Here is a 55611-nt window from a genome sequence, read left to right as displayed (position 1 = left end):
CTCGAAGAGTTCCGGGAACAGGAGAACCGGGTGGTTCGCCGTGTCGGGTTCCATAGCGTTTCCTCTCCGTGTCCTCAGCTTTCCGCCAGGCGCGGGCGCACCTGGTCGGCGAACAGGGTCAGGGTGCGTTCCATGGACTTCAGCGACTGCTGGCCGAAGTCGATCTGCCACAGCAACACCTCCGGCCCGAGCGCCTCCTGGATGGCCCGAATCCTCTCCACGGCCCGGTCCGGGCTGCCGAAGACAGCCGTCGACTCCAGTTCGGCGTCGCCCACCGCGTTGCCGAACTTCTTCGTCACGGCGGCCTGGTAGCCCTCGTACGCGGGTGAGGTGCGGTTCTGCCAGGACGCCGCCGCCTCGCTGAACCGGGACCAGTGACGGCGAAGCAGGGTCCTGCCCTCTTCCCGGGCGTCCTCGTCGGACTCGGCGAGCAGCAGCGGGACGCTCACCGCGACCTTCGGGCGGCGTCCGTCTCCCGCGACGGCCGCGAACCGCTGCCGGTAGACGTCCATGAGTTCACGGGTCACCGCCAGGTCGTCGGTGCGCGGCGGCGAGGAGATGAGCAGGTTGAGGCCCATGTCGCCGATCCACTCGAAGCTGGAGCGGGTGACCAGCGCCGCGGCCCACACCGGCGGGTGCGGTCGCTGGGCGGGCGGCGGGTAGGAGGTGGCGTCCCGGTACGAGAAGTACGGGGTGTCCTCGCTGACCGACGGCTCGGTCCACAGCCGCAGGACCGCCCGGACCGTGTGCCGGAAGCGTTCCTGGCTGCTGTCCAGGTCCACGCCGAACGCCTCGAACTCGTACGGCAGGAAGGCGCGGGCGAAGCCGACGTCGAGCCGGCCGCCGCTGATGGCGTCCGCCTGGGCGGTCTGCGCGGCCAGTTGGACCGGGTGGTGGAAGGACGCCTGGATGCCTCCGGTCATCAGCCGGACCCGCCGGGTGACCGTGGAGACGGCGGTGAGGAAGGCGAGCGGGCTGGGGCAGTAGCCGCCGTACGGGCGGAGGTAGTGCTCCGTCATCTTCACGTACTCGTAGCCGAGGCGGTCGGCCTGCCGGCAGATCTCCAGCAGGTTCGCGTAGTACTCCTGGCCCGAGCGCTCCTGCGGGCCGGTGTCGGGCAGCAGTGAGAGGCCGAACTCCATTGCCTGTCCTCCTGGTTCGGATCGGTGTCAGTGGCGGGCGGGGTTGACCGGGCAGGGCTCCGGGTCGAGGGACCAGAAGCGGCGCAGCCCGTAGAGCAGCGGTCCGGGCTGCCGGGCGGGCGGCGGGCTCACCTCGAACACTTCGCCGAACACCACGGTGTGGTCGCCCACGGTGACGGTGCGCGCGACGCGGCAGTCGGCGATGGCATGCGCGTCGTCCACCAGGTGCGGCCCCGCGAAGCCGGGTCGGTGTGTCCACCGCACCCGGTCGAAGCGGTCGGCGGCGCCGGAAGCGAACACCTGTGCCGCCGAACGGGCCCCGTCGTGCAGGAGGTTGACCGCGAAGGACGAGGTGTCCAGCAGGGCCCCGAGCGTGGGGCTGGCCTGCCGCACGCAGACCAGCAAGGTGGCGGGCTCGACGGCGACGCTGGACAGCGACGAGCAGGTCAGGCCACGCGGCGGCTCGCCGGGACGCATCGCCGTCACCACCGCCACGCCGGAGGGGAACGTCGCCATCAGGGAACGGAACCGGTCCGGCCCGACGGCCGGCGGGCGCGTGTCGGCCGTCGTCGCGGCGAAGGCGGGCGAGGCGGGCGAGGCGGGCGAGGGGGTGGGCGAGAGGGGCGAGGCGGGCGAGAGGGGCGAGCGGCGTCCCACGGGCTCAGCCTCCGGTCCCGGCCGACCGGGCCGCCAGGTGCGAGAAGTACTCGTACTGGCTGGGCAGCCGGCCGACGAGGGTGCGCACCTGGTCGCGTACGAGCCGCAACTCCTTCTGGGCGGCGGTGTCGTCAAGTACGTCCAGGACGGGCAGCGGCCGGGTGGGCAGACCGCCGAGACCGAGGAGCATCGCCACGTACGAATAGGGCTCGAAGCCGTGGAAGTGCGGGTACACGGACTCCTGGTCGGGCAGCCGGTGCCGCCACAGCTCCACGCGTTCGGCGAGCCCGTCGGGCATCGGACGGTGTTTGGTGTCCCGCCAGTAGTCGTTGTCCTGCCGCGCCGCCGCGTAGTAGTGCAGGAACAGGAACTCGCGTACGCCGTCCATGACATGGGCGACCTGCCGGTTGTAGGCGGCGCGCAGCCCCTCGTCGTCCGCGCCGGACGGGAAGTGCCGCACGAGTTGTTCCGCGGCGTTCTGGATGAAGAAGATCCCGGTGGACTCCAAGGGCTCCACGAAGCCGCTCGACAGCCCGATGGCGACGCAGTTCTCGTGCCACGAGCGCTCACTGCGGCCGATACGCATCCGGATGTGGTTGGCCTCCAGGGCGTCCGCGTCGGGGCCGACGAAGGAGCGTAGGGTCCGCTCCGCCTCCTCGGGGCTGCAGTAGTCGCTCGCGTACACGTAGCCGGTGCCGAGCCGGCCGAAGAGCGGGATGGTCCAGATCCAGCCCGCGTCCTGCGCGGTGGCCGTGGTGCACGGCCTGATACCGCGGGCCTTCATGTCGACGGGGACCCGCAGGGCCACCGCGCTGTCGTTGGGCAGGCTGTCCTGGTACGAACGGAAGGGCACGCCGAGCGCCTTGTTGATCAGCAGGCCCCGGAAGCCGGTGCAGTCCACGAACAGGTCCCCGGCCAGCGGGCCGTGCTCCTTCGTCAGGACGTGCCGGATACGACCGCGCTCGTCCAGGGCGACATCGGTCACGTCGTCGCGCACGTGCCGCACCCCCCGGTCCACCCCGTAGCGGGCCAGGAACCCCGCGAGGAGCGTGGCGTCGAAGTGGTAGGCGTAGGGGAACTGGGTGGTGTGGCCCTCGGGCGTGGCACGGAACATGCTGTCCTCGCGGTCCTCCACGAAGTCCTGTTCCATCAGCGCGTCGTCGAGGTAGCGGGGTGAGCTCTGCGCGTCGCACAGCGCCGCCAGCACCGAGGTGTCCTGGTCGAAGCGCCCGCCGCCGCTCCGGTGCAGCCACCAGTCGGCGAGCGAGTACCCTTCCACGATCCGGGGCCGTTCGAACGGGTGGTAGAAGTGGTGCCCTCGGGCCCGCCAGTTCTCGAAGCGGATCGCGAGTTTGTACGTGGCATGGCACTCGGGCATCCACTCGTGCTCCGCGAGCCCCAGGCTTTCGAAGAAGCGCCGGACCGTACTGAAGGTCGCCTCGCCGACACCGATGGTCGACACGTTCGCCGACTCCACCAGCGTCACCGCGACGCGGTCCTCGAACTGCGCCTTCAGGTAGGTGGCAGTCATCCAGCCGGCGGTGCCTCCGCCGACGATCACCACGCTTTGCGTCATGTTCCCTCGTCTCGGGTCGGTGTTGGGGGCCGGTCACCAGGTGACCGGGATCTCCGGCGAGGCCAGGACGACGGACGCGTCCACGACCTCGATGTCGCCGGCCGGGACGGCGAGCCCGAGCCCGGGAAACCGCCGTAGCAACGCCGGGTAGGCGACTTGCAGTTCGAGGCGGGCGAGGCTGGCACCGATGCACTGGTGGATGCCGAAGCCGAGCGCCAGATGGTGGTTGGGGGTACGGGCGAGGTCGATGGTCTGCGGGTCGGGGAACTGGTCGGGATCGCGGTTGGCCAACTCGGCCGCCCCGATGACCCCCTCGCCCGCGCGGATGCGGACACCGCCCAGTTCCATGTCCACCTTCGCCACCCGGCGCCGGCCCGTGTGGGTCACCGTCAGCACCCGCAGCAACTCCTCGACCGCGGTGGCCACCTGGGACTCGTCGCCGTCGCGCAGGAGCGCGGCCCGCGCCGGGTCGGCCAGCAGGACCATCGTGCCGAGGCCGATCATGTGGGCCGTCGTGGCGTGGCCGGCGACCAGCAGCAGCGCGGCCGTCCACGCCGCCTGCTGCCGGGACAGCTCGCCCGTCCGTACCCGGTCCCGGGCCAGCCTGCCCAGCAGGTCGTCCGTCGGCTCGTGTTCGCGGGCGCGGATCAGCTCCACGAAGTACGCCTCGACCTCGTTGCTGCTGCGGGTGACCGTGTCGGCGTCCGAGTGGATGTCCAGCCGGATGCGCAGGTGCTTGTCGATGAACTCGTGGTCCTGGTAGGGCACACCGAGGATGCGGCAGATCATCATGGACGGCAGCGGGATCGCGAGGGCCTCCATCAGATCGACGGGGCCGGTGCGGGCGGCCATCTCGTCGAGCAGGTGCGCGACCGTCTCCTCGACGACCGGACGCAGGGCGGCGATCCGCCGTACCCCGAACTCGGCGATCAGCATGCGCCGGTGCCGGGCGTGCTCCGGGTCGTCCATGCCCACGAAGGTGGGCGCGATACGGTCGCGCAGCACCTGGCCGAGCGAGCTGGCCGGGAAGCCGGGCAGGTCCCGGTGGACGCTGAACCGGGTGTCGGAGAGCACGGTGCGGACGTCCTGGTAGCGGGTGACCAACCAGGGACTCCTGCCGCTCCACAAGGACACCGGGAACACGGGTTCCTCGCGGCTGCGGCGCAGGAGTTCCTCCGGAGGGGCGAAGGGACAGCCCGCGGGGCGGGGCATCGGATAGCGCGGTGGCGTCCCGGCAGGATCGGTGGACATGGGGTCTCCTGTTCGGCGTGCGGCGGGTGGGAGCCCGGCGGGGGCCGGGGCTGGGGGCCGCGGCGGGGCAGCGGGCACTCGGCGCCGGAGCGCGTCATGCCGAGGTGGGCGGGGTGGGGCGGCGGGGATAGCGCTCGCGCAGGGCCGGGCCGGCCGCCGGGCCGGCCGCGAACATGAACTCGGCGGTGTCCAGCGGCCGGCCGGTGCTCCGGTCGACCACGACGGGGTCCGCCTCGACGCCGGTGCGGGCGTCCACCAGGATCAGGCCGCGCCGCTCGGGCGGCAGCCGGTGGTTGCCCCAGGCCGTCATGACGAGGACCAGGGGGCGCAGCGAGCGTCCGAGTTCGGTGGGGCGGTAGGCGGTTCGGCCGGCGGCGCCTGCGTCCGGATCGGGATCGGGCTCGAAATCGGGCTCGGGATCGGGCTCGAAATCGGGCTCGGGATCGGGCTCGGGATCGATGCCGGTGTCGGCGTCATGGCCCGAGGCGCCGTCTCCGCCGCCGTTCGTCCCGTCGGCCGGCGCCGTCGTCAGCAGCCCGGCGGTGACCAGTGCGGACAGCCGGTCGGCCAGCAGGTCGGCGGGTGTCCCCAGGTTGCGCCGGATCTCCTCGAACCGGGTGAAGCCGTCGTACGTCTCGTGGAGGATCTCCAACGTCCACCACGGTCCGATCTGTTCGGCGGTCCTGGCCAGCGGGCAGTCGGGGATACGTGTGGGCACGGCCGCGGCCTCCGCCCTCATCCGCACAGCCGGACGGGACGCAGATCCGTCCAGTGCGTCTCGATGTAGTCCAGGCACCGGGCGCGGGCGTCCGGGCCGGACACGCAGCGCCAGCCCGCGGGAACCGCGGCGAACTCCGGCCACAGCGCGTGCTGTCCGTCCTCGTTGGCCACGACGCGGAAGCGCGCCTGCTCGTCGTCGAACGGGTTGCCGCTCATGCCGTCGTCCGGTCCGCGAGCCCGTTGGGTGCGGTGCCTTCGGTGTGGAGCTGTCCGCGCAGCCGCCGCAGTTCGGTGAAGGGCAGGGTGACACGTGCCATCAGGTAGTCGGCACCGCTGGTGCCGCCGGTTCCCGGCCCCACGCCGATCATCTTCGACATGAGCGTCAGATGGCCGAGCTTCCAGTGCCAGTAGCGGTTGCCGATGTCCAGCAGCGCTTCGATGATCCGGTGGTACGCCCCGGCCTCCGGGCCGCGACGGCACACTTCCCCGACCGAGGTGCCGCTGAGCGCCACGGCCGCGGTGAGGGCCTCGTAGAGCCGTCCCGACCGCCGGTCGTCGCCGAGGAACTCGTCGAGGTGGCGGAACTGCTCCGACTCCGCCCCGCTCGCGCTGCCCACGTAGGGGCGGAACTCCGCGAAGTGACGGATCGGCAGCTTCTCCAGCGCCGCGACCTGTTCCACCAGGATGCGCAGCAGCTCCGCGGCGCGTTCGAGGAACTCCACGCTCGACTCGGCGTCGGCGAGGCCGAGTTCGGGCTGCAGGTAGTCCGACGCGGCCTCGACGTCGGCGATGATCTGCTTCAGCCACAGCTCGCAGGACTGGTGGGCGACGACGAAGAACTGCTCGGAGAGGATCACCGCCCGCCTGCCGCTGTCGGTGGTGCGGGGCACCTGCAAGGACAACAGGGTGTCGAGGTTCAGGTAGTCGGCGTACGTCAGTTCAGCCATGTGCCCGCTCCACTTCGCAGGTTCGGGCGAAGTGGATGATCTTCTCCACTCCGAGGGGCAGCAGGTCGGGGTCGCCGCAGAAGGCGATGCGCACCAGGGACCGGGCCCACCGGGGGACGTCGAGCGACAGCACCTGGCCCGCCACGGACAGCCTCGGCCGCAGCGCGAACCCGGCCGCCGGCACCACCGCGACGGAGTGGGTCTCCAGCAGCCGGTCGGCGAAGGTCCGCGCGTCCAGCCCGGTCGAGGAGACGTCCAGCACGGCGTACCAGCCGCCGGCCGGCAGTTCCGCGAGCAGGCCGGCCGCACACAGCGGCGGCAGCAGCACGTTGCGGTTGTGCGCGACCAGCTTGGCGTTGGCGGCGACGGAGTCCCGGGCGCCGAGAGCGGCGAGGCCCGCGTACTGGATCGGCGTCGAGGGCGAGATGATGCCCGCCTCCTGGACGACGCTCATGGCGTGCGCCGTCCGGTCGTTCGCGCAGGCCACGTAGCCCAGGCGGTATCCGGTCATGGCCGCGCTCTTGGAGAAGCTGTAGACGCTGTGCACGATCCGCTGGTGCTGGGGCAGGTCGCGTTCCAGCGACGCCATCGAGAAGTGCTCGCCCTCGTACACGTAGTGCTCGTACGCCTCGTCGCTGACGACCTGCCAGCCGCGCTCGCGGGCCCCCTCCAGCAGGACCCGCTGGGCTCGCGCGTCGAGCACGACGCCGGTCGGGTTGGCCGGCGAGTTGATCAGCAGCAGCCGGGTGCGGGGGCCGGCCGCCGCCAGGATCGCCTCCGGGTCGGGGCGGAAACCCGGGCCGAGCGGGTAGAACACCGGCCGGAGCCCGGCGAGGAGGCTCTGCTGCAGGTGCACCGGCCAGTGCAGTTCCGGCAGCAGGATCTCCGCACCGGGCTCGGCCAGCGCCCGCAGCAGCGCGGTCAGGCCCTGCGCGGAGCCCGGCGTGACGAAGATCCGGGAGACCGGCGCGTCCAGTCCGTTCTCGGCGGCCAGCTTGCCCGCCAGGGCCTCGCGCAGGGCGAGAATGCCCTCCACGCCGGTGTACTTGGTGTCACCGCGCCGCAGCGCGTCGTGCAGCGCGTCGGCCGCTTCCTGCGGCGGGTCGAAGTAGGGGTCGCCGACGTGGAGTTTCAGTACGGGTGTCGTCGTCTGCCGCTCCTTCGCCTCCGCCGCACGGAAGATCTCGTGCAGGGCGGACGACGGTACGGTGGCGGCCGGTGGGGTCTGGTCGGTCACATCGGCTGCGCTGCTGGGATTCATGCCACCTCCGGGTGCTGTCGCTGTTCTTCGCCGGTCATGCGGTCCGGCCGCCGTCCACGGGGATCAGCGCGCCGGTCATCCAGCCGGCCATCTCGGGGTCCACCAGGGCGCACACCCACCGGCCGATCTCCTCGCCGCGGCCGAAACGCCGCAGCGGGGTCGCCTCGGTGAGTTTCCGCGCCAGTTCGTTCCTTTCGGAATCCGACAGTCCGGTCTCGTGCCACATCGGTGTGTCGACCGGGCCGGGCAGAATGGCGTTGACCCTTATCTCCGGGGCGAGTTCTCTGGCCAGGGAACGGGTCAGGCTGTTGAGTGCCGCTTTGCTCGCGCCGTAGCAGGAGCGCTCCGGCATCGACAGGACGCCGCCCACGGAGGATATGTTCACCACCGTGCCGGAATTCCTGCGCAATTGGGGAATCGCGCACCTGATCAGCTCGGCGGGTGCCCACACATTGACCCGGAGCATGGCCATGAAATCCTCGTCCGCCGCGTCCTGAAGGGCTCCGAAGCGGGCCAGCCCCGCGTTGTTCACCACCGCGTCCAGCCGTCCGAAGCGCGCTACGGCCGCGGCCACGATCCGCTCCGCGGCCCCCTTCTCGGCCACGTCGGCGGTCACCGGATGGACCGCCTCGCCGCTCCGCGCGGCCAGTTCGGCCAGCGGTGCCGCGCGCCGTCCGACGGCGGTCACCCCGGCCCCCGCGGACGTCAGGCACTCGGCGACCGACCGGCCGATGCCGCTGCCGGCTCCGGTCACCAGCACGGACATTCCCTCCAGCGGCCGGTGCGCGAGGCGCGCCTTGGGTTCAGACACGATGCCGCTCCCGCCGGTCGGCGCCCACGACATCCTCGACCAGGCCCCGCGGGTCGATCCGCGGGTGGAAGTGGCCGCCGGGACGGGCGCGCAGGGTGAACTCCCCGGTCGTGCAGGCCGACCACGACCGGACCTGCGCCTCGCCGGCCAGGGGGTCGTCGGGGCTGTAGTAGCAGCGGACGGGACACGGCAGCGGCGCGGTGCCGGCCCGCGGCGCGTACGTCTCGTTCGCCGTCACGTCCGCCCGCAGCGCGGGCAGCACGAGGTCGCGGAACTCCTCGTCGTCCGCGAGCTCCGGATCGATGGTGCCGAACGCCTTCACCGCGGACCACAGTTCGGCGTCCGTCAGCCGGTGCGTGGTCCCGCCGCCCGCGTCCTCGGGCCCGGGCGAACCGGAGACGCACAGCCGCGTGGGCGGCGATCCGGCGTCCCGCAGGGCCACCGCCGTCTCGTAGGCGACGAGTGCGCCGAGGCTGTGCCCGTACAGGATCAGGGGCGAGGCGGGCAGTCCGAGCAGCTCGGTCGCCACTAGCGAAGCGGTCTCACGGATGCCGACGACGGGCTCGGCGAACCGGTCGGCCCGCCCCGGGTACCGCACGGCCATGAGCTCGGTCCCCGGCGGCGTCAGAGCGGCCCATTCGCGAAAGCCGCCGGCGAATCCGCCCGAATGAGGAAAGCAGACCAACCGGAATTTCGAATTCCGGATGCTGCTGAATTTATGCAGGAACTCCTTAGGCACCGTCGACCCCCCGTGGTCAATAAGTTGCCTTCTCGCTGTAGAGCACCCTGGCAGGCAGGGCAAGGTCCTTCGCGGCATCTTTCATCGATCTTTCGGAACTGGATAGAGATGAAAGAACCGTGCAAGAAATCTTGTTCCGGAGAACCCCGGCGATGGTGTGGTGGGACGCGACGTTCTGTGATCCCGAACATGTACAGCGCGCCGAAAGGGGCAGCCATGGACACGCTCGTGCACGCCGGAGCAGCGCTCGCTGTCGTCCTCCTGCTCGCCTTCCTCGGCAGACACACGGCCAGACTCCTGCGGCAGCCCGAGGTGATCGGAGAGATCACGCTCGGGCTGGCCGCCGCACCGGTGCTCATCGCGATCGGCGGGCACGGCCTGCTGGACTCCGCCCTGCCGACCGGCGTGGTGGCGGACCTCCGTCAGGTCGGGCACATCGGCCTGGTGCTGTTCCTGGCGGGCGTCGGGCACGAGTTGCGGCGCGGTGCCCGGGCGGGCCGTGGCCGGGCCGTGGCCGTGATCGCGGCCGGTGCGACCCTGATCCCGCTGCTGGCCGGATCGGTGGTGGCCTTCTGGGTCCTCGCCCACGGCGGGCCGGCGCTGCGCGGCACCGCCCCCGCCCCCGCGCTCGCCCTGCTGCTCGCCGTCTCCCTGACGGTCACCGCGCTTCCGGTTCTCGCCCGCATCCTGGCCGAGCGCGGCCTGACCGACACCTCGGCGGGGCGGCTGGCCCTGGGCGCCGCTCTCGTCGTCGACGTGGTGACCTGGGTCCTTCTGGCGCTGGCGCTCGGCATGGCGGCCGGCGGCTCCGGCCGCTTCCCGCGACTGCTCGCCGTGGCGGCCGGCGGCGTGGCGGGGCTGTTCCTGCTCCGGTTCCTGGTCGGCCTGCGACCGGTCGCGGTGCTGCGGGACCGGTGGCCGTGGGCGTGCGCGGTCCTGGTCGCATGCGCCGCGCTGGGCTGCTCGTACGCGCTCCAACGGGCGGGCCTGACCGAGTTCTTCGGCGCGATGCTGCTCGGGCTCGCGCTGCCGGCCGAGGGCTGGGAGCGGATCGTGGCCCTCGTGTCGGCGGCCGGGCGCGCGCTGGCGCCGGTGTTCTTCGTCGTCACCGGCCTGACGGTCTTCGCCCGGCAGGTCGAGGAGGTGCCGTGGTTCGCGGTCCTGCTGGTGACGGGCCTGGGCATCGGCGGCAAGGTGCTCGGCGGATACGCGGGGGCCCGGCTGGCCAAGGAGCCGCCGCTGGAGTCCCTGCGCATCGGAGTGCTGCTCAACACCCGCGGGCTCACCGAACTCGTCGTGCTCCAGGCCGGTTTCAACGCCGGGCTGCTGACGCCCGCGATGTTCCTCGGCTACGTCGTCATGGCCCTGGTGACGACCGCCGCCACCGGTCCCGCCTGCGCCGCGATCGACCGGGCGTCGAGCCGCGCCCCCCTGGTGACGCCGCTGCCGGAGGCCGGCTGACGGAGCGTCATCGTTCGGCGGCGGCCGCCCTCGTGCGGGGCGGCGCGGGCGTCCTTCCCGCGGTCCTCATTCGTGGGGGACGTCCAGCGCTCGGAGCACCAGCCGGTGGAGCGTCTCCCGTTCGTCGGCGTCCAGCCGCGCCAGAGCCGCGTCGGTCGCCTCGTCGACGAGGTGGGCGCCGCGTTCGAGCGTCCGCACCCCGCCCGGTGTGATGGACAGCGCGTAGCGCCGCCGGTCGGTGGGGTCGGGCCTGCGCTGGACGGTGCCCTCGCCCTCCATCACGTCGAGCAGCCTGACCAGGTCGCTGCGATCCATCTGCAGCAGGTCGGCCAGCTCGCGCTGCGACATGTCGCTGTACTCCGTCAGGCACAGCAGCACGAAGTGGGCCTGCGCGGACAGCCCGTCCTGGGCGAAGGCGCTCTTCATCCCGCCCCGCATCTTCCGGCCCAGGTGGGACAGGGCGAATCCCGGCAGCTGCATCAGTACCGGCGGCCGTGGCCGGGTCGACCGAGAGTTCGACGTCATCACCGCACCCTAGACCATCCATGGGAAAACCCATGGAACAGTCAGTGCTTTGGTGGGAATATCAATAGTAGGATTCCCCACATATCTTGTGCCACTGTCCCGACGCCCGGCGAGCGGAGCCGACCTTGACCAGTACGACCCAGTCCTCTCCACGCCCACCGGACACGCTGCCGAAGGTCCCCGCGGAGGTGTGGCGCGTCGCGGCGGTGGTGATCACCGGCTCGTTCATGTCCACCCTCGGCTCGTCCCTGGTCAACGTCGGCCTCAAGACGATCGCCGGGGTGCTGCACGCCCCGCTGAGCAACGCCCAGTGGGTGGCCACCGGTTACCTCATCGCGTTCGCGGCCGCGTTACCGGTCACCGCGTGGCTCAGCCGTCGGATGGGCGCCGGCCGGCTCTGGCTGTGCGCGCTGGCGGGGTTCACCGTGGCCTCCGCCGCCTGTTCCCTGGCGCCGAACCTCGGCGCACTGATCGCCCTGCGCGCCGTCCAGGGGTTGTGCGGTGCCCTGCTCGTGCCGACCGGCCAGACCGTGATCGGCGAGATCGCGGGTCCCGAGCGGATGGGGCGGGTGCTGAACGCCACGAAGATCGTCGTGGTGCTCGGTCCCGTCATCGGTCCCACGATCGGCGGGCTGCTCATCCGGTCGCTGTCCTGGCACTGGCTGTTCCTGGTCAATGTCCCGGTCGGCGTGGTCGCCCTCGCCCTCGGCTCCCGGCTCGTCCCCAGGGGCGTCCCCACCAAGGGGCGCCCCTTCGACTTCGGCGGCTTCCTTTTGATCGCGGCGGGACTGCCGCTGGTGCTCTACGGCATCACGATCGCCGAGCGCCAGGGGCTGACCGACACCCGGGTGCTCGCCACCCTGCTGTCCGGGATCGTCGCGATGGCGCTGTTCGCCTGGCGCAGCCTCACCGTCGACACACCCGTGCTCGACCTGCGGCTGTTCCGCAACCGCGTCTACACGGCCGCGACCACCTCGGTGTTCTTCACCGGCGCCGCCCTGCTCGGCACGATGATCCTGCTGCCGCTGTACTACCAGCTCATCCGCCACGAGGGCGTGGTCACCTCGGGGCTGCTCATGCTCGGCATCGGCTGCGGGTCCGCGCTGTCCATGCCGTTCGGCGGCCCGATCACCGACCGAGTCGGCGGCGGCATCGTCTCCGCGGCCGGCCTGACGCTGAGCCTGGCCGGCGTGCTGCCGATGGCGTTCCTCGACGCGCGCACGGGATACCTGATCCTGCTGCCGCTGCAGGCCGCCGTGGGCTTCGGCCTCGGGCTGTCCGCCATGCCGTCCCTGTCGGTCGCGTACGCCACCGTGCCACGTGAACGACTCCCCGACGCCACCTCGGAGGCCAACATCATCCAGCGGGTGGGAGGGGCGGTCGGCACCGCCGTGCTCGTGATGGTCCTGGAGACGAACGGCACGGCCACCGACAGCTCGTTCCATCGGGCGTGCTTCTGGCTGGCGGGGGCGGTCTTCATCGCCCTGTGCCAGTCGCTGTGGCTGACGAAGGTGGAGAGCTCACGACGCAAGCAGGAATTGACACGCCGAAGTACACCGAAGGGATAACAGCATCGGCGCGCCACTTCCGCCCACCGACAAGTTTCTCGGGTTGGAGGAAAAATGTCACCGCGCTCGACGTTTCCTGATGTGCTGCTCATCAGATGGCCCGCCCAGTCGGAACTGCGTGAAGAGTGCCAACGGGGTGGTATCCCGCATCTCCTGGTCGTCGAAGGCGGTGCACCACCGCCCTTATGTGTCCATCCGTACGAGGACTGGGTGCGTCCCCCGATATCCCAGGACGACCTGGACATCCGCATTGCCACCCTGCGGACGCGGGTGCGCACCCGCCGTCCCTCGCTGAACTCGGCCGACGTGCTGGGGTTCGGCAGCCGCTCGGTCGGCCTGACCGCCACGCAGAGCTGGCTGATGGGCCTGTTCATCGAACGTTTTCGAGAAGTGGTGCAGCGCGACGAACTGTTGCTGCGGCTGCGTGAGCGGTCAGCCGACCTGCCGACACGAAACGCGTTCGACCTGCACATCATGCGCCTGCGGCAGCGGCTGTCCATCGTCGGCCTCACCCTGGACACGGCATGGGGGCACGGATACGTCTTGCAGCCGGTGACGGACCCTTCCCAGACCAATGGGCCCTGTTCCCGATGCGGACGCCGGGCCGCCTCCCTGACCGCCGCGGGTTCCACCGAAGGTTCCCCGGAACCGTCCGCCGGAGCGGCGCTCGAAGAAACACCGCGCAGAGGCATACTCGCCCGCCGCGCCTCCCCAGGGGGCCGAGCGGCTCGATGAGGCCCGCGCGAGTGTCCGGCAAGCGGGTGCCGACCGGACCGGGCCTTGACCCCGGATCTTGGATCGCCGGCTCTTTCGGCCCGGGAGGGTCCCGGGCTCGAACGTTGCGTGGAAGGACCCGGCGAGCGCGTTGTCCGCCGGGCTGCTGACCATGCTCGTGGACCGCGTCCAAGATCAGGGGCAAGGCCCGAGGTGGGTCCGAAAGGACGCAGACGTGAGTCGGGTGAGCTTGTGACGAGAGACGATGACGACATGCCGCAGTAAACCGGGCGTTTACTGCGGCAGGCGCAGACGGGCCGCTTCAAATCCGCTGGAGCGTCAGGACATGTGACGCCAAACTGCGCGCTCTGCGTGGTTCCTGCTTGACCGCGCATCGCTGCTGTTCAGGCACTACCGCGTCCACTCGTACGCGTGATCAGACACGAATTCGGCAAAGGCGCGCGGCGGACGGCCCGTCAGTTCAAGCACCGCAGTGCTGACCTGGTCTTCGCGTCCCTCCTTGATTCCGTGCTCGACGGCGGCAAGGGCGGCAGCGAACTCCGTCGGCATCCCGGAGGCGCGGTAGGCGGCAGCCTGTTCCTTCTCCGCGATACGCTCCACCCGAACCTGTCTGCCGGTCTGCGCGGTGATGATCTGCGCGGCCTGTGGATAGCTCATCCCGTGCGGCCCGGTGATCAGGTAGTCGCTTCGAGCGTCCACCTCCAGGTCGGCCAACAGCGCGGCAGCGCTGGCCGCGACGTCCCGCGCGTCGACCCACCCCAGCTCGCCGTCACCGGCTGCGGTGCGGATCTCACCGAGTCGATGGATGTGCTCGGCCAGTGGGTGCGGGCGCAGGAAGTTCTGCATGAAACCAGACGCGCGGAGTACGACACCTCCGGGTTGAGCCTGAACCTGAGCGGCCATCTCCACAGCGCTGGGCGCGTTCGGCAGCACAATGGCGGAGCCGAGCATGACGAGGCGCCGGATACCGGCCCGTTGCGCTTGGCGCAGGAAGGGCTCGACCAGAGGCAGCGGGTCCACACTCTCCACCGGTGCAAGCAGGAAGACCCGGTCCGTCCCGTCGAGCGCAGGTCCAAATGTGGTCGGGTCATTCCAGTCGAAGCGGATCGCATCAGGATCGGCTGCGGCCGGGTTCCGGCTGGCGACCCGAGCCCGCACGCCAGCATTGCGGAGCACTTGCACCAGCGTCTTGCCGGTCTTGCCGGTCCCTCCGGTCACGAGCACTCCGGCCATCAGGCGTCCTTCCTTTCAAGCGAGTCGATCAGCCCGGCGAGCCCCCCGGCCGCGGCGGCCCCCGACAGCGGGCTCCAGTAATCCCGATACAGAGCGATCAGCCCGTCGCGGACCGTGAGAACCACGATGTAGTCCAGGCGGTAGGGCTGGGAGGTGGCCACGGTGCGGCCGGTGGCCGTCCACTCCACCACGACGGTGTCCGTTTGATCCGTGGGCCGCACGGTGAGCGCGGCCACCTCCTTCATGTCCATCAGCTCCGGATAGTGAGCGAGGTAGGCGCGTACCTCCTCACGTCCGCGGAGAACGCGAGCGGAACTCCCGGCTGCGAAAGGGAACTCCGCGATTCCGTCAGGCGCCCACAGATCAGCCACGGCACTCATGTCCTTGGCCAGCATCAGGTCGATCATGCGGCGAAAAACTTCCTCAGGCGTGCTGGACACTATTTCTCCTCGTAGTCAACAAACCAACCAGAGCACCATGCACGGAAGTTCTGTGGGCGCGGAACGGACAGCCAAGCCCCGGACCACCAGTGCGAGGCTTGGAACTCGTCACACGATGATGCGGACGGGTTGTTGAGGCGTCGCCAGATCCGGCGCTGGCCCAGTTGTCGCCGGTTGGGGATGCTGTCGTCGCCCTTGTCCCCGAGCAGGGCGTCCGGGTGTTCGCGGGGGGTGCCCGACTCGGCCGACGACGGGGTGGTGTTTGCTGCCGGTCTCGCGGCGGTCGACCGGCGAGGGGCCCGTCGCTCGCCCGCGACTCGGCTGCTCCTACCAGGCGATCGCCGGCGCGACCTGCTCGGCCACCACGATCCGCAGCCGTCGCGACGAATACGTACGGTTCGGCATCTTCGCCCGGCTCAAACGGATCGCGCTGGGTTCCTACGACCGGATCGTCGGCCTCGTCCTCGATCAGACCGCACCTGGACGCCGGCCATCGACGCCTTCTTCGACCTCGCCGACCCGATCATCACAGTTCATCCGCCACGTTCGCCAGAAAGTTCCGATTCACGTCGATCAGGTGATCAAGTGCTGCTCTGGCGGCGGCCAGGCTGTCGATTGTGGTCGAAAGGCGATTTCGCTCCTGATTCATTGCGGTCAAAGCTTCCCGGGCTCTGTCCCTGTTGGGCTCCGTCATGCAGGGGACCATTCGAGCGATGGTTCTGCTGGACATTCCGGCGGCCAGGAAGCCCTGAATCAGCGCCACCCGCTGGACGTGATCATCGTCGTAGTACCGCTGGCCGCTGGGGGACCTTGCGCTGACCAGCAAGCCCTGCTGCTCGTAGTAGCGCAGTGATCGACGGCTTGCTCCTGTCCGGGCGGACAGTTCACCGATCCGCATCTCAACCCCTCGTGTGCACTGGGTCACGGCGACTTGCCCTTGACATCGATGTGAGCGTTTAGGTTAACCCCGTGGCTCGCGATCCGCCGCCAGGGCACCTGGTTGCCGACCTCTCGCGTCCGCGAGCACGAAAAGGAGAAGTCTGTGATCAAGTTCGCTTTCATGATCAACCGTGTCGATGGAATGACCTTCGAGGAATTTGTTGAGCATCATCGAAATCGCCACGCCCCGTTGTTCACCTCCATTCCGGAAGCGCGAGAGTACGTGAAGAAGTACACCGTCTCCCACCCGGTGCCGGCCGAAGGGTATCCGAGCCCCGCCTACGACGGCCTCACTGAAATCTGGTTTGAAAGCTGGGCGGATCACGACGCCTTCTTCGCGTCCAAGAATTACAAGGAGTTGGTGAATCCGGACGAGAGCAAGTTCATCGATATGAATTCAGTGGCAGTAATGGTCACCGAGGAAAGGGTTGTGGTCTAACCCGTTGGCGCTTTATGTCGCGGGCGATGCGGCGGGGCATCAACCTGGGGCGGCTGTCCCTGGGTGTCGCGACCACGCATCCGCCGATCGTTCCCGCCCCCGACGGTAGCCCTGGTGGCGTCGTGGGCCGTCTCCGTATACCTGGGGCTCTGACAGCCCGGTCATGGCAGCGCAGGCACAGGTCTCTCCGATGATCACAGAGCGTCGCCACTCCATGATCGCCGGGACCTGTGCCTGTCTTGCGGCTGGGTGCCACCAGCACTCCTATCCGCGCCCTCCTGGCTGTCCCTCCCGTGACAGGATGGAAGTGTGAGCAGCCAGGAACTCGCAGACTTTCTCCGCCGCCGCCGCGAGGACCTGCGACCAGAAGACGCGCCGGCCGAAGCGACGCTTTCATCAAGCCGGCGTGCCCGTCGCACCCCCGGACTGCGCCGCGAAGAGGTAGCCGCGCTGGCGCAGGTGTCGGTGAGTTACTACGAACGGCTGGAGCAGGCACGGGCACCCCGGCCCTCACCGCAGGTGCTGTCTGCGCTGGCGACGGCTCTCCGGCTCACTGAAGCAGAGCGTGACCATCTGGCCCGCCTGGCCGGGCAAGTGCTGCCGGCAGCGAACGACGGCGCTCCAGAGCGCGTACCCGAGGACGCCCAGCAGCTACTCGGCAGACTTGACCGCATCCCTGCCTACATCGTCAACGACCGGCAGGACATCGTCGCCTGGAACGCAGCAGCCGCAGCTCTGATCACAGACTTCTCCCGTCTCTCACCTGACGAGCGCAACGTCACCCGCATGTCGACGAGATTCCGTGACACCCTCTGCACCGGCGCGCCCGGTTCGGAGTCCGATTTCTCTCAGCAGGCAGCCGCTCAATTGCGCGCAGCCAGCGTTCGGTACCCCAGGGACAGCGTGCTCGCAGGGCTGATCAACGAGTTCGCAACCCACGATCCGGATTTTGCGAGCATCTGGCGTGACCACGCTGTACGCCCCACGCCCAGCGTGCGAAAGAACCTGCGTCACCCCACGCTGGGCGAGCTGGAAATCGACCGGCACACCCTCAGCCTGCCCGGCTCAGGTTTCTCCTTGGTGATGTACACGGCAGAAGTCGGCAGCCCCAGCGCCGCTGCGCTAGAGAGACTTTGACCGCTGCCACTACGGAAGCCACCGCCTCCGCCGGCCGCGCCGGTCGGCCCGTGTGGCCCTCCTCGATCTCGCGCTGGAGGTCCCCAAGCCGAAGGCAGCGGGCCACGAAGATGGTCTTCTGGGCGCGGTCGACCTCCAGCATCGCCGCGTAGGTGGGGTGGGAGGCGTTGCGGGTGAAGCGCCGCAGGATCGCCTCGGTGGAGGCCGTCCGGGTCCGGGTCGTGGTGCCGCACTTGATCATCCGGTCGTACTGCTGGGCGATGAGTGCCCAGCGGATCGGGGACGGCCTTCAGGGTGCCGTGACCCGCTTCCATACAACGTAAGCAAGGCCCGTAATTGGGTGGCGCGGGTGGTGGGGGAGCCGCTACGGTGCGGGTGTTCGCAGAGCGGTGCCCCGGGTGGGGTGGCCGTGTCGGTCGTGTGTGTGACCTGGGAGGTGTGACCCGATGGCTGTTTCCGTGACGGGTGTTGCCCGTATTCAGCTGATCGTGCAGTTCACCTCTGTGGTCTCCGGCTGACCTTTTCTGCTGTTCGTCGCGCCTGTGGGGCGCGCGGGCCGGGGCCCTGTTCGAAGGGTTTCCCTTGTCTTTCTCTTTTCGTGATGCTTCCTCGCATGCTCTCGTGCCTTATGGCTGGGACGACGTGTGGGAGGCGGAGTTCGTGCCGTACGCCGAGCGTGGGCTGGTGCCCGGGCGGGTGGTGCGGGTGGACCGTGGACGGTGTGATGTGTTCACGGCTGAGGGTGTAGTGCGTGCAGACACCGAGTACGTCGTGCCGAAGGACCCGATGCGCGTGGTGTGCACCGGGGACTGGGCCGCGCTCGACCCGGCCGGCCATGACCCCCGTTTCGTGCGGGAACTGCTGCCCCGGCGCTCCCGGTTCGTCCGGTCCACGTCGTCGAAGCGGTCGGAGGGCCAGGTGTTGGCGGCGAACCTGGACCACGTGGCGGTGTGCGTCTCGCTCGCCCTCGAGCTGGACCTGGGACGGCTGGAACGGTTCGTCTCGCTGGCCTGGGAGAGCGGCGCACAGCCGGTCGTGGTGCTCACCAAGGCCGACCTGGTGCCCGACACCACCCATCTGCTCGCCGACGCGGAAGCCGCCGCGCCCGGGGTGCGGGTGGTGGTGGCGAGCGCCGAGAGCGGTGAAGGGCTCGACGAGCTGGGCGAGTTGCTCGCCGGGGGCAGCACGGTGCTGCTCGGGCAGTCCGGCGCCGGCAAGTCGACGCTGACCAACGCCCTGGCCGGGGTGTCCGTCCAGGAGGTGCAGGCCACCCGGGACGCCGACGGCAAGGGCCGGCACACCACGACCACCCGTGACATGGTGCCGCTGCCGGACGGGGGAGTGCTCATCGACACCCCCGGGCTGCGCGGCGTCGGGCTGTGGGATGCCGAGACCGGACTCGGCCAGGTCTTCGCGGAGATCGAGCAACTGGCCGCGGACTGCCGCTTCCCGGACTGCTCGCACCAGGCCGAGCCGGGGTGCGCGGTGCTCGCCGCGCTGGACGACGGCACCCTGCCGCAGCGCCGCCTCGACAGCTACCGCAAGCTGCTGCGCGAGAACGCCTGGATCGCCTCCCGCACCGACCAGCGACTGCGCGCCGAACTGCGCCGTGAGTGGAAGCAGCGGTCGGCGGCCGGCCGGGAGATGTACGAGCGCAAGCGCGGCGGGGGCGGCGGCCACCGCCACGGCCAGGTCCGCTGACCGGCGGCCGGCTCAGCGCGGTCGGCCCTCCGCGCTCCTCATCCGGTGCCGCCACGACGTCCGTGGCGGCGCCGGACCCCGATCGGGCTTCCCTCGCTCCAGAAGGAACCGATGATCCCGGCGATGACGAGCGCCACGATCACGATTCCCAAGATGACGCTGTAGGCCATGCCATGACCTCCTCACATCCGCGCGGCCTTCACCGCACCGTCACTTTCGCTGCCTGATCGTGACCTTCCCGTTGCATGACGGTCTCAATCCACTTCTCAACACGGCTTCTCAGGAGACCTGTTGAGCGTTGGCGAAAATATGACGGTAGGTAAGTCGCGCGATGCGTAAACCGGATGAACGGTTGAAGTGCTGATCGGCTTCCGCCCCGATCTCGGCGCCGCCCATCCGCCGCTCATGCCCGCCCATCCGCCGCTCATCCCGCTCATCCCGCCCATCCCGCCGACCCTCACGCCGACGCGCGCACCACCAGCTGCGTCCGCGTCACGATCGACGACAGCGCGGGCCCGCCCGACTCGGCCGCGCCCGCCTCGATCCGGCGCAGCAGCAACCGCGCCATCATCCGGCCCATCTCCTCGATGTCCTGCCGGATCGTGGTCAGCGGCGGGTCGGTCCAGTCGGAGACCGACACGATGTCGTCGAAGCCGATCACCGCCACGTCCTCCGGCACCCGCCGTCCCCGCGTGCGCAGCAGCCGCAGCGCCCCCGAGGCCATCACGTCGGACGCCGCGAACACCCCGTCCAGGTCGGGGAAGTCGTCCAGCAGCCGGGCCATCGCCTGGGAACCGCCGTCGGGGGTGAAGTCGCCCTCGGCGATCAGCCGCGGGTCGATGTCCGGCAACGCGTCGCGGAAGCCGTCCAGCCGGTCCACCGAAGCGGTCTGGTCCAGCGGGCCGGCGATGTGGCCGATCCGGCGGCGGCCCAGGTTCAGCAGGTGCTGGACCGCGTCGCGGGCGCCGCCGCGGTTGTCGCAGTCGACGTAGAGCGTCTCGCTGTCGGACCAGTCGGGGCGGCCGCCTATCACCGTCGGCACCCCGGCCCGGCGGGCGAGCGCGGGCAGCGTGTCGTCGTCGTGCAGCGAGAAGATCAGCGCGCCGTCCACGTGGCCGCCGCCCAGATAGCGGCCCACCCGCTCGTAGTCCCCGGCGCCCTCGGTGAGCAGCAGCACCAACTGGTTGTCGTGCGCGGTCAGTTCCTTGCTGATGCCGCGTACCTGCTGGGCGAAGAACGGGTCGGCGAAGAACCGCGTCTCCGGCTCGGCCACGACCACCGCGATGGCGTCGTTCCGCCGGGTCACCAGGGCGCGAGCGGCCTGGTTGGGCACGTAGCCCAGCTCGTCGACGGCCCGCCGGACCCGCTCGGCCAGCGGCGCGCGCACCCCCTCGCTGCCGTTGACCACGCGGGAAGCGGTCGCCCTGGACACCCCGGCCCGTGCGGCCACGGCCTCCAGCGTGGGGCGGGGCACGAAGCTCGGGTCGGACAACGGAGGGCTCCTTCGCACGCGGATAACGAAAATTTCCGGACCATTTCGATACGGACAGCGTATCGGGTCCGGCTGACCGCGTGAGAGCGCTCTCTCGGTGTGTCCCCAGGGTTGCCGGTGCCGACACCCGCACCGGTCCGCCCGGGCGCGCCGCCGCGCGGGCCGCCCCCGTGTGGGCGTGCGCGGGCGGCCCGGCGGGCGGACAGGTGGACGGGCGGATGGTGCGTACGTACGGACGGACGGTGCGTACGGTCCCGCGTCCGGTGAGCGGCGCCGGATCAGCGGCCGCTCGCTGAAGCCGCTCGCCGAAGCGGCTCGGCGTGATCCGGCGACTCCCAGGGCGAACGGGTCAGGCGGGTTCCTCGGCGGCGGCCTCTTCGGTGGAGTGGGAGTCGGTGAGGGTGAGGGCGCCGCCTGCCGCGACCAGGCCGACGACGACCGCCAGCACCGCGTAGGTGACCCGCTCGCCGTGGAAGAACGACGCCACCAGCGCCTTGCTCCAGGTCCCCGCGGGCAACTGCGTGGTGACCAGCGCGGCGATCAGGGTGCCGACCAGGGCGGTGCCGACGCTGGTTCCGACCTCCTGGGCGGTGTCGTTGAGCGCGGCGCCGATCGACGTGCGGTTGCTGGGCATCGCGTCGACGAGTGCGATGGCGCAGATCGTCATGACGGTGCGCAGTCCGATGGTCATCAGGACCATGCAGGCCGCGATGGTGCCGTACCCGTGGTCGACGCCCCAGGAGAGGCCGGCCAGCGAGCCGGCCAGGCAGGCCGCGCCGACCAGGCAGGCGATCCGGTGGCCGAACCTTCCCGCCAGCCACTCGGACAGGGGAGTGGCGGCGATCATGGTCACGATCATCGGGAGGTTCGCCAGGCCGGCCCGGACGGGGCTCCACCCGTAGGCGTACTGGAAGTGGAGGATCAGCCCGAACATCACCGCGGCCATCGCGATGGCCGTGCCGATCTGCGCGATGGCGGCGCCGCGCACGGTGCCGTCGGAGAAGAGGCGCAGGTCCAGCATGGGCGAGGGGCTGCGGCGCTCGTGCCGTACGAACGCGACGCCCGCGGCGATGGCGCCGAGGACGGCGGTGAGCGTGACGGCGGAGTGCCAGCCGTGCTCGACGCCGCTGGTCAGCGAGTAGCAGGCGAGGCCGATGGTGGTGACGCTCAGCGCGGCGCCCGGCAGGTCGAGCCGGTCCTGGGTCAGGTCCTCCGGCCGGTCGGCCGGGACGCCGAGACGGACGCCGACGGCCGCGAACAGCGCGATCGGGGCGTTGACCACCAGGAGCCACTGCCACCGCACGTGGGCCAGGGCGGTGCCGCCCAGCAGGGGGCCGAGGACGAAGCCGGACATGCCGACGATGATCATCAGGGTCATCGCGCGCATCCGCAGCGCCTTGTCGTCGAACAGCCGGAAGACCAGCGAGTTGGTGATGGGGGCCATCGCGGCCGCGGCGATGCCGAGGCCGGCCCGCAGGGTGATGAGTTCCCCCGCGGTGGTGACCGCGACGACGCCGAGGCTCAGCAGGCCGAACACGGCCAGGCCGACCAGCAGCACGCGTCGGCGCCCGAGCCGGTCGGCCATCGATCCCGCCGTCAGCAGCAGGCCGCCGAAGGTCAGCGAGTACGCGCCGGTGACCCACTGCAGCGCGGTCGTGCTGCCGTCGAGGTCCCGGCCGATCGTGGGCAGCGCGATCGACAGCAGGGTGTTGTCGACCATCTCCACGAAGAAGGCCAGGCAGAGCGCGGCCAGGGGAATCCACGCCGCGCGCAGCGACGGATAGGTACGCGATGCGGCGGGCGCGGTGGAAGGGGCGGTCGTGGTCATGGCGGGCCTCCTTTCGGAACGTCGCCGAGTATCGAACGACGTTCGACCATAGAACGTGGTTCGATGAATGTGCAAGTTGTGAAAGGATGTGCACCATGACAGGCCCGCGACCACGACCCGCCGATCGTCCTTCCCGAGGGCGGCGACGTGCTTCGCACTCCATCGAGGCGGTTCTCACCGCGGCGGTGGCCCTGCTCGACGAGGCGGGCGAGCCGGCGCTGACCCTCCGCGCGCTCGCGGCACGGCTCGGCACCGGCGTCGGCAGCATCTACTGGTACGTCTCCGGCAAGGACGACCTGCTCGAACGTGCCGTCGACCACGTGCTCAGCGGGGTGCTGACCGCCGTCGAGGGGCGGGCCGACAGCAGTGACCCGATCGACGACCTGCGCGTGATGGCCGTCATGCTGTTCGACGCGATCGTGGACCGGCCGTGGCTGGGCGTGCACTTCATGCGCGACATCGACGTCCAGGGCAACTCGTTGCGGCTCTACGAGAAGCTGGGGCAGCAGACGCTCCGGCTCGACCTCACGCCACGGCAGCGGTTCCACGCCGTGTCGGCGATCGTGGGCGTCGTGGTCTCCAACGCCGCCGACATGGGGCAGGAGCCGCCCGAGGAGGTGGTCGAGGGATTCGTGGACCGCGACGAGTTCCTCGGCCGCTACGCGACGACGTGGCGCGGGCTCGACGCCGGGGAGTACCCGTTCCTGCACGACATCGTCGACGAGTTCGACGGGCACGACGACAAGGAGCAGTTCCTCGCCGGCCTGGACCTGACGCTGGCGGGCATCCGCTTCCAGGCCGGAGCCTGACGCCGGGGCAGCCGTTCCCGACCCGTACCCCCCCCACCCCCCGCACCCCCGCACGGGCCCACACGGCCCGAACGGCCCCGAGTGGCAACGGCCTTTCTGCGCTTCGCCTAGGACCTTGGTCCGGGTTCTTTCAGCCGAGCGGCGGATGCCGGGGCGGGGGAGCGGCGGGAGGATGACCGTATGACGACCAGGACCGCACGGACCGAACTGAACGAAGCCGAGCTGGCGTATCTGCGCGGGCAGTTCCTCGCCAGGCTGGCCACCGTCGACGCGAAGGGGCGCCCGCAGGCGAACCCGGTGGGCTTCTTCCTGCGCGAGGACGGCGCGGTGGACATCGGCGGCTTCGCGATGGGTACCACCAAGAAGTGGCGCAATGTCGCCGTCAATCCGAACGTGTCCCTCGTGGTGGACGAGATGTCCCGCCCGGGCGACCCCCGTACCGCCCGCGGCGTCGAGATCCGCGGCACCGCCGAGCAGGTGGAGGGGCCGCACGAGTACGGCGAGCGGATGAGCCCGGAGCTGATCCGTATCCACCCGTACAAGATCATCAGCTGGGGCATCGAGGGCTCCGCGGTCTGACGCGCGGGCGGGACGCGGGTCGACGGCGCCGGGCGCGGGACGATGCCGCCGGGCTCGGTTCGACGCTGGCGGCGCCGGCTACCCCGCGATGACCGCGCCCACCCACGCGCCCGCCACGATCAGGCACGCCATCAGCTCGACCAGGACGGACCCGCCGACCGTACGCATCACCCGGCGGGTCGCCGTCCAGGCGGCGCGGTGGCCGCCGAGCCGGACCCGCTCGTGGACGTACACGGTGCCGGCGAAGCCCAGCGGCGCGCCCACCACCGGGAGCACGAAGAACCCGGGGATCGCCACCCCGCTCGCCGTCATCACCGTGTGCCAGGTGACGCCGGAGTCGCGAATCCGCCGGGACGGCATCAGCCACAGCACCACCTGGGCGACCGCCAGCAACCCCGTCGCCCCGGCGAGTACGCCCCAGGTCAGGGTGGTGTGCTGCGAGGTGGCCCACCACAGCACGGCGCCCCAGCACAGCAGCGTCCCCGGTACCCCAGGTGCCGATACGCAGACGATGCCGAGCAACATCACCGCGCCGATCAGGCACAACTGTGCGGTCCCCATGAGAGCCACCCTGCCGGAATCCGGGCGCGTTCGCTGTCCGGCGACGCGCCCGACGCACCGGTGTTACCGGATCGCGTCCCCCGGCCGGGTGCGAGACCGGCCTGCCGCATGCCGCCAGGGAACCGTACGCCCGATGCGGGCCGCGGTGGGCCGGATTCGGACGGATCGCGCCCGGTGCACGCCTCGCGTACGCCCCCCTGCGCGCCCCGCGTACGCTCCCGCGCGCCCCCGCGCACGGATCACGCCGGGCGGGCGGCCCCGGCTCAGGGCTCGTCGCGGGCGATCCAGCCGCGTTCGTAGGCGTGCCAGCCGAGCTGGAGGCGGGTGCTCACGCCGGCGATCTCCATCAGCCGCTTCACCCGGCGCTGCACCGTACGCAGGCCGAGGTCGAGCTGTTTGGCGGTGGAGGTGTCGGTCAGGCCGGCCAGCAGCAGGGACAGGATGCGCAGGTCGGTGTTGTCGGGCTGCGCGTTCCGCTGCTCGGCGAGTATGCCGCCCGGCTCCAGGCGCAGCGGCATGGCCTGCCGCCACACGCCCTCGAAGAGCTCCGTCAGCGCCTCCAGCAGGCCGCTGGCGTGCACCACCAGCGCGGCGGGCTCGGCGCGGCGGCCCAGCGGCACCATCGCCAGCGTCCGGTCGACCACCACGAGCTTGGTCGGCACCCGTTGCACCACCCGCACCTGCTCGTCGCGGTCGAGCGCGGCGGCCAGTTCGGTGAGCCCGCTGTGCCCGGTGACCGCTTCCCGTTCCAGCACCACGCGGTACGTCACCCCGCGCCGCGCCGCGTCGGCCTCCGCGTCGTTGTCCACGCCGTCGACCGCGACCGGACGGCCGCTGACCAGGGCGCACACCTCGCGCTCGGCGCCGAACTGGAGTTGGAGGAAGCGCTGGGCCACCGCGCCCGCGCCGGTGACCACCTCGACGAGGTCGTGCACGGCGGGTTCTGCCGCCTCGGCCCTGAACTCGGCGGCGAGCACGGCCGCGGCCAACTCGGCCTGCTCCAGGGCGTGCCGCCGGCTGGTCAGCAGCGCGGACAGCGCGACCGCCGGCGGCGCGACCACCCAGCGGCCGGGCCGCGCGGAGGACTGGGCGACCAGGCCGTGCCCCTCCAGCCGGCGCAGCAGCCGGGCGGCGTCCTCCTCGGGCAGCGCCAACCGGTCGGCCAGCTGGCCGAGTTCGGCCGCGCCGAGCGCGACCAGAGCGCGGTAGGCCGATTCCTGTGCCTCGTCGAGGCCGATGGCGCCGAGCAACGAAGGCCCCTCCTCGGGATGGGCGGCTGTGCGACACCGACGGCGACGGCGGCATGGCGGGAATGAGCCGCGGCGGTTTCCCGCCGTGGACATCCTCCCCTCCTTCGGGTGCCCTCTGCCACTGTGATCCACATCGCAGCCGGTGTCATACCCGGGGAGCACGTGCGAACCGCGCGCGCCGGGCCGGCCCTGGCCGTGGGGGCTGGGCCGACCCGGCGTTTCGCGTTTCCCGGTCCGCTCGGCGGTGGACAATAAGGGCATGAGCCAGCAGGGCGACGCACGCGGCAGCCAAGAGGACGACTGGTGGCGGCAGTTGTACGACGAGGAGGTCGCCGCCGGAGCTTCGGGCGCCGGGAACGACTCCCTCGACGCGCACTTCGACTCGGCGCTGAACGCGATGACGCCGCCGCCCCCGCCCCGGACCGAGACGCTGCGGCTGCGGCGGCCGACCCCGCCGCCCCCTCCGCCGTCATGGCAGCGGCCGAGCCGTCCGGCGCCCCCGCCGCCCCCTCCGCCGCGCCAGGAGGAGCGCACGGCTCCTCCGCCGCCGTCGTGGGACCCGTGGGCGGCCGCACCGACCTTCGCGGAGCCGGCACCGATGCCGGTACAGCGGCAGCCCGAGCGGGAGTTGGCGCCGGAGCCCTTCGCGGAGCCGGCCGCGGAGCCGGCGACGGCGCCGGAACGGGAGCCCGTCCGGGAGCCCTTCGCCGCGGAACCGGTGTCCGCCCGGTCCGAGCCACCCGCGCCGCCGGTGCCGCTGGTGCCGCCAGCCGAGGAGGCGCGGACCGAGCCCGCACCGGAACCGGAACCGCCGTCAGATCCGGAACCGGCGTCAGAACCGGTGCGCGACGCGGTGCCCGAGGCCGAGCCGCGACCCGCGGTCGAACCGGAGCCCGCGGTCGAACCCGAGCCCGAGCCTGACCTCGCCGCGGAACCGGCGGCGGAACCCGACGCCGTGCCCGACCCGCGCATGGGCAGCGCGTACGCACCCGCGCCGCGCGTACCCGAGGCCGTGCGGGCGCCGGCGCCCCTGCCCGCACAGGAGCCGGACGTCCAGGCGGGACCCGAGGCCGCGTACGAACCCGCGCCGGAGCCGGAGTGGCCCGAGCCCGTCGTCGAGCCCGCACCCGCTGCCGTCGCCGAACCCGCGCCTGAACCTGCGTACGAACCCGCGCCGGAGCCGGAGTGGCCCGAGCCTGTCGTCGAGCCCGCGCCCGCTGCCGTAGCCGAACCCGCGCTCGAACCCGAACCCGAGGATGAACCCGCCGCCGTAGCCGAACCGGAGGCCGCGCCCGCGCCGGACCCGCGTGCCGCGGAGACGTACGCGCCGCCGCCCGCCAAGCCCTGGGACGCGTGGGCCACTCCGCGCAGCGCGGCTCCGCCGCTGTCCAGCCCGGCCGCGCCGACGGCCCCGCCCGCGGCCGAGGGCTGGTCGGCGCGGCTCTCGCAACGACCGCCCCAGCCGTCGCCGTCGGCGCTGCCGGCAGAGCAGGAGGCGTCAGCGGCTCCAGAAACGGCCCCCGAGCCACCCGGGCGCCCCGAGAGCGCCGGGGCACCCGAGGCCCAAGCACCCCCGCGAGCGCCGGCCTCCCCGTATACGGACCTGGTCGAGGACCCGGCCGCGGAGTCGGTCCCGCTTCCGGCTCCGGCTCCGACCTCGGAAGCGCCGCCGCCCGCGTCCCCCGCGCCCGCCCGCCCGCAGCCGTCGGATTCCCCGTATACGGACCTGGTCGAGGACCCGGCCGCGGAGTCGGCCCCGCTTCCGGCTCCGGCTCCGACCCCGGAAGCGCCGCCGCCCGCGTACGCGGAGCCGGTCGACGAGGCGCGCCTGCCTCCGCCGCCGGCCCCTGCCCCGGCCCCGGCCCCGGCCCCGGCCCCACCCATGGTGCAGCCGCCCGGCGAGACGGTGTTCGCCGAGGGCGAGGTGCGGTGGGCGCCGGAGTTGCCACCCGGGTGGGTGCCCGCGGCCGGGGTGACGCGGGTGGTGGACGACGCCGGCACGGAGGTGGGTGTGGTGGGCGGCGGCCCGCCGACGTACGGGCCGGAGCCGACCGCGTGGCCGGAGGCGGACCCCGAGGGGCTGGACGCGCTGGTCCCCGACACCGTGCTGGACGGGGCGGAGTACGGCGTGATGACGCTGCGGACCGCGGCGGTGCGCGGCGACTCGGCCCGTTACCGCGGCCAGCCGCGCCGGGACGCGGTGCTGACCGCGCGGTTCGGCACGGGCGACGAGGCGCTGCTGCTGGTGGCGATGGCGAGCGGGGCGCGGGCGGCCGACGACGCGCACCGTGCCGCGCAGGACGCCGTGCGGTGGATCGCGGGCGCGGTGGGCCGGAGCCGGGCCCGGCTCGCCGACGACCTGCGGGCCGCCCGCCGGGGCTCCCTGAAGTCGGGGCTGCACCGGCTGACCGACCGCTGCTACGGACGGCTGCGGGCCCGGGGCGAGGACCTGGGCCTGGCGGAGGGCTCGTACACCGCGTCGGTGCGCTGCCTGCTGCTGCCGGCCGACCCCGCGTGCCGTATCCGGCTGTTCTTCGGGGTGGGGGAGGGCGGCCTGTTCCGCATCCGGGACGGCAGCTGGCAGGACCTCGACGTCGCGCCGGACGAGGCGTCCGAGCCGTTCCGGTTCCGGGCCACCGTCGCCCAGCCGGGTGACGCGCTGCTGATGTGCAGCGCCGGCCTGGCCGAGCCGCTGCGCGGCGAGCCGGAACTCGCCGCCCACCTGGCCGGGCGCTGGGGCCAGGGCCGCGCGCCGGGCCTGGCGGCGTACCTGGCGGACGCCCAGACCCGGGTGAAGGGCTACGCCGACGACCGCACGGTGGTGACCGTCTGGGATGCGTGATCGCCCCATCCATGGGGAGATGGTCACCATGGCGAAGCAGACGGTGGCCGAGCAGTTCGTCGACGTCCTGGCGCGAGCGGGGGTGCGACGTCTTTACGGGGTGGTCGGCGACAGCCTCAACCCGGTGGTGGACGCGGTGCGCCGCAGCCGCGCCCTGGAATGGGTGCATGTGCGGCACGAGGAGACCGCGGCGTTCGCGGCCGGCGCCGAGGCCCAGCTCACCGGGCGGCTGGCCGCGTGCGCGGGCTCCTGCGGCCCGGGCAACCTGCACCTGATCAACGGGCTGTACGACGCGCACCGCTCGATGGCGCCGGTGCTGGCGCTCGCCTCGCACATCCCGAGCAGCGAGATCGGCACCACGTACTTCCAGGAGACCCATCCCGACCGGATCTTCCAGGAATGCAGCCACTACAGCGAACTGGTCTCCAACGCCGCCCAGATGCCCCGGGTGTTGCAGACCGCGATCCAGCACGCGGTCGGCCAGGGCGGGGTGTCGGTGATCAGCCTGCCCGGCGACATCGCGGCCCAGCAGGCACCGCAGCGCACCGAGGAGCACGCGCTGGTCACGCGGCGCCCCGCGATCCGCCCGGGCGACACCGAGATCGACGAACTGGCCCGGCTGGTGGACCGCGCCCAGCGGGTCACGCTCTTCTGCGGCAGCGGCACCGCGGGCGCCCACGACGAGGTGATGGACTTCGCGCGGAAGGTCAAGTCCCCGGTCGGGCACGCGCTGCGCGGCAAGGAGTGGATTCAGTACGACAACCCGTACGACGTCGGCATGAGCGGGCTGCTCGGCTACGGCGCGGCCTACGAGGCCATGCACGAGTGCGACCTGCTGATCCTGCTCGGCACGGACTTCCCGTACAACGCCTTCCTGCCGGACGACGTGACGATCGTGCAGGTCGACGTGCGTCCCGAACACCTGGGGCGGCGATCGAAGTTGGACCTCGCGGTGTGGGGGGACGCCGGTGAGACGCTGCGCTGCCTGACGCCGAAGGTGCGCGAGAAGAAGGACCGCGCCTTCCTGGACCGGATGCTGAAGAAGCACAGCGACGCGCTGGAGGGCGTCGTGAAGGCGTACACCCGCAAGGTGGACAAGCACGTGCCGATCCACCCGGAGTACGTCGCGTCGGTGCTGGACGAAGTGGCCGCCGACGACGCGGTGTTCACCGTCGACACCGGGATGTGCAACGTCTGGGCGGCTCGCTACCTGACGCCCAACGGCCGGCGGCGGGTGATCGGTTCGTTCTCGCACGGGTCGATGGCGAACGCGCTGCCGCAGGCGATCGGCGCGCAGTTCCTGGACCTGAAGCGGCAGGTCGTGTCGATGTCCGGCGACGGCGGCTTCAGCATGCTGATGGGCGACTTCCTCACCCTGGTGCAGTACGACCTGCCGGTGAAGGTGGTGCTGTTCAACAACTCCTCCCTCGGCATGGTGGAGTTGGAGATGATGGTGGAGGGGCTGCCGGCGTACGGCACCACCAACCACAACCCGGACTTCGCGGCCATCGCGCGGGCCTCCGGCGCCTACGGGGTGCGGGTCGAGAAGCCGAAGGACCTGCGCGGCGCGCTCAAGGACGCCTTCCGGCACAAGGGGCCCGCGCTGGTGGACGTGGTGACCGATCCGCACGCGCTGTCCATCCCGCCGAAGATCACCGGTGAGCAGATCGGTGGGTTTGCGCTGTCGATGGGCCGGACCGTGCTGGACGGCGGCGTCGGCAAGATGGTCCAGCTCGCCCGCTCCAACCTGCGCAACGTGCCTCGCCCGTAAGGGAGTTGATGAGTGCGGCAGCCAGGCCGGCGGTGCCTTTCGGTGATGTCGGCGGCGCCGGTCTGCCGTATCGCCGGGGACCTGTCAATCCATCGGATGAGTGGACGCATCCGTGGTGGGCATGCCTATCGGGAGGGGAACAAGGATCGGTTGGAACGGGGGAAGCAGGACGAATATCACGGGGTACCGGTTGCGGCGCGCGGTACGGCGGGCGGATCTGCCCGCCGTGGCCGAAACTCGCAGGGTCCTTCGGGACAACCTGCGGGAGTGGGGCGTGGCCGCACTGGTGGACACAACGGAACTACTGGCCACCGAACTTCTCACCAACGCACTCCAGCACACCTGCGGGGGCGCCGTGTTGACCGCGACGCTCTCACCGGAAGGGTTCCGGGCCGGGGAGCCGGGGCAGCGGCTGCGGATCGAGGTCCGCGACACCGTCGCCCGCCTGCCCCGCCCGCGTCCCCAGCGGTGGGAGCCCGATCCGGCCGGGGACTACGGCACTTCGGGCCGCGGCCTGCTGCTCGTCGACGCGCTCGCCGACGACTGGGGGGTGCGGCCGTGCGCGGCCGGCGGGAAGGAGGTCTGGTTCGAACTGAACGCGGAAGCGCTGAACGGGGAAGCATTGAACGGGGAAGCGCTGAACTCCGAAGCGCTGAACGGGGAAGCACTGAACGGGGAAGCACTGAACGCGCTGGACGCGGAAACGGCGTGACCCCGGGTGGACCTGTGTCCACCCGGCAGCCACGCCGCCCGTGTACCGCTACTTCACTTGCTCAGCCGAACTGACGCTCCAGGTCCTGGAGTTTGCGCTCCAGGGAGTCCAGCCGGGGCAGCGTCAGCGTGTCGTCCTCGGCGATCAGGTCGATCGTCTTGGGGCCCGACGCTGACGCGGACGGCTCGGACTGCGAAGCGAACGGCTCCGACGCGGAGTTGGCGGCCGGTGCCTCCTCGCGTACCGGCTGGAGTGCCGGACGCGCCCGCACCGGCAGTTCACCGGAGGGCAGTTCGGCCGAAGGGGATATGGCAGGCTCCGAAGCGGTCTGGCCGTTGCCCGTCGCACTCGCGGCGGGCAGTTCGACCTGGCGACCGCCCCGGCCACCTCGCGGCCACGGCCGCCCCTGTCGGGTGATTGCCTTTATCTTCGCCCGCTCCATCCGGTCGTGGTCGCGGCGCCGCAACTCGTTCTGCTCGCGCTGCCGCTTGTCCTCGCGGACCTCCTCGACCGCCTCGTCCAGCGAGCGCACGCCCTCCAGCAGCATCAGCGACCAGGCGCCGTACGTCTCCCGCGGGGCGCGCAGCCACCGCACCATCCGGATCTGCGGCAACGGCCGCGGCACCAGGCCCTGTTCGCGCAGTGCCGCCCGGCGGGTCTGCTTCAGCGCGCGGTCGAAGAGCACCGCGGCCGACAGCGACATGCCGGCGAAGAACTGCGGCGCGCCCGCGTGATCCACCCCGCGCGGCGCGTGCACCCAGTTGAACCAGGCCGCGGCGCCGGCGAACATCCACACCAGCATGCGCGAGCCGAGGGCGGCGTCGCCGTGGCTGGCCTCGCGGACCGCCAGCACGGAGCAGAACATCGCCGCCCCGTCCAGGCCGAACGGCACCAGGTACTCCCAGCCGTTGTCCAGGCCGAGGTTCTCCCGCCCGAAGCCGACCAGGCCGTGGAACGACAGTGCGGCGGCCACGGCGGCACAGCAGAACAGCAGCACGTACGAGGCACTGCCGTACACCGCTTCCTTGCGGCGGCGGCGTTCCTCGCTGCGCTCCCATGAATCGCCCTGGGTGGCGCTGTCACCGGACGTGCGGCGGTTGCGGAAGACGAAGACGCAAGCCGCGAGGACGACCAGGCCGATGACGGCCGAGATCATCCAGTCCAGCGATATGTCGGTGATTCTCATATGCGATTCCTCGTGTCGCTTCCGTCGCGCTCGGGCCGTGGGGACTGCTTACGACCGACATCATCGTGCAGAGCGCGGATGGGTGCAGACGTTACGGCACAAGAGCACGCGTATGGTTCCCGGGTGCTCGAACTCGCGTGCCAGAACGGCTTAGTTGAGCGAGATCGTAGCGTGGACGGTCAGGCCGCGGACGCACGGCGGTCGATCCGGGCCGGTGCGCGCAGCCGCGGACAGGTGGTGCAGGTGTCCGTGGGGCTGATGGTGTAGTAAAGGCAGCAGGTGAGCCGGGTGCGCGACGCCGCTGCGCACTGCGTCCCGGCTGACGGTCCGTCAATCCGCGTACCCGGACGGAACCCCGCGGAGCCCGGAAAAGGGTGGGTGCCGCCCGGCAGCAGCGCGGCCAGTTCGGCCACCGCGCGCTCCTCCTGGTCGAACAACCGGCCGACGTACCAGAGCCCTTCGGTGATCTCGTCGGTGACCATGCCCCACAGCGCGTGTCGGCCGCGTCGCAGCAGCGGGCCGAAGCCCGCGAGGACCGGCGCGACATGGTCGGCGATCGCCGCCCGCAGCTCGTCGCGCAGCGCGGCCGGGTGCGGCGCCGTCCGCGCGCCGGGCAGCGTCGCGGCCGGGTCGTCCGGCAGGCAGCTGAACGACCGGGTGCGCACCGTGACCCGGCCGGTGGCGGGGTGGAACGCCACGTCGCCGACCGGCAGCCGCGGCACCCTGCCGTGCAGGAACCACGGCACCGTGAACAGCAGGCACGCCGGCCACAGGTAACGGTGGAGCGCGAGGGTCGCCACGACGTCCGGGCGCGGCGGGCGCTCGCGCTTCCGGGCCGACTCGGCCGTGGCGTTCGTCACGAACGCGTCCAGCGCGGCGCCGCCCGCGGCGAGCTCGCCCGCGCCGATCCAGCCCGCGCCGGAGGGCGGCGGGGCGGCGGTGATCCGCAGTTGCGGGAAGACCGCGGACAGCCGGGCATAGGAGGCGCTGGTCGCAGGCATGGTAAGGCTTACCTTAGCGGCCTGGGTGAGGGATTGCGCCAGCGGCCGTACGCCGGACGGGTGAGTGTGCCGGAGCGCGGTACGGGAGCGGGTGGCGCCGCAGGTGGCGGTCGCGCGCCGGCCGCCCGGGCGTGGCGTGCGGGGCGTGGCGTGTGGCGTTTGGCGTGCGGGGTGTGGGGCATCGGGGTCGATGAGGGGCCGTGCGGCGGGTGGACGGGCGGCCCGGGAGATCGGGGGGATCGGGGGACCGGTGGGCGGATGGTCGTACGGTCCGATGATCGGACGTAAGGTCGGACGGATTTCCTGGACAGATTCCCGGACAGCGGTGGAGAGGGGCGGGACCCGGTGGAGCGAGCCGCGCCCATAGTGCCGCCCGCGCGGGTGCCCGAGCGGCTGTCCGTACGCGACCAGGTGCTCGACGCGCTGCGCGCCGCGATCGTCTCCGGGCGGCTCGCACCCGGCTCCGTGCACTCCGCTCCCGAGCTGGCCGAGCGGTACCGCGTCTCCGCGACCCCGGTCCGCGAGGCGATGCAGCTGCTCGCCCGCGAGGGCGCCGTCGAGGTGCTGCCCAACCGCGGCTTCCGCGTCGCCGAGCACACCGCGCGCGACCTCGCCGAGCTGGCGGAGGTGCGGGCGCTGCTCGAAGGGCCCGTGGTGCTCGGGCTCACCCGCACGGTGCCGGTCGCCCGCTGGGAGCGGTTGCGGCCACTCGCGGACGAGGCGGTCGTGCTGGCGGTCCGCGGCGACCTCGGGGGGTACGCCGAGGCCGACCGCGCGTTCCACCGGGCCGTGCTGCAGCTGTCCGGCAACCTGCACCTGGTCGCTGTCGCGGACGAGGTGCACCGGCGTACGCAGTGGCCCGCGGCCTTGCCGCAGCGGAAGGGGGGCGGCGTGCGGGATCGGGATCGGCTGGTCGCCGACGCCACGGAGCACTGCGTGCTGCTCGATGCGGTCGCCTCCGGCGAGGAGGGGGCCGTGGCGGATGCGGTGCGGCGGCACTTCGGTGGGGGTGCGGTGGGGGAGGGCGTTCACGGCTGAGGGTGTGGTGGGGGAGGGCGTTCACGGCTGAGGGTGCGGTGGGGGAGGGCGCTCACGGCTGAGGGTGCGGCCGGCCGTGGCCCCGGGGTGTCGCCGCGGGAGTGGGTCCGGCGGGCCCGGTGCGCCACCGATGTGGCTGGTCGCGCGGTTCCTCCCCCTGGCTTCGCCGGGAGGCGCCCCCAGCGCCCCTTGGTGGTCGCCCTCTTCCGCGACGGCGCCCCCGTCGCTGTTGACGGGTGAGCCTCCTCCGTCACGGCACCCGGGGTGGGGGAACCGGCCATTGTGGCTGAAGGGGTTGGGGAGGTATTCGGCCGTTCGGCGGGGCCGGGGGGAGGCCGTGCGGCGGGGGCGCGTACACCCGTTGGCGGGGCGGCGGGTGTATACGAACGGGTTCGCGGAACTGCTTCCTCCACTTTTTCGGCCCGCTTACCCCAACGCCTCGCAAAGTCGTACCCAGACCCTTGACGGAGGGTCATCAGTGCGCACGCGGCGGGGCATTTATGCAGGCCACTCATATGATGACCGAAAGTTGCTTACTACATACACCGGTCTTCCGGCTGCCGTTGACGGGCGGACCGCGGCGGATCGACCATCCGTTTAGGTGCTCAATACACATGATTCGTGTTGCGGACACTTTGCGTGTGACCGAGTGGACGGAGAAGTCGCATGTGCGGAATCACCGGATGGATCTCCTACCAGCGTGACCTGGCCGCGCAGCGGCCGATGGTCGACGCGATGACCGAGACGATGTCCTGCCGGGGGCCCGACGACCGGGGCACGTGGATCAGCGGACCGGCCGCGCTCGGCCACCGCCGGCTCGCCATCATCGACCTGCCCGGCGGCCGCCAGCCGATGAGCGTCGACGCGCCCGGCGGCACGGTCGCCATGGTCTACTCCGGCGAGGCCTACAACTTCACCGAGCTGCGCGTCGAACTGGCCGGCCGCGGCCACCGGTTCAGCACCGACTCGGACACCGAGGTGGTGCTGCACGGCTACCTGGAGTGGGGCGCGGCGGTCGCCGAGCGGCTCAACGGGATGTACGCCTTCGCGATCTGGGACGACCGCGAGAAGAAGCTCGTGATGATCCGGGACCGGATGGGCATCAAGCCCTTCTACTACTACCCGACCGCCGACGGCGTGCTGTTCGGCTCCGAGCCCAAGGCGATCCTGGCCAACCCGCTCGCCGAGCGGACGGTGACCCTCGACGGCCTGCGCGAACTGCTCGTGATGGTCAAGACCCCGGGGCACGGGTTCTGGGACGGCATGCGCGAGGTGGAGCCCGGCACCGTGGTGACCGTGGACAGCAACGGCATCCGCGCCCACACGTACTGGTCGCTGGAGACCCGGCCGCACACCGACGACAAGCAGGCGACGATCGGGCACGTGCGCACCCTGCTCGACGACATCGTGCGGCGGCAGCTCGTCGCCGACGTCCCGCGCTGCACGCTGCTCTCCGGCGGCCTGGACTCCTCCGCGATGACCGCGCTGGCCGCGCAGCAGCTCGGCCGGACCGGCGAGACCGTACGGAGCTTCGCGGTCGACTTCGTCGGCCAGACCGAGAACTTCGTCGCCGACGAGCTGCGCGGCACCCCCGACACCCCCTTCGTGCACGACGTGGCCCGTACCTCGGGCACCGAGCACCAGGACATCGTCCTGGACTCCGACCAGCTCGCCGACCCCGCCGTACGCTCCAAGGTGATCGCGGCCAGGGACCTTCCCGCGGGCTTCGGCGACATGGACGCGTCGCTCTACCTGCTCTTCAAGGCGATCCGCGCGCACTCGACGGTGGCGCTGTCGGGGGAGTCCGCCGACGAGGTCTTCGGCGGCTACCTCCAGTTCTTCGATCCCGAGGCCCGCAAGGGCAAGACCTTCCCCTGGCTGTCGAGCTTCGCCAAGCACTTCGGGGACGAGGGGAGCATCCTCACCGAGGAGTTCAGCCACGGCCTGGACCTGGACGGCTACGTGCGCGACTCCTACGCCACGGCCTCCGCCGAGGTCCAACGGCTCGCGGGCGAGAGCGACCTGGAGTTCCGGATGCGGACCATCTCGTATCTGCACCTGACCCGGTTCGTGCGCGTGCTGCTCGACCGCAAGGACCGCGCCAGCATGGCGGTCGGCCTGGAGGTGCGGGTGCCGTTCTGCGACCACCGCCTGGTGGAGTACGTCTACAACGCGCCCTGGGCGCTGAAGTCCTTCGACGGCCGCGAGAAGAGCCTGCTGCGCGAGGCGACCGCCGACGTGCTGCCGCAGTCCGTCTACGACCGGGTCAAGAGCCCCTACCCCTCCACCCAGGACCCGGCCTACGCCGTCGCCCTCCAGAAGAACGTCAAGGAAGTCCTCGCCCAGCCCGCCCACCCGGTGTTCGACCTCGTCAGCCGCAGCGCGCTGGAGCGGTTGGTGCGCATCGACACCCCGCAGATCATGCAGGCGTCGCGCCGCGGCCTTGAGCGCACCCTCGACCTCGCACTGTGGATCGACATGTACCGCCCGACCCTGAAACTGTCCTGACCCGAAAGCGTTGTCGCCCCGCCGCGGACCGCTCCCGGCGGGGCGCCGCCGTGCGCGGGAGCGGTGCGTACGCCTGACCGTGCTCACGGTTTTATGCAACATCGGCCGGGTTCGCGCCCCGGCTGATCATCGGTGACGGGCTGCGCGGCGACCCGGACGGGGGCCGGTACGACCGGCTGATCGCCACGTGCGCGGTCCGGTACATCCCGCTGCCCTGGCTGCACCAGGTGCGGCCAGGGGGAAAGATCCTGGTCACGCTCTCCGGGTGGAGCTACGCCAACGCCCTTGCGCTGCTGGACGTGACCGGTCCCGGGGAGGCCACGGGCCGGTTCCTCCCCGGTCGCACCAGCTTCATGATCGCCCGGCCGCACGACCGTCCGCCCCGTCCGGCCCTGGCCCTGCTGCCCGGGGACGAGCGGCCGAGTCGGATCGCGCTGGGCGGGCGTCCCGCTCGCGGTGGGGGTCACGCCGCGCAGAACTCGTTGCCCTCCGGGTCCCGCATGACCCACCAGTGGCCGGCGGGTCCCCGGTCGACCTCGTGGACGCAGGTCGCTCCCAGCGTTTCCAGCCGGGCCACCAGCTCGGTCAGGCCGCCGGGTCCGCCGTGCACGTCGAGGTGCAGGCGGTTCTTGCCCGACTTGGGCTCGGGTACGTCCTGGAAGAGCACCCGCCGGCCCCGGCCGACGCCGCTGGTCTGGTCGAACGGGTCGTCGGGGTGGCGGATCGCGGCATGGCCGCGGAAGTTCCTGCGGCCGCGGTGCTCGGTGACCGCGTCCTCGCCGATGTGGCCGGCGGCCAGCAGTTGCGTGATGAGGGCGCTGGGGTCCTCCACCTCGTACTCCAGGGCGGCGGCCCAGAAGTCCGCGAGGGCGGCCGCGTTCGCGCTGTCGATGACCAACTTCCAGTGCAGTGCCATGTAACCATTTATATTGGTTACATGGAATCCTCGGCAACCAAGGGGCTGACACTGCGCTCCCACACAGGTGTCGCCTACCGGTTCGACCCCGGCGCGCTGTGCCTGGAGCTGCTGACCACCGGCGGCCCGGGCCCCTACCGCCGCTACGAGGTGCTGCGCGAACCCGCCGACCTGGCCGCCTGGGCCGAGCGCTCACGGCTGACCCCGACCCCCGTGCTGGAGATCTCCGCGGCGGAGGTGGCCGGCGTACGGGAACTGCGCGACGCGCTGTTCCGTGCGGTCCTCGCCCACCTGGAGGGGGAGGATCTCCCGCCCGGCGACCTCGCGGTCATCAACGCCGCCGCGGCCCTTCCGCCTCTGGCGCCCGCCATCACCCCGGCCGGCGCGCAGTGTTGGGCCGGAAACCCGGGCGGCACGCACCTCGCGGCCACCGTCGCCAGGGACGCGGTGGCGCTGCTGACCGGGCCCTTCGCCGACCGCATACGCACCTGCGCCGCCGAGGACTGCCATCTCGTCTACGTCGACACCTCCCGCCCGGGCCGCCGCCGCTGGTGCTCGATGGAGCACTGCGGCAACCGCCACAAGGTCAGGGCGCTGCGCCTGCGCCACTCCGAGGAAGGATGACCCCGTGCCCACAGGACTCACCAAGGACGCCGGCTGGCAGATCGGCGTGTCCCGCACGCTGCCCCACCCCCCGTCCGTCGTCTGGGACTTCGTCAGCGGCGCCGAAGGGCTCGCCCTCTGGCTCGGGCCCGGCGCGGCCCTCACCCCGGAGCGCGGCGCCGCCTACCGGACGGCGGCCGGCGTCACGGGCGAGGTGCGCGGCTACCGTCCGCTGGACCGCATCCGCGTCACCCACGGCACCACCACCGTCCAGGTCGCCCTCCGCCCCACCGCCGACGGGGACCGGACGGCGCTGCGCTTCCACCAGGAGCACCTGGCGAGCGCCGAGGAGCGCGAACGGCGGCGCGCGCACTGGAACCGCGTCATGGACGAGGTCGCCGCCGCCCTCGACCGGCGCTGACCGCGGGGTGGTGGGGGAGTGGCGCAGGTCACGGGAACGGCTTGCGGTCCGCGGAGAGGTAACGGGTGTGAGGGACACCGAAGATGAGGACGGCCTGCGCCGCCGGGTGCGGGCGGGGGAGCGCGACGCGTTCGCCGAGTTGTACGAGCGGTACGCGCGGACGGTCTACAACCACGCGCTGCGGCTGACCGGGGACTGGGCGGCGGCCGAGGAGGTCATGTCGGAGACGTTCCTGGCGGCCTGGCGGGTCCGGCAGCGGGTGGAGCCGGACGGCGGGTCGCTGCGGCCGTGGCTGCTGGGCATCGCGACGCACAAGGCGCACAACGCCAACCGCGGCAGGGGCCGCCGGCTGGCTTTCCTGGCCCGGCAGCCGGAGCCGCGGGCGGTCGCGGACTTCGCGCAGGAGACCGTGGGCCGCCTCGACGACGCCCGCCGGCTCGCCGCGGTGCACGCCGCGCTCGGCAGGCTGCGCAGGCACGAGCGCGAGGTGCTGGTGCTGTGCGTCTGGGAGGGCTTGGACTACGGCCAGGCCGCCGAGGCGCTGGGCGTCAAGGTCGGCACCGTGCGCTCGCGGCTGTCGCGCGCCCGGGCCCGGCTCGGCCGGCTGAGCGAGGAGGAGGCCGCGCGGACGGAACCGCGCCGCGCCCGCGGAGAGGGAACAGGCAGGGCCGTGTTCGCGGCCCTGCCCGTACGGGAGGAGACCCGATGAGCGACACCCCGTCCCGCCCCGGAACCGAGCGTTCCAGCGGCGATCGGACCGACGCCACCGAGTTGGCGCGGCTGCTGCCGCCGCCGGCGCGATGGGACCTCCCGCGCGAGCGCCACCTGCACCACAAGGAACTCCTGATGCAGCAGATCGACCACGACCTCGACCGTGCCCGCACGACCGAGGCCGCACCGGCCCCGCGCCGTACGCGCCGGCCGCGCCCCGCCGTACTGGCCTCGCTGACCGCCCTCGCCGTGGCCGGCGCGCTCACCGCCGGCCTGGCGACGCGCGGCGGCGGCCACGGGACCGCGGTCGCCCCGCGCGCCGGGGCACCCGCCGCCCAGCAGGCGTCCACCCTGCTCGACCGGATCTCCGACGTCGCCCTCGCCGGAGACGCGACCCCGGTCCGGGACGACCAGTTCGTGTACGTGAAGAGCATGACCGAGGGCGCGGACGAGACGAGCGGCACGGCGGTGCCCGGCGCGCTGCACACCAGGGAGATCTGGTCCTCGCAGGCGCGGGGACCGGTCAAGCGGATGGGCCTGGTCCGCGAGGAGGGCGAGACCTTTCCGATCAACGCGTCGCTCGGCGACACCGACGGCACGCCGCCCGGCTTCTCCCGCTCGACGTATCGCTGGCTCGCCTCGCTGCCCACCGACCCGAAAGCCCTGGTGGCGTACTTGTACGCCCACACGCCCGGGAATGCGGGGCAGGAGCAGGACCAGGCGGTGTTCGCAACGATCGGCGGGCTCATCGACGAGAGCGTGATGCCGCCGCGGACCGCCGCGGCCCTCTACAAGGCAGCGGCACTCATCCCCGGCGTCGTCACGGACCCGGGCGCGACGGACGCCACCGGCCGGCACGGCGTCGGCGTCCGCCGCGACGACACCCGCTACGGCCAGCGCACGGAGTGGGTGTTCGACGCGAACGACCTGTCCTACCTGGGCTCGCGCACCTATCTGCTCAAGGACACCGGGGAGGGCCGCAAGGGCACGATGCTCTCCGCCGACGCCGTGCTGGAGCGGGCGGTGGTGGACAAGGAGGGCGAGCAGCCCACGGCCGCGCAGGTCCGCCGGCCGCGGCCGGCCACGGCTCAGGGCTGACGCCGCCGGCCGCGGCCGGCCACGGCTCAGGGCTGACGCCGCCGGGGCGCCGGGTGGGGCCGGGCGAACGCCCCGCCCGGCGCTCCGGGCCGCCTGGCGGCGCTCGGCTACGGCAGGGAGGCGGCGACCGCCGCGCGGATCGGCGCGAGGTCCACGTCCGTGCCGATCGCGGCCTCGTCCGGAGCCCTGTCGCGGGACGGCTCGACGCCGAACAGGGCGCGGGTGAAGGCCGGGTGGACGGTACGGCCGAGCAGGTCGCGGGTGATCGCGGCGCCGGCCGCGGGCGTCAATCCCCGCCGCTCGGTGAGGTAGGAGGCCAGGCGCTCGTGGGCGGTGGCGAAGATCGCGTCGTAGTACCGGGCGGACGCCTCGGGGAGCCGGCCGGCCTCGGAGATGCCCAGCCGGCAGGTGCGCACCGTGGGCGTCCACACCAGCATCTGGAGGAAGCGGCCGCAGAACAGGACAACCGCCTCGGTGGTGTCGTCGCTGTAGTCGGCGGGCGTCCTGAGCTTGCCGAGGTACAGCTCCCGCACCAGGTCGACGACGGCGAGGAAGAGGTTGTCCTTGCTCTCGAAGTGCGCGTACAGGCTTCGCTTCGAGGTCTGGGCGCGGGCGGCCACGACGTCCATGGACGCGCGCTCGAAGCCCATCTCCAGGAAGACGTCCTTCGCCGTCCACAGGATGTGCTTCCGCAGTTCGTCACCGCGCTTCGCCATGCGGCGTCCTCTCTTGGTGCTGTTCCGGCCGCGAAGTAAACGGTACGGTAGAGTTTACTTCGCTCCTCGTTCTCCGTCACGTGTCACCGGTCGGGAGAGATACATGATCGTCGTCACCACACCCACAGGCAACATCGGCCGCCAGGTTCTCGGCGAGGTCCTCGCCCGGCGGACCGAGCGGGGCGAGCAGGGTGAGCCGGTCCGGGTGATCGCACGTGACCCCTCCCGGCTCGCGCCCGACGTGCGCGGGCGGGTCGAGGTCGTCCAGGGCTCGATGACCGACCCCGAGGTGCTCGCCACCGCGTTCGCGGGCGCGGACAGCGTCTTCTGGCTGGTGCCGCCGTACACCGAGGGCGCCGAAGTCGCGGGCTACGCGGTGGACTTCACCCGGCCGGCCTGCGAGGCGATCAGCGCGCGGGGTGTCCGGCGGGTGGTCGCGGTGACGGGCCTGGGCGCGCCCGCCGCCCCGCACGCGCCCGCCGCCTCGGCTGTGTCGGCCGCCCCGCACGCGCCCGCCGCCTCGGCTGTGTCGGCCACCCCGCACGCGCCCGCCGGTCCTGGACTCGGTTCGCGGGCCCTGGACGCGCTGATCGAGAGCACCGGCGTGGCCTACCGGTCGCTGCGGATGCCCGCGTTCATGGAGAACCTGCTCCAGCAGCTCGGGCCGATCCGGGACCAAGGCGTGTTCTTCCTGCCGATCTCCGGGGACCGGCGGATACCGACCTGCGCCACCCGCGACATCGCCGCCGTCGCGGCCGAGTTGCTGCTCGACGGCTCCTGGGACGGCCAGGAGGGCGTGCCGGTGCTCGGCGCCGAGGACCTGTCGTACCGCGACATGGCGCGCGTCATGTCCGAGGTGCTGGGACGGCCGATCCGCTACCAGCAGGTCCCCGGCGAGGCGTTCAAGGCCCAGTTGACGCGGCAGGGCATGCCCGGGGCGTGGGCGCGGTCCGTCGTGGACCTGCTCGCGGAGGTCGACGCCGGGTGCTACGACGCCGAGCCGCGTACGGCGCGCTCCACCACGCCGACGACCTTCCGCCAGTGGTGCGAGGACGTCCTCAAGCCGGCCGTCGCGGGCTGAGCGCGGGCCTTCCGGCCGTACGTGCCCCGGTTCCGTACGCGCCCGGGTCCGTACCTGCCCCGGGGCCGTACGCGCTCAGCCGTGGGTCGCCGTGGCTACCAGGGCAGCGGGCCGTTGACGTCGAAGTACCCGCCGGTCGGGCCGTCGGGGCCGACCTGGGCCATGCGGACGATGATCTCCGCGCCCTGCTCGACGGTCTGGACGCCGGTGCGCCCGTTCAGGTCGGTCGCGGTGTAGCCGGGCTCCACCGCGTTGATCCGGATCTCCGGGAACGCCTTCGCGTACTGCACGGTGAGCGCGTTGACCGCGGTCTTCGACACCGGGTAGGCGACGCCGGGGTACGCGTGGGTCGGGGTGCCCTCGGCGGTGAGCCGGGCCAGCGAGCCCAGGCCGCTGCTGACGTTGACCACGACCGGCGCGGACGAGCGCCGCAGCAGCGGCAGGAACGCGTGGGTCACGCGCACCACGCCGAACACGTTCGTCTCGAACAGCGGCCGCATCGTGTCGACGGTGAGGTCCGCGGCGCCGATGATGCCGTTGTCCGCCGTCCGCGACTCGATGCCGGCGTTGTTGACCAGGACGTCGAGGCCGCCGTCGGCCTCGATCGCCTTCGCGGCGGCGGTGACGGACGCGTCGTCGGTCACGTCGATGACGACGGCCCGCGCGCCCAACTCCTCGGCGGCGCGCCGGCCGCGCTCGGGGTCGCGGCTGCCGACGTAGACGGTGTGGCCCGCTTCGACGAGCCGGCGGGCGGTCTCGCGGCCCAGCCCCTTGTTGGCTCCGGTGATCAGTGTGGTGGTCATGGGTCCAGGGTGCGGCAGGGCGCCGCGCGCAGCCAGGACCTCCTTGTCCTGGGTTGGGCGGGTCCCGGGGACGACGGGGGAGCGAGGAGACGGGGGAGCGGGGCCGACGGGGGTGGAGGCGCGGTCAGGCGGCCGGGAGGACGTGGATGCCGCCGCCGTGGCTGTCGACCGTCACGGTGCGCGCGGAGCGGGGATCGACCCGGACGCCGACTTCCTTCCCGCCGCCGCCCGACTCCGCGTGCACCGCGTAGCCCTCGGACGGCAGGCGCACCTTGATGGCGCCGCCGGCGGAGTCCACGTCCACGTCGCGGGGCGCGTCGGTGAAGGAGAGCGACGCGCCGCCGCCGTGCGAGCGGACCGTCACGTCGGCGGCGGCGGTGCCGTCCGCGGTGACCTGCCCGCCCGCGCTGTCCACGGTCAGCTTCCCCGCGGCGCCGTGCACGGTGGTCGCGCCGCCGTGGCTGAGCAGGCGGGCGGCCATCGCCGCGGGCATCTGGAGGTGGTAGTCCACCCGGCACTTGTCGCCGTGCGTGCACGCCTTGCTGTCCAGGTCGAGCACGCCCCGGTCGACTGTGTGCGCGGTGGTGGGCCGCTTGCCGTCGTAGTGCACGGTCTCGGTCACCTTGACCTGGGTCGTGGCCGCCCCCGCGTCCACCAGGATCTTGCCGCCCGAACCGTCGAGCCGCAGCGAGGTGACGTGCCCGCCGACCGTGTACACCGACGTGGCGGTGTGGTCGTACGAACCCGCGAGGTGACATCCCGTCAGAAGCAGTGCCACGCCGACCGCTCCGCCCCACACCAGGGCCGGGCGGGCGCGGGGGACGGGACTCGGCGGGAGGGATGCTCGCGGTGTCATGGTGACGGTCCTTCGGTCCGGGGCCAGTACAGGCGGTCGGACGCCGGCGTGTGCCGCACCCTCCCCGCTGCCCCGACGCTACGGCGGCGCCCCGCGGCCCCGGAATCCGGCGAACCCGCCGACCGATGGTGGGGATTGCCCCCGTACCGTCAGCCCGCGAGGTCGGGCGCCAGCCAGACCGGGACGCCGCCCAGGAGCGTGTGCAGCCGGGCGGCCTCGGTGCGCAGGCGGGCCGACTCGTCGGGGTCGGGGGAGACCGTGGCCAGCGAGAGCAACGCCGGGGCGGTGCCGACCAGGTGGCCGAGCGAGACCCGAATCCGCAGGGACTCGGTGAAGCCGTGCCGGGCCTCGGCGAGGTCGCCCTCGGTGGCGGCGAGGCCGGCGAGGTGGCGCCAGGTGGACGAGGTGAGGAGGGTGGCGCCGTGCGCGACCGCGCCCGCGTGGGCGCGGCGGTAGGCGGCGCGGGCGGCGGCCGGGTTCGCCGCGATGTTCTCGGCGACGAGGCCGCGCCGGAAGTCCAGCAACGGGCGGCCGGGGGAGCCGGGCCCGAGCAGGGCAGCGCTGCGGCCGAACGCGGAGCGGGCCTCGTCAGCGCGGTCGCGTACCGAGAAGACGGTGGCGCCGTAGGCGAGGCAGCCGCGCTCGGAGGCGGCCGCACCGCGCTCCTCGTCGCTGCTCGCCAGCGCCTCGGCGGTACGCAGCGCGTCCTCCGCCTCGGCCCATCCGTCGACCTGGTAGAAACACGCCTCCACCAGGAGTTCCGCCCTGTTCAGTGCGGCTCCGGCGTCGTCGGCGGCGAATGGCGCGAGCAGTGCCGCGGCCTCCGCCCAGCAGCCGCGTGCCCGCAGCCGCCACACGTCCGGTACCCCGACCACCGATTCCGACAAGGCGGTGTCCGCCACAGCATCTCCCCCAAGCGCGTCTTCGAGCCAGTGCGAGCAAGTGCGTGTGTGCATGTATGCATGTGTGTGCCGTGCGCATGCGCAGTGGCGGAAGTCCAGCACGCGGAAGGGGCCCGCGCCAAGGGGTCGGAGATCACTTCTTGTGAACGGGATCACTTTCACGAGCGCACGAACGGCGCACGCGGGGCGCACACCACGGTCACAACGAGTGCCCGCGCGGCTCGTTCGGCGGGGAGCGGTCCGGGTCCGGCGCGGGGCGGGGCGGACGGCCCTCGGGCACCGGTTCGGCCGGTCCGCGGCGACGGGGCCGGCTCATCCGCTGGGACCGGTTCGGCCGGTCCGCGGTGACGGGCCGGCTCGCCCCGGACCGGGTCAGCTCATCCGCAGCGCGAGGAAGAAGTCGAGCTTGTCCTCGAGTCGGGCCAGGTCCCGTCCGGTGAGCTGTTCGATCCGCCCGATCCGGTACCGGAGCGTGTTGACGTGCAGGTGCAGCCGGCTCGCGCACCGGGTCCAGGACCCGTCGCACTCCAGGAACGCCTCCAGCGTCGGGATCAGTTCGGCGCGGTGCCTGCGGTCGTACGCGCGCAGCGGGTCGAGCAGCCGGGCGGTGAAGGCGCGGCGCACGTCGTCGGGGACGAAGGGCAGCAGCAGGACGTGGGAGGCCAGTTCGTCGTGGCCGGCGACGCAGACCCGGCCGGGGCGGGCCGCGGCCACCCGGCGGGCATGCCGGGCCTCCTCCAGCGCGCCGCGCAGCCCCTCGGGGGAGTCGACGGCCGCGCTCACGCCGATGGTCAGCCTGCCGTCCTCGGCCAGGCCCCGGGCGAGGGGACCGCGGACGGCGGCCAGCAGGAGGTCGGCCCGCAGCGCGACCGGCTCGCCGTCCGGGGGGTTGCCGCTGTCGCCGGAGGCGGGGGAAGCGGCGCTCGCGGGAGCCGCGGGGGCATGGCCCGGGGCTCGCTTCGCCGAGCCGCGTGAGCCCGCGGCACCGGCGGCACCGGCGGAGGCGGGGGAGTTGGGGGAGTTGGGGGCGCCGGCGGAACCCGGGGAACCCGGCGAACCGGCCGAGCCGTCAGCGCCGGCGGGGGAGCCGAGGGCGCCGGGGCCCGCCGGCTCCAGCGGGACCAGCGCCATCGCCCGGTCCTCCGCGACCGCGACCGCCACCCGGTCGGCCGCTTCCGCGCCCGGCTCCGCCGGGTCCGCGAGCAACTCCTCCAGCAGCGCCCGCGCGACCGGCCCGGGGGGCGCCTCGGCGCCCGCGTCCGCCCAGTCCACCCGGGCCACCACGATCTGCCACTGCGGCGGAGCCCCGACCCCGGGCAGCAGCACCGGCGCCGCCGCCCGCAGCCGCGCCCCGATCTCCGACGGTGCCGCACCGCCCCTGACCAGCTCGAACACTTCCGTGGCCAGCCGCCGACGCACCGCCCGCGAGGCGTCCCGCCGCTCCCGTTCCACCCCGATGAGCAGGGTCACCCCGCGCAGCAGCTCCAGCCGCTCGGCCGGCCACTCCCCGGCGTCCGCCTCGACCGCGAGGAACCAGTCCGACAGGACGGTGGCGCGCACGTCGGCGCCGGCGTCCGTGCCGGTCCTTACCGGGAACAGCGAGTACACCCGGCCGCTCTGCGCCGCGGTCCGGTACGGCGCCGGCCGTCCGGTACGGCTCGCGGCCTGCTGCGCGCCGGCCAGTTCGGCGCGGACCGGGGCGGGCAGCGGCTGCCCGGCGCCGGCGATCTCCCGGCCGGTCGAGGAGAGCACCCACGCCCGCAGGTCGAGGTCGCTGCCGAGCAGGTCGAGGACCGCCTCGGGCCCACCGCCGCCGGCCCCCGCCGACATCAGCCGCCGGTGCCGGTCCACCACCGCCGCGAGGTCCCCGGCCCGCTCGCCGGACACCTGCCGGACCACGTACTCGGTGATCGTGGCGAAGGCCACCCGCTCGTCGACCGAGAACAGCGGCAGCCGGTGCCGTGCGCAGGCGTCGACCAGGTCCTGCGGGATCGTGCCGATCCCGGCGTTGCCCGCGGCCAGCGCGGCCACCCCGGCGGTGGACAGCAGCCGTACGAAAGGCTCGGAGTCGGCCGGTCCGTGCCGCCACGCGAGCCCGGTGAGCACCAGCTCGCCACCGGTCAGATAGCGGCTCGGGTCGCGCAGGTCGGTGGTCATCACCCCGCGTACGGTCCGGTCCAGCTCGTCCTCGCCGCTGAGCAGCCGCAGACCGAGTGCGTCGGTGTCCAGCAGTGCGCTCAGCCGCATCGTCCTCGCCTCGTCCTTGCTCGCCGGCCCCGCGGGCCCGTCGCCCGTCGTCCGCCGCCGTTCGTGCCGGTGCCACACCGTCCGTGCCGGCGCCACGCCGTCCGGTCGCCGCGTCCGCCCGGTGCCGCGCCGTCCTGGGGGTCGGGTGCCGGTGATCACCGGCACCACTCGCGAAGTGTGCTGCACGCGTGTTGCCGGTGGGATGCGGCGACGTTTCGCGACAGCCCCTTTCGGAGGAATGTACAAGACCTACCTGTTGGCCAGCCAAGTGCTTCATGTGTTCGGTGACTGCACCCGAACGGCCCCGCGGCCGTGTACTGGCCGCACGCCGCGTGTACAGGACATGAACAGCCCCGCACGAGCAGCCCCGCATGGACCGCCCCGCCGAGCATCCGCCGAGCATCCGGAGCAGGACGAGCATCCGGATCAGCCGAGAAGAGAATCCCCATGGAATTCCTGCGCCCCGCCACCTGGCAGGAGGCGCTCGCCGCAAAGGCCGAGCACCCAGCGGCCGTGCCCATCGCCGGTGGCACGGACGTGATGGTCGAGATCAACTTCGACCACCGCAGGCCCGAGTACCTGCTGGACCTGAACCGCATCACCGAACTCCAGGAGTGGGAGACCGGCGCGGACACCGTGCGCCTGGGCGCGTCCGTCCCCTACACGAAGATCATGGAGCACCTGCGCACCGAACTGCCGGGGCTGGCGCTCGCCTCCCACACCGTGGCCTCCCCGCAGATCCGCAACCGCGGTGGCGTCGGCGGCAACCTCGGCACCGCCTCCCCGGCCGGCGACGCCCACCCGGCGCTGCTGGCCGGCGGGGGCCAGGTCGAGGCCGAGTCGGTCCGCGGCACCCGGATGATCCCGATCGACGACTTCTACCTCGGGGTGAAGCGCAACGCGCTGGCGCCCGACGAGCTGATCAGGGCCGTGCACCTGCGCCGGGCGAGCGGCCCGCAGCAGTTCTCCAAGGTCGGCACCCGCAACGCCATGGTGATCGCGGTGTGCGCCTTCGGGATCGCGCTGCACCCCGACACCCGCACCGTACGCACCGGCATCGGCTCGGCCGCGCCGACCCCGATCCGGGCGAGGACCGCCGAGGAGTTCCTGGCCGCCGCGCTGGACGAGGCCGGGCTGTGGGACAGCCGCGGACCCGTACCGCCTTCGGTGGCACGGCAGTTCGCCGACCTGGTGGCCGGGGCCGCCAACCCGATCGACGACGTGCGCGGCACCGCGTCGTACCGCAGGCACGCGCTGGGCGTGATGGCCCGCCGCACCCTGGGGTGGACCTGGCAGGAGTACCGCGGCGACCAGAGGAGTGCGTCATGCGCGTGACGATGACCGTCAACGGCCGCCCGCAGGAGGCGGACGACGTGTGGGAGGGCGAGAGCCTGCTGTACGTCCTGCGCGAGCGGATGGGGCTGCCGGGCTCCAAGAACGCCTGCGAGCAGGGCGAGTGCGGCTCGTGCACGGTCCGCCTCGACGGCGTGCCGGTCTGCTCCTGCCTGGTCGCCGCCGGGCAGGCGCAGGACCGCGAAGTGACCACGGTGGAGGGCCTGTCCGGCCCGGACGGCGAACTGTCCACCGTCCAGCAGGCGTTCGTCGACGCGGGCGCCGTGCAGTGCGGCTTCTGCACGCCCGGACTGCTGGTCGCCGCCGACGAGTTGCTGGAGCGCAACCCGGAGCCGTCCGACGGCGACATCCGCGAGGCGCTGTCGGGCAACCTGTGCCGCTGCACCGGCTACGAGAAGATCCTCGACGCGGTCCGCCTGGCGGCCGCCCGTACCGAACAGGAGGTGTGACCGTGGCCGACCAGTACCGTACGGCGAACCTCCCGCGCGCCGACCGGGGGACCGGCACCGCCCGGCCGCCTCGCGCCGCCGCCGTGCCCGGGCGCGCTCCGACCAGCCTCACCCAGGGCACCGGCGCCGCCGGCACCAAGGGCGGCATCGGCGAGTCCACGCTGCGCCCCGACGGCATCCTCAAGGTCACCGGCGAGTTCGCGTACTCCTCCGACCTGTGGCACGAGGACATGCTGTGGGGCTACACGCTGCGCAGCACCGTCGCCCACGCCACGATCCTGTCCATCGACACCGGCGAGGCGCTGGCCACCTCCGGCGTCTACGCGGTGCTCACCTACGACGACCTGCCCACCGAGGTCAAGAACTACGGCCTGGAGATCCAGGACACCCCGGTGCTCGCGCACGGCAAGGTCCGCCACCACGGCGAACCCGTCGCCCTGGTCGCCGCCGACCACCCCGAGACCGCCCGCCGGGCCGCCGCGAAGATCCGGATCGAGTACGAGGAACTGCCCGTCATCACCGACGAGGCGTCCGCGACCGCGCCCGACGCGATCCTGGTGCACGAGGGCCGCGACGACCACCACAGCGGGCACGTCCCGCACCCCAACGTGGTGCACCGCCAGCCGATCGTGCGCGGCGACGCCGACGCCGCGGCCGCCCGCGCCGACGTGGTGGTGCGCGGCGACTACGTCTTCGGCATGCAGGACCAGGCGTTCCTCGGCCCCGAGTCGGGCCTGGCGGTGCCGGCCGAGGACGGCGGCGTCGACCTGTACGTCGCCACCCAGTGGCTCCACTCCGACCTGCGGCAGATCGCCCCGGTGCTCGGCCTGCCCGAGAGCAAGGTCCGGATGACGCTCTCCGGCGTCGGCGGCGCCTTCGGCGGCCGTGAGGACCTGTCGATGCAGATCCACGGCTGCCTGCTGGCGCTGCGTACCGGCAAGCCGGTGAAGATCGTCTACAACCGCTTCGAGTCGTTCTTCGGCCACGTCCACCGCCACCCCGCCCGGCTCCACTACGAGCACGGCGCCACCCGCGACGGCAAGCTCACCCACGTCCGCTGCCGGATCGTGCTGGACGGCGGCGCCTACGCCTCCGCCTCGCCGGCCGTCGTCGGCAACGCCGCCTCGCTGTCGATCGGACCGTACGTCGTCGAGGACGTGGACATCGAAGCGCTCGCGCTCTACACCAACAACCCGCCCTGCGGCGCCATGCGCGGCTTCGGCGCGGTCCAGGCCTGCTTCGCCTACGAGGCCCAGATGGACAAGGTCGCCGCCGAACTCGGCCTCGACCCGGTCGAGTTCCGGCAGCGCAACGCCATGGAGCAGGGCACGATCATGCCGACCGGGCAACCGGTCGACTCGCCCGCGCCGGTCGCCGAACTGCTGCGCCGGGTCAAGGCGATGCCGCTGCCGCCCGAGCAGCAGTGGCGTACCACCGAGGGCGCCGACGTCCGCGCGCTGCCCGGCGGCCTGTCCAACACCACGCACGGCGAAGGCGTCGTCCGCGGGATCGGCTACGCGGTCGGCATCAAGAACGTCGGCTTCTCCGAGGGCTTCGACGACTACTCCACCGCGCGGGTGCGGATCGAGGTCATCAACGGCGAACCGGTGGCGACCGTGCACACCGCGATGGCCGAGGTCGGGCAGGGCGGCGTCACCGTACACGCGCAGATCGCCCGCTCCGAACTCGGTGTCACCCAGGTCACCATCCAGCCCGCCGACACCCGGGTCGGCTCGGCCGGCTCCACCTCCGCCTCCCGGCAGACCTACATGACCGGCGGCGCGGTGAAGAACACCTGCGAGGCGGTACGCGAACGGGTGCTGGAGATCGGCCGGCGCAGGTTCGGCACCTACCACCCGGCGTGGGCCACCGCCGAACTGCTGCTGGAGGACGGCAGGGTCGTCACCGACGGCGGCGAGGCGCTGGCCGACATCGCCGACGTCCTGGAGGGCGAATCCGTCGACCTGGAACTGGAGTTCAGGCACCGCCCGACCCAGGCGTTCGACCTGCGCACCGGACAGGGCAACGGCCACGTCCAGTACAGCTTCGCCGCGCACCGCGCCGTGGTCGAGGTCGACACCGAACTCGGCCTGGTCAAGGTGGTCGAACTCGCCTGCGCGCAGGACGTCGGCAAGGCGCTCAACCCGCTGTCGGTGGTCGGCCAGATCCAGGGCGGCACCACGCAGGGCCTGGGCGTCGCCGTCATGGAGGAGATCGTGGTCGACCCGAAGACCGCGAAGGTCCGCAACCCGTCCTTCACCGACTACCTGATCCCGACCATCCTCGACACCCCGACGATCCCCGTCGACGTGCTCGAACTCGCCGACGACCACGCGCCGTACGGGCTGCGCGGCATCGGCGAGGCGCCCACCCTGTCCTCGACTCCCGCCGTGCTCGCCGCCATCCGGCAGGCGACCGGCCTGGAGCTGAACCGAACCCCGGTCCGGCCGGAACACCTCACCGGATCGTAGGGCCCGGGGCCGGCCGCACCACGGGCCGAGCCCCGGACCCCTCTCTTGTTCGCCTCGGGCCGTCCCCCGGGTCGTGCAGGCCGCGCCTGAAGGGGCGCTATCCCAAATCCCGTTCCGCGAGCCGCGGGCGGGTGCCCCTGTGAACCTTGGGAGTTGGCTACACATGACCCAGACACCCGTAGAGCCGCAGACGGCGGCGGAGGACGCGGGCCCCGGCTCACGCGTGCCCGCCGGCAGATCGTGGCTCGACCGGTACTTCCACATCTCCGACCGAGGGTCGTCGATCCCCCGCGAAGTGCGCGGCGGCATCACCACCTTCATGGCGATGTGCTACATCCTCCTGCTCAACCCGCTGCTGCTGTCCGGCCCGGACGCGCATGGCGTCAAGCTCGCGCACGCGGCCCTGATCACCGCCACCGCGCTGGCCGCGGCGGTCTCCACGCTGCTGATGGGCTTCTTCGGCAAGGTCCCGCTGGCGCTGGCCGCCGGCCTGAGCGTCGCCGGCGTGATCTCCACCCAGGTCGCGCCGCACATGACCTGGCCGCAGGCGATGGGCATGTGCGTGATCTACGGCGCGGTGATCGTGCTGCTGGTGGTCACCGGGCTGCGCGAGATCGTGATGAACGCGATACCGCTGCCGCTCAAGCACGGCATCACCATCGGCATCGGCATGTTCATCGCGCTGATCGGCCTGGTCAACGCCGGGTTCGTCGGCAAGGGCGACCCGCACGGCACCTCCCCGGTGGCGCTGGGCGGCCCCGACGGGAAGCTGTCGGGCTGGCCGGTGCTGCTGTTCTGCGTGACGCTGCTACTGATCTTCATGCTCCAGGCCCGCAACATCCCCGGCGCGATCCTGATCGGCATCGTGACCGGCACGGTGCTCGCCGTCGTCGTCAACGCGGCCGGCCACCTCACCGCGGCCGACTGGGGCGGCACCGCGCCCAAGCTCCAGGGCAGCGCGGTGTCCATGCCGGACTTCTCGCTCTTCGGGCACGTGGAGTTCGGCGGCTGGGGCTCCATCGGCGGCATGACGGTCGGCGTGATCGTCTTCACGCTGGTGCTCGCCGGGTTCTTCGACGCGATGGCCACCATCATCGGCGTCGGCACCGAGGCCGGGCTCGCCGACGAGCGCGGCCGGATGCCGGGCCTGTCCAAGGCGCTGTTCATCGACGGCGCCGGCGGTGCGATCGGCGGTGTCGCGGGCGCCTCCGGGCAGACCGTCTTCATCGAGTCCGCGACCGGCGTCGGCGAGGGCTCGCGCACCGGTCTGTCCTCGGTGATCACCGGCGTGCTCTTCGCGCTCGGTCTGTTCTTCACCCCGCTCGCCCAGATCGTGCCCGGCCAGGTCGCCGCCGCCGCGCTGGTGGTGATCGGCGCGATGATGATGGGCAACGCCCGGCACGTCGACTGGTCCGACCGGTCCGTGGCCGTCCCGGTCTTCATGACCGTGGCGCTGATGCCGTTCACGTACTCCATCACCGCCGGCGTCGGCGCGGGCGTCGTCTCCTACACCGCGATCAAGGCCGCGCAGGGTAAGTGGCGCGAGCCCGGGGTCTTCATGTGGGTCCTCACCGCCGTCTTCACCGTCTACTTCGCCCTGCACCCCATCGAGAGCTGGCTCGGCGTCAAGTAGCCGCATCCCGCCCAAGGAGTTGAACCGCCATGCTGGACATCGCAACCGAGCTGCACCGCTGGTGCGGGCGCGGCCGGCCGTTCGCCGTCGCGACCGTGCTCGCCACCGGCGGCAGCGCCCCGCGGCAGCCCGGCGCCGCACTCGCCGTGGACGGCGACGGCACCGCGGTCGGCAGCGTGTCCGGCGGGTGCGTCGAGGGCGCCGTCTACGAACTGTGCCGCGAGGCGCTGTCCGGCGACGGCCCCCCGACCGTGGTGCAGCGCTTCGGCTACTCCGACGAGGACGCCTTCGCGGTCGGTCTGACCTGCGGCGGCGTGATCGACATCCTCGTCCAGCGGATCGATCCCGGGGTGCGGCCCGAGATCGTCCGCGCGCTGGCCGCCGCCGCCTCCGGTGAGGCGGCGGCGGTCGCCCGGATCGCCGCCGGCCCCGCGGAACTCCTCGGCCGCGCGCTGCTGGTGCGCACCGACGGGTCGTACGACGGCTCGCTCGGCGACGGCCCGCGGGATCGTACGGCCGCCGGGCAGGCGCACGCGATGCTCGCGGCCGGGCGCACCGGCACGGTGCAGATCGGCGCCGACGGCAGCCGGTGCGGGCAGCCGCTGACGCTGCTGGTCGAGTCGAGCGTGCCGCCGCCGCGGATGCTCGTGTTCGGTGCGATCGACTTCGCGGCCGCGCTGGTCCGGGCGGGGAAGTTCCTCGGGTACGACGTGACCGTCTGCGACGCGCGGCCGGTGTTCGCCACGGCCGGGCGCTTCCCCGAGGCTGACCGGGTCGTGGTGGAGTGGCCGCATCGCTATCTCGACGCGGAGGTGGCGGCCGGGCGGGTCGACGCGCGCGCCGTGCTGTGCGTGCTCACGCATGACGCGAAGTTCGATGTGCCCTTGCTGGAGCGGGCGTTGCGCCTTCCGGTGGCCTACGTCGGCGCGATGGGATCGCGCCGCACCCACCTCCAACGGCTCGACCGCCTCCGCGAGGCCGGGCTGCCCGAGGCCGCGCTCGACCGGCTGCGGTCCCCGATCGGGCTCGACCTCGGCGCGCGCACTCCCGAGGAGACGGCGCTCTCCATTGCCGCGGAGGTCGTCGCGCTCCGCTACGGTGCCACCGGCCGGCCCCTCACGGGTGCGCACACCCCCATCCACGCGGTGGCCTGACCGGCGGCAACTGGACCCTCCAGGGTGCCCCTGTCCGGCCGCCCCGGGACCACCCGCCGGTGGTGGGCTGGTCGCGCAGTTCCCCGCGCCCCTGGATCTGCTCGGGTCCTTGCGTGGTGGGTTCCCTCCGGGGTGCCCCTGTCCGCCGGCGCCGGGATCACCTGTCGGTGGTGGGCTGGTGGCGCAGTTCCCCGCGGCCCTGGGATGGTGCGGCTTCCTCCGCGGAGGAAGGGCAACCCCAAGGGGCGCGGGCGAGTGTGCGGCTTAGAGAGCCACAGATTAGCTGACCGGTGCCGGTTCTGTCTGACAGCCCAGGAAACCCCTGGCCAGACAGCGAGAGACCCCGCCCATGCGCCACGGGGGTACGACGCACGGCCGGGGCCGCTGGGGGGGCGTGCTGTTCAGTGCTGAGCGTGCACGGGGGCGCTCTGGGCGCGAAGCTCACCTAGACGCCGCTGGTAGAGCGGACCGGCCACGTGTGCCGCCCGTGCCTCACTGGGCGCTGACTGTTCGATCAGGTGATGGGCCACGGCCTTGAGGTGAGCAGACCACGCCAAGACGTGCTGTTGAGCGCTCCGGCCGCACTCGTCAGGTTCACCAGGGAGGCATAGGGGCAGCGTCGGCCCGACCTTGTTCGCGGCGTGCCGGATATACCCTGCGATCCTGGCCCAGTCCTCTTCGGTCCGCTGTATGGCGTTGGCGTTGCCGTCCGTGCCCCACCGGCCGAAGTCGTCCCCGTGATCTTCCATTGGTGAACTCCTGATGATCTCAGCGGTCAAGCGGGTGCACCGATCGTAGCCGGACCGGCCATGGTGTCGGCTTCCTTCGGGTCGCAGTGCGCCACGGACGGAACGCACGGACCACACGGCCCGCACATGGGAAGGAATTGCGGGGGCGTGCAGGACTGGGCACCTTCCCCGTGCACGGCCGTGATGTCGGCCAGCACTTCCGCCATGGCCACCCCGCCCCAGATTTCGGAAAGGGGCGCGTCCATCACGTTGCCGATGTTGAGGAACCGGCCCAGCACACACGGCCACACGTCACCAGTCGGCCCGATGGCGCATTTCTCATGCGCGCAGTGCCCGCACAGATCACCGATGGTCGGGGCAGCGCCCTTACTCCCACGGCCGAAAGCCCGGGTCCGGTCACCGCCGACCGTGCCGACTCCCAGCGCAGAAAGGTCCCGTGCAGCCTCTTGGACGCGCTGACCTTCCTGCACGGCCACCACCCCGCCACGAAGCGGGATATTGAGGCTGAGCGCCTTCTCAACGTTCGCCCGGGTCTTCTTGTGCGAGCCCCGGAGCCTGGTAACGCTGTCGTGTTCCTCGGCCGTGTCCG

55 protein-coding genes and 3 pseudogenes (2 of these 58 only partly in view) are annotated in these 55611 nt (G+C 72.2%); 26 read left to right on the top strand and 32 right to left on the bottom strand.

Going from position 1 to position 55611, the window contains the following annotated elements:
* The 11 genes from OG896_RS08050 to OG896_RS08000 form a co-directional block, all read right to left on the bottom strand.
* Positions 1–54: the 5' portion of a non-ribosomal peptide synthetase gene (locus OG896_RS08050; RefSeq protein WP_329363734.1), read on the bottom strand. 1842 nt of this gene lie to the left of the window's left edge; only the first 54 of its 1896 coding nucleotides appear in the window; it begins with the start codon at positions 52–54; its stop codon lies off the left edge, out of view.
* A gap of 20 nt (positions 55–74) precedes the next feature.
* On the bottom strand, positions 75–1142 hold the full coding sequence (locus tag OG896_RS08045; protein WP_329363732.1) for an LLM class flavin-dependent oxidoreductase: 1068 nt from the start codon (positions 1140–1142) through the stop codon (positions 75–77).
* Positions 1143–1169: 27 nt separating this feature from the next.
* Positions 1170–1658 (bottom strand): flavin reductase family protein, encoded by a 489-nt coding sequence (locus tag OG896_RS08040; RefSeq protein ID WP_328470568.1) that lies wholly within the window; start codon positions 1656–1658, stop codon positions 1170–1172.
* A gap of 145 nt (positions 1659–1803) precedes the next feature.
* The gene (locus OG896_RS08035; protein WP_329363729.1) at positions 1804–3375 is read right to left on the bottom strand and encodes a tryptophan halogenase family protein; all 1572 of its coding nucleotides are present in this window, start codon (positions 3373–3375) and stop codon (positions 1804–1806) included.
* Between the two features lie 33 nt (positions 3376–3408).
* Entirely contained in the window at positions 3409–4626 is a 1218-nt protein-coding gene (locus OG896_RS08030) for a cytochrome P450 (protein WP_329363727.1), read from the bottom strand.
* Between the two features lie 94 nt (positions 4627–4720).
* Entirely contained in the window at positions 4721–5344 is a 624-nt protein-coding gene (locus OG896_RS08025) for a winged helix-turn-helix transcriptional regulator (protein ID WP_329363725.1), read from the bottom strand.
* A 17-nt stretch (positions 5345–5361) separates the two neighbouring features.
* The gene (locus tag OG896_RS08020; RefSeq protein ID WP_328470576.1) at positions 5362–5562 is read right to left on the bottom strand and encodes an MbtH family protein; all 201 of its coding nucleotides are present in this window, start codon (positions 5560–5562) and stop codon (positions 5362–5364) included.
* Positions 5559–6293, bottom strand: a complete 735-nt coding sequence (locus OG896_RS08015) for a tryptophan 2,3-dioxygenase family protein (protein WP_329363722.1) — start codon at positions 6291–6293, stop codon at positions 5559–5561. The genes OG896_RS08020 and OG896_RS08015 overlap by 4 nt, the downstream gene beginning before the upstream one ends.
* On the bottom strand, positions 6286–7554 hold the full coding sequence (locus OG896_RS08010; protein ID WP_329363720.1) for a pyridoxal phosphate-dependent aminotransferase: 1269 nt from the start codon (positions 7552–7554) through the stop codon (positions 6286–6288). Before OG896_RS08010 ends, OG896_RS08015 begins: the two co-directional genes overlap by 8 nt.
* Positions 7555–7588: 34 nt before the next feature.
* Positions 7589–8365 (bottom strand): SDR family NAD(P)-dependent oxidoreductase, encoded by a 777-nt coding sequence (locus OG896_RS08005; protein ID WP_329363718.1) that lies wholly within the window; start codon positions 8363–8365, stop codon positions 7589–7591.
* Positions 8358–9182, bottom strand: a complete 825-nt coding sequence (locus OG896_RS08000; protein WP_329363716.1) for a thioesterase II family protein — start codon at positions 9180–9182, stop codon at positions 8358–8360. Before OG896_RS08000 ends, OG896_RS08005 begins: the two co-directional genes overlap by 8 nt.
* A gap of 138 nt (positions 9183–9320) precedes the next feature.
* Here OG896_RS08000 and OG896_RS07995 point away from each other — a divergent pair, with 138 nt between their 5' ends.
* Entirely contained in the window at positions 9321–10565 is a 1245-nt protein-coding gene (locus OG896_RS07995; RefSeq protein WP_329363714.1) for a cation:proton antiporter, read from the top strand.
* A 66-nt stretch (positions 10566–10631) separates the two neighbouring features.
* Here OG896_RS07995 and OG896_RS07990 read toward each other — a convergent pair whose 3' ends face one another.
* On the bottom strand, positions 10632–11090 hold the full coding sequence (locus OG896_RS07990; protein ID WP_328470588.1) for a MarR family winged helix-turn-helix transcriptional regulator: 459 nt from the start codon (positions 11088–11090) through the stop codon (positions 10632–10634).
* A gap of 125 nt (positions 11091–11215) precedes the next feature.
* Here OG896_RS07990 and OG896_RS07985 point away from each other — a divergent pair, with 125 nt between their 5' ends.
* A complete protein-coding gene (locus OG896_RS07985; RefSeq protein WP_329363712.1) occupies positions 11216–12658 on the top strand; it encodes an MDR family MFS transporter in 1443 nt (480 codons plus the stop codon).
* 54 nt (positions 12659–12712) lie between these two features.
* Positions 12713–13393: a helix-turn-helix domain-containing protein gene (locus OG896_RS07980; protein WP_329363710.1), complete on the top strand. Its 681-nt coding sequence runs from the start codon at positions 12713–12715 to the stop codon at positions 13391–13393.
* 390 nt (positions 13394–13783) lie between these two features.
* Here OG896_RS07980 and OG896_RS07975 read toward each other — a convergent pair whose 3' ends face one another.
* The 3 genes and pseudogenes from OG896_RS07975 to OG896_RS40405 all read right to left on the bottom strand — a co-directional run.
* Positions 13784–14626, bottom strand: a complete 843-nt coding sequence (locus OG896_RS07975; RefSeq protein WP_329363708.1) for an NAD(P)H-binding protein — start codon at positions 14624–14626, stop codon at positions 13784–13786.
* Positions 14626–15033, bottom strand: coding sequence for a nuclear transport factor 2 family protein (locus tag OG896_RS07970; RefSeq protein WP_329363707.1), 408 nt, complete (start codon positions 15031–15033; stop codon positions 14626–14628). Before OG896_RS07970 ends, OG896_RS07975 begins: the two co-directional genes overlap by 1 nt.
* 261 nt (positions 15034–15294) lie before the next feature.
* Positions 15295–15387: pseudogene (locus OG896_RS40405) on the bottom strand (IS5/IS1182 family transposase); the annotation flags it as partial.
* Between OG896_RS40405 and OG896_RS07965 the strand changes: the two are divergent.
* Positions 15380–15544: pseudogene (locus OG896_RS07965) on the top strand (IS5/IS1182 family transposase); the annotation flags it as partial. The pseudogenes OG896_RS40405 and OG896_RS07965 sit on opposite strands and share 8 nt — an antisense overlap.
* Before the next feature lie 48 nt (positions 15545–15592).
* Here the strand turns inward: OG896_RS07965 and OG896_RS07960 are convergent.
* A complete protein-coding gene (locus OG896_RS07960; RefSeq protein ID WP_329363705.1) occupies positions 15593–15964 on the bottom strand; it encodes a MerR family transcriptional regulator in 372 nt (123 codons plus the stop codon).
* Positions 15965–16108: 144 nt separating this feature from the next.
* On the opposite strand from OG896_RS07960, the gene OG896_RS07955 reads away from it, so the two are divergent.
* Both OG896_RS07955 and OG896_RS07950 read left to right on the top strand, forming a co-directional pair.
* A complete protein-coding gene (locus OG896_RS07955; RefSeq protein WP_329363704.1) occupies positions 16109–16444 on the top strand; it encodes an EthD domain-containing protein in 336 nt (111 codons plus the stop codon).
* Positions 16445–16753: 309 nt separating this feature from the next.
* Complete coding sequence (locus OG896_RS07950; protein ID WP_329363702.1) at positions 16754–17581, top strand: helix-turn-helix transcriptional regulator; 828 nt, start codon at positions 16754–16756, stop codon at positions 17579–17581.
* Here the strand turns inward: OG896_RS07950 and OG896_RS40400 are convergent.
* Positions 17496–17822, bottom strand: coding sequence for a Tn3 family transposase (locus tag OG896_RS40400; RefSeq protein ID WP_443056967.1), 327 nt, complete (start codon positions 17820–17822; stop codon positions 17496–17498). The two genes, OG896_RS07950 and OG896_RS40400, sit on opposite strands and share 86 nt — an antisense overlap.
* On the opposite strand from OG896_RS40400, the gene OG896_RS07945 reads away from it, so the two are divergent.
* Positions 17755–17904 (top strand): hypothetical protein, encoded by a 150-nt coding sequence (locus OG896_RS07945; protein WP_329363700.1) that lies wholly within the window; start codon positions 17755–17757, stop codon positions 17902–17904. The two genes, OG896_RS40400 and OG896_RS07945, sit on opposite strands and share 68 nt — an antisense overlap.
* 424 nt (positions 17905–18328) lie before the next feature.
* Positions 18329–19282, top strand: coding sequence for a ribosome small subunit-dependent GTPase A (gene rsgA / locus OG896_RS07940; protein ID WP_329363698.1), 954 nt, complete (start codon positions 18329–18331; stop codon positions 19280–19282).
* A 38-nt stretch (positions 19283–19320) separates the two neighbouring features.
* Here the strand turns inward: rsgA and OG896_RS07935 are convergent, their stop codons facing one another.
* The 4 genes from OG896_RS07935 to OG896_RS07920 all read right to left on the bottom strand — a co-directional run bounded on the left by OG896_RS07935 (position 19321) and on the right by OG896_RS07920 (position 22602).
* Complete coding sequence (locus OG896_RS07935) at positions 19321–19452, bottom strand: hypothetical protein (protein ID WP_328470765.1); 132 nt, start codon at positions 19450–19452, stop codon at positions 19321–19323.
* Positions 19453–19561: 109 nt separating this feature from the next.
* Positions 19562–19699, bottom strand: coding sequence for a hypothetical protein (locus OG896_RS07930; protein WP_329363697.1), 138 nt, complete (start codon positions 19697–19699; stop codon positions 19562–19564).
* A gap of 40 nt (positions 19700–19739) precedes the next feature.
* Positions 19740–20774, bottom strand: a complete 1035-nt coding sequence (locus OG896_RS07925; RefSeq protein ID WP_328470767.1) for a LacI family DNA-binding transcriptional regulator — start codon at positions 20772–20774, stop codon at positions 19740–19742.
* Positions 20775–21123: 349 nt separating this feature from the next.
* Positions 21124–22602 (bottom strand): MFS transporter, encoded by a 1479-nt coding sequence (locus OG896_RS07920; RefSeq protein ID WP_329363694.1) that lies wholly within the window; start codon positions 22600–22602, stop codon positions 21124–21126.
* Positions 22603–22763: 161 nt separating this feature from the next.
* Between OG896_RS07920 and OG896_RS07915 the strand changes: the two genes are divergently transcribed.
* The gene (locus OG896_RS07915; protein ID WP_329373800.1) at positions 22764–23411 is read left to right on the top strand and encodes a TetR/AcrR family transcriptional regulator; all 648 of its coding nucleotides are present in this window, start codon (positions 22764–22766) and stop codon (positions 23409–23411) included.
* Positions 23412–23591: 180 nt separating this feature from the next.
* Complete coding sequence (locus OG896_RS07910; protein WP_329363692.1) at positions 23592–23990, top strand: PPOX class F420-dependent oxidoreductase; 399 nt, start codon at positions 23592–23594, stop codon at positions 23988–23990.
* Positions 23991–24068: 78 nt separating this feature from the next.
* Here the strand turns inward: OG896_RS07910 and OG896_RS07905 are convergent, their stop codons facing one another.
* Both OG896_RS07905 and OG896_RS07900 read right to left on the bottom strand, forming a co-directional pair.
* Entirely contained in the window at positions 24069–24551 is a 483-nt protein-coding gene (locus tag OG896_RS07905; RefSeq protein ID WP_329363691.1) for a DUF456 domain-containing protein, read from the bottom strand.
* Between the two features lie 263 nt (positions 24552–24814).
* Positions 24815–25801, bottom strand: coding sequence for a helix-turn-helix domain-containing protein (locus tag OG896_RS07900; RefSeq protein ID WP_329363689.1), 987 nt, complete (start codon positions 25799–25801; stop codon positions 24815–24817).
* 259 nt (positions 25802–26060) lie between these two features.
* Here OG896_RS07900 and OG896_RS07895 point away from each other — a divergent pair, with 259 nt between their 5' ends.
* The 3 genes from OG896_RS07895 (at position 26061) to OG896_RS07885 (ending at position 31126) form a co-directional block, all read left to right on the top strand.
* A complete protein-coding gene (locus tag OG896_RS07895) occupies positions 26061–28643 on the top strand; it encodes a protein phosphatase 2C domain-containing protein (RefSeq protein WP_329363687.1) in 2583 nt (860 codons plus the stop codon).
* 28 nt (positions 28644–28671) lie between these two features.
* On the top strand, positions 28672–30414 hold the full coding sequence (locus OG896_RS07890; protein ID WP_328470779.1) for a pyruvate dehydrogenase: 1743 nt from the start codon (positions 28672–28674) through the stop codon (positions 30412–30414).
* A gap of 121 nt (positions 30415–30535) precedes the next feature.
* Positions 30536–31126, top strand: a complete 591-nt coding sequence (locus OG896_RS07885) for an ATP-binding protein (RefSeq protein ID WP_329363684.1) — start codon at positions 30536–30538, stop codon at positions 31124–31126.
* 61 nt (positions 31127–31187) lie between these two features.
* Here the strand turns inward: OG896_RS07885 and OG896_RS07880 are convergent, their stop codons facing one another.
* Both OG896_RS07880 and OG896_RS07875 read right to left on the bottom strand, forming a co-directional pair.
* On the bottom strand, positions 31188–32312 hold the full coding sequence (locus tag OG896_RS07880) for a DUF2637 domain-containing protein (protein WP_329363682.1): 1125 nt from the start codon (positions 32310–32312) through the stop codon (positions 31188–31190).
* 179 nt (positions 32313–32491) lie between these two features.
* Positions 32492–33313: a (2Fe-2S)-binding protein gene (locus tag OG896_RS07875; RefSeq protein ID WP_329363680.1), complete on the bottom strand. Its 822-nt coding sequence runs from the start codon at positions 33311–33313 to the stop codon at positions 32492–32494.
* 345 nt (positions 33314–33658) lie between these two features.
* On the opposite strand from OG896_RS07875, the gene OG896_RS07870 reads away from it, so the two are divergent.
* The 3 genes and pseudogenes from OG896_RS07870 to OG896_RS07860 form a co-directional block, all read left to right on the top strand.
* Positions 33659–34351 carry a GntR family transcriptional regulator gene (locus tag OG896_RS07870; RefSeq protein WP_329363678.1) on the top strand — a complete coding sequence of 231 codons (693 nt, stop codon included), beginning with the start codon at positions 33659–33661 and terminating at the stop codon, positions 34349–34351.
* A gap of 666 nt (positions 34352–35017) precedes the next feature.
* Positions 35018–36859 (top strand): asparagine synthase (glutamine-hydrolyzing), encoded by a 1842-nt coding sequence (gene asnB / locus OG896_RS07865; RefSeq protein WP_329363676.1) that lies wholly within the window; start codon positions 35018–35020, stop codon positions 36857–36859.
* Between the two features lie 101 nt (positions 36860–36960).
* Positions 36961–37294, top strand: a pseudogene (locus tag OG896_RS07860) (ATP-grasp peptide maturase system methyltransferase); the annotation flags it as partial.
* Positions 37295–37322: 28 nt separating this feature from the next.
* Here the strand turns inward: OG896_RS07860 and OG896_RS07855 are convergent.
* Positions 37323–37775: a VOC family protein gene (locus OG896_RS07855; protein WP_329363674.1), complete on the bottom strand. Its 453-nt coding sequence runs from the start codon at positions 37773–37775 to the stop codon at positions 37323–37325.
* A 21-nt stretch (positions 37776–37796) separates the two neighbouring features.
* Here OG896_RS07855 and OG896_RS07850 point away from each other — a divergent pair, with 21 nt between their 5' ends.
* From OG896_RS07850 to OG896_RS07835, 4 genes are all read left to right on the top strand, one after another.
* Positions 37797–38399 (top strand): CGNR zinc finger domain-containing protein, encoded by a 603-nt coding sequence (locus OG896_RS07850; RefSeq protein WP_329363672.1) that lies wholly within the window; start codon positions 37797–37799, stop codon positions 38397–38399.
* Between the two features lie 4 nt (positions 38400–38403).
* On the top strand, positions 38404–38799 hold the full coding sequence (locus OG896_RS07845) for an SRPBCC family protein (RefSeq protein WP_329363670.1): 396 nt from the start codon (positions 38404–38406) through the stop codon (positions 38797–38799).
* A 67-nt stretch (positions 38800–38866) separates the two neighbouring features.
* A complete protein-coding gene (locus tag OG896_RS07840; protein ID WP_329363668.1) occupies positions 38867–39508 on the top strand; it encodes an RNA polymerase sigma factor in 642 nt (213 codons plus the stop codon).
* Entirely contained in the window at positions 39505–40608 is a 1104-nt protein-coding gene (locus OG896_RS07835; RefSeq protein WP_329363667.1) for a CU044_5270 family protein, read from the top strand. Before OG896_RS07840 ends, OG896_RS07835 begins: the two co-directional genes overlap by 4 nt.
* Positions 40609–40715: 107 nt before the next feature.
* Here the strand turns inward: OG896_RS07835 and OG896_RS07830 are convergent, their stop codons facing one another.
* Positions 40716–41324 carry a TetR/AcrR family transcriptional regulator gene (locus OG896_RS07830; RefSeq protein ID WP_329363665.1) on the bottom strand — a complete coding sequence of 203 codons (609 nt, stop codon included), beginning with the start codon at positions 41322–41324 and terminating at the stop codon, positions 40716–40718.
* A gap of 103 nt (positions 41325–41427) precedes the next feature.
* Here OG896_RS07830 and OG896_RS07825 point away from each other — a divergent pair, with 103 nt between their 5' ends.
* Positions 41428–42405: an NmrA family NAD(P)-binding protein gene (locus tag OG896_RS07825; protein WP_329363663.1), complete on the top strand. Its 978-nt coding sequence runs from the start codon at positions 41428–41430 to the stop codon at positions 42403–42405.
* Between the two features lie 95 nt (positions 42406–42500).
* Here OG896_RS07825 and OG896_RS07820 read toward each other — a convergent pair whose 3' ends face one another.
* The 4 genes from OG896_RS07820 to OG896_RS07805 all read right to left on the bottom strand — a co-directional run bounded on the left by OG896_RS07820 (position 42501) and on the right by OG896_RS07805 (position 47213).
* Complete coding sequence (locus tag OG896_RS07820) at positions 42501–43208, bottom strand: SDR family oxidoreductase (protein WP_328470817.1); 708 nt, start codon at positions 43206–43208, stop codon at positions 42501–42503.
* Positions 43209–43332: 124 nt separating this feature from the next.
* Entirely contained in the window at positions 43333–43986 is a 654-nt protein-coding gene (locus OG896_RS07815; RefSeq protein ID WP_329363661.1) for a hypothetical protein, read from the bottom strand.
* Positions 43987–44213: 227 nt separating this feature from the next.
* Positions 44214–44966: a hypothetical protein gene (locus OG896_RS07810; RefSeq protein ID WP_329363658.1), complete on the bottom strand. Its 753-nt coding sequence runs from the start codon at positions 44964–44966 to the stop codon at positions 44214–44216.
* Between the two features lie 372 nt (positions 44967–45338).
* Positions 45339–47213 carry a PucR family transcriptional regulator gene (locus OG896_RS07805; RefSeq protein ID WP_329363656.1) on the bottom strand — a complete coding sequence of 625 codons (1875 nt, stop codon included), beginning with the start codon at positions 47211–47213 and terminating at the stop codon, positions 45339–45341.
* A 447-nt stretch (positions 47214–47660) separates the two neighbouring features.
* Here OG896_RS07805 and OG896_RS07800 point away from each other — a divergent pair, with 447 nt between their 5' ends.
* The 5 genes from OG896_RS07800 (at position 47661) to OG896_RS07780 (ending at position 54273) form a co-directional block, all read left to right on the top strand.
* Positions 47661–48548 carry an FAD binding domain-containing protein gene (locus OG896_RS07800; RefSeq protein WP_329363653.1) on the top strand — a complete coding sequence of 296 codons (888 nt, stop codon included), beginning with the start codon at positions 47661–47663 and terminating at the stop codon, positions 48546–48548.
* Positions 48539–49015, top strand: a complete 477-nt coding sequence (locus OG896_RS07795) for a (2Fe-2S)-binding protein (protein WP_328470827.1) — start codon at positions 48539–48541, stop codon at positions 49013–49015. Before OG896_RS07800 ends, OG896_RS07795 begins: the two co-directional genes overlap by 10 nt.
* 83 nt (positions 49016–49098) lie before the next feature.
* Complete coding sequence (locus OG896_RS07790; RefSeq protein WP_329373799.1) at positions 49099–51486, top strand: xanthine dehydrogenase family protein molybdopterin-binding subunit; 2388 nt, start codon at positions 49099–49101, stop codon at positions 51484–51486.
* Positions 51487–51649: 163 nt separating this feature from the next.
* Complete coding sequence (locus OG896_RS07785; RefSeq protein WP_329363651.1) at positions 51650–53119, top strand: NCS2 family permease; 1470 nt, start codon at positions 51650–51652, stop codon at positions 53117–53119.
* A gap of 29 nt (positions 53120–53148) precedes the next feature.
* A complete protein-coding gene (locus tag OG896_RS07780; protein WP_329363650.1) occupies positions 53149–54273 on the top strand; it encodes an XdhC/CoxI family protein in 1125 nt (374 codons plus the stop codon).
* Positions 54274–55048: 775 nt separating this feature from the next.
* Here OG896_RS07780 and OG896_RS07775 read toward each other — a convergent pair.
* Positions 55049–55611, bottom strand: the 3' portion of a protein-coding gene (locus OG896_RS07775) for a radical SAM protein (RefSeq protein WP_329363649.1). 346 nt of this gene lie beyond the right edge of the window; only the last 563 of its 909 coding nucleotides appear in the window; its start codon lies beyond the right edge, outside the window — the gene reads right to left on this strand; the stop codon is at positions 55049–55051.

It is taken from the genome of Streptomyces sp. NBC_00669 (genome assembly GCF_036226785.1).
GTDB lineage: Bacteria > Actinomycetota > Actinomycetes > Streptomycetales > Streptomycetaceae > Actinacidiphila.
This window is presented reverse-complemented; position numbering and strand designations above follow the sequence as displayed.

What these genes read in the sequence shown, in the direction of transcription:
- OG896_RS08045 (WP_329363732.1), bottom strand. Translation starts at nt 1,142, where the DNA reads ATGGAGTTCGGCCTCTCACTGCTGCCCGACACCGGCCCGCAGGAGCGC.
- OG896_RS08040 (WP_328470568.1), bottom strand. Translation starts at nt 1,658, where the DNA reads ATGGCGACGTTCCCCTCCGGCGTGGCGGTGGTGACGGCGATGCGTCCC.
- OG896_RS08035 (WP_329363729.1), bottom strand. Translation starts at nt 3,375, where the DNA reads ATGACGCAAAGCGTGGTGATCGTCGGCGGAGGCACCGCCGGCTGGATG.
- OG896_RS08030 (WP_329363727.1), bottom strand. Translation starts at nt 4,626, where the DNA reads ATGTCCACCGATCCTGCCGGGACGCCACCGCGCTATCCGATGCCCCGC.
- OG896_RS08020 (WP_328470576.1), bottom strand. Translation starts at nt 5,562, where the DNA reads ATGAGCGGCAACCCGTTCGACGACGAGCAGGCGCGCTTCCGCGTCGTG.
- OG896_RS08015 (WP_329363722.1), bottom strand. Translation starts at nt 6,293, where the DNA reads ATGGCTGAACTGACGTACGCCGACTACCTGAACCTCGACACCCTGTTG.
- OG896_RS08010 (WP_329363720.1), bottom strand. Translation starts at nt 7,554, where the DNA reads ATGAATCCCAGCAGCGCAGCCGATGTGACCGACCAGACCCCACCGGCC.
- OG896_RS08000 (WP_329363716.1), bottom strand. Translation starts at nt 9,182, where the DNA reads ATGCCGCGAAGGACCTTGCCCTGCCTGCCAGGGTGCTCTACAGCGAGA.
- OG896_RS07995 (WP_329363714.1), top strand. Translation starts at nt 9,321, where the DNA reads ATGGACACGCTCGTGCACGCCGGAGCAGCGCTCGCTGTCGTCCTCCTG.
- OG896_RS07990 (WP_328470588.1), bottom strand. Translation starts at nt 11,090, where the DNA reads ATGACGTCGAACTCTCGGTCGACCCGGCCACGGCCGCCGGTACTGATG.
- OG896_RS07980 (WP_329363710.1), top strand. Translation starts at nt 12,713, where the DNA reads ATGTCACCGCGCTCGACGTTTCCTGATGTGCTGCTCATCAGATGGCCC.
- OG896_RS07975 (WP_329363708.1), bottom strand. Translation starts at nt 14,626, where the DNA reads ATGGCCGGAGTGCTCGTGACCGGAGGGACCGGCAAGACCGGCAAGACG.
- OG896_RS07970 (WP_329363707.1), bottom strand. Translation starts at nt 15,033, where the DNA reads ATGATCGACCTGATGCTGGCCAAGGACATGAGTGCCGTGGCTGATCTG.
- OG896_RS07960 (WP_329363705.1), bottom strand. Translation starts at nt 15,964, where the DNA reads ATGCGGATCGGTGAACTGTCCGCCCGGACAGGAGCAAGCCGTCGATCA.
- OG896_RS40400 (WP_443056967.1), bottom strand. Translation starts at nt 17,822, where the DNA reads ATGATCAAGTGCGGCACCACGACCCGGACCCGGACGGCCTCCACCGAG.
- OG896_RS07935 (WP_328470765.1), bottom strand. Translation starts at nt 19,452, where the DNA reads ATGGCCTACAGCGTCATCTTGGGAATCGTGATCGTGGCGCTCGTCATC.
- OG896_RS07930 (WP_329363697.1), bottom strand. Translation starts at nt 19,699, where the DNA reads ATGGGCGGGCATGAGCGGCGGATGGGCGGCGCCGAGATCGGGGCGGAA.
- OG896_RS07920 (WP_329363694.1), bottom strand. Translation starts at nt 22,602, where the DNA reads ATGACCACGACCGCCCCTTCCACCGCGCCCGCCGCATCGCGTACCTAT.
- OG896_RS07910 (WP_329363692.1), top strand. Translation starts at nt 23,592, where the DNA reads ATGACGACCAGGACCGCACGGACCGAACTGAACGAAGCCGAGCTGGCG.
- OG896_RS07905 (WP_329363691.1), bottom strand. Translation starts at nt 24,551, where the DNA reads ATGGGGACCGCACAGTTGTGCCTGATCGGCGCGGTGATGTTGCTCGGC.
- OG896_RS07895 (WP_329363687.1), top strand. Translation starts at nt 26,061, where the DNA reads ATGAGCCAGCAGGGCGACGCACGCGGCAGCCAAGAGGACGACTGGTGG.
- OG896_RS07890 (WP_328470779.1), top strand. Translation starts at nt 28,672, where the DNA reads ATGGCGAAGCAGACGGTGGCCGAGCAGTTCGTCGACGTCCTGGCGCGA.
- OG896_RS07885 (WP_329363684.1), top strand. Translation starts at nt 30,536, where the DNA reads ATGCCTATCGGGAGGGGAACAAGGATCGGTTGGAACGGGGGAAGCAGG.
- OG896_RS07880 (WP_329363682.1), bottom strand. Translation starts at nt 32,312, where the DNA reads ATGAGAATCACCGACATATCGCTGGACTGGATGATCTCGGCCGTCATC.
- OG896_RS07875 (WP_329363680.1), bottom strand. Translation starts at nt 33,313, where the DNA reads ATGCCTGCGACCAGCGCCTCCTATGCCCGGCTGTCCGCGGTCTTCCCG.
- asnB (WP_329363676.1), top strand. Translation starts at nt 35,018, where the DNA reads ATGTGCGGAATCACCGGATGGATCTCCTACCAGCGTGACCTGGCCGCG.
- OG896_RS07855 (WP_329363674.1), bottom strand. Translation starts at nt 37,775, where the DNA reads ATGGCACTGCACTGGAAGTTGGTCATCGACAGCGCGAACGCGGCCGCC.
- OG896_RS07850 (WP_329363672.1), top strand. Translation starts at nt 37,797, where the DNA reads ATGGAATCCTCGGCAACCAAGGGGCTGACACTGCGCTCCCACACAGGT.
- OG896_RS07835 (WP_329363667.1), top strand. Translation starts at nt 39,505, where the DNA reads ATGAGCGACACCCCGTCCCGCCCCGGAACCGAGCGTTCCAGCGGCGAT.
- OG896_RS07830 (WP_329363665.1), bottom strand. Translation starts at nt 41,324, where the DNA reads ATGGCGAAGCGCGGTGACGAACTGCGGAAGCACATCCTGTGGACGGCG.
- OG896_RS07825 (WP_329363663.1), top strand. Translation starts at nt 41,428, where the DNA reads ATGATCGTCGTCACCACACCCACAGGCAACATCGGCCGCCAGGTTCTC.
- OG896_RS07820 (WP_328470817.1), bottom strand. Translation starts at nt 43,208, where the DNA reads ATGACCACCACACTGATCACCGGAGCCAACAAGGGGCTGGGCCGCGAG.
- OG896_RS07805 (WP_329363656.1), bottom strand. Translation starts at nt 47,213, where the DNA reads ATGCGGCTGAGCGCACTGCTGGACACCGACGCACTCGGTCTGCGGCTG.
- OG896_RS07800 (WP_329363653.1), top strand. Translation starts at nt 47,661, where the DNA reads ATGGAATTCCTGCGCCCCGCCACCTGGCAGGAGGCGCTCGCCGCAAAG.
- OG896_RS07795 (WP_328470827.1), top strand. Translation starts at nt 48,539, where the DNA reads ATGCGCGTGACGATGACCGTCAACGGCCGCCCGCAGGAGGCGGACGAC.
- OG896_RS07785 (WP_329363651.1), top strand. Translation starts at nt 51,650, where the DNA reads ATGACCCAGACACCCGTAGAGCCGCAGACGGCGGCGGAGGACGCGGGC.
- OG896_RS07780 (WP_329363650.1), top strand. Translation starts at nt 53,149, where the DNA reads ATGCTGGACATCGCAACCGAGCTGCACCGCTGGTGCGGGCGCGGCCGG.